General features: G+C 72.6%; 52 protein-coding genes and 4 pseudogenes (1 of these 56 running past the window's edge). 28 read left to right on the top strand and 28 right to left on the bottom strand.

What is annotated here, in order from left to right:
* The 4 genes in view from ACZ5C2_RS10690 to ACZ5C2_RS10675 are tightly spaced (each overlapping or abutting the next) and all read left to right on the top strand, a layout consistent with a single transcriptional unit that may run on beyond the window.
* On the top strand, positions 1 to 338 hold the 3' portion of the coding sequence (locus ACZ5C2_RS10690; RefSeq protein ID WP_468788812.1) for a (2Fe-2S)-binding protein. Its footprint begins 220 nt before the window's first position; 338 of the gene's 558 nt are visible here — the last part of the coding sequence; its start codon lies off the left edge, out of view; the stop codon is at positions 336 to 338.
* The gene (locus ACZ5C2_RS10685; protein WP_468788810.1) at positions 335 to 1,327 is read left to right on the top strand and encodes an FAD binding domain-containing protein; all 993 of its coding nucleotides are present in this window, start codon (positions 335 to 337) and stop codon (positions 1,325 to 1,327) included. The genes ACZ5C2_RS10690 and ACZ5C2_RS10685 overlap by 4 nt, the downstream gene beginning before the upstream one ends.
* Positions 1,324 to 3,453 (top strand): xanthine dehydrogenase family protein molybdopterin-binding subunit, encoded by a 2,130-nt coding sequence (locus ACZ5C2_RS10680; protein WP_468788808.1) that lies wholly within the window; start codon positions 1,324 to 1,326, stop codon positions 3,451 to 3,453. Before ACZ5C2_RS10685 ends, ACZ5C2_RS10680 begins: the two co-directional genes overlap by 4 nt.
* Positions 3,446 to 4,582 (top strand): XdhC family protein, encoded by a 1,137-nt coding sequence (locus ACZ5C2_RS10675; RefSeq protein ID WP_468788806.1) that lies wholly within the window; start codon positions 3,446 to 3,448, stop codon positions 4,580 to 4,582. The genes ACZ5C2_RS10680 and ACZ5C2_RS10675 overlap by 8 nt, the downstream gene beginning before the upstream one ends.
* Positions 4,583 to 5,331: 749 nt before the next feature.
* On the opposite strand, the gene ACZ5C2_RS10670 is transcribed toward ACZ5C2_RS10675, so the two are convergent.
* Positions 5,332 to 5,895, bottom strand: coding sequence for an NADPH-dependent FMN reductase (locus ACZ5C2_RS10670; RefSeq protein WP_468788804.1), 564 nt, complete (start codon positions 5,893 to 5,895; stop codon positions 5,332 to 5,334).
* Between the two features lie 121 nt (positions 5,896 to 6,016).
* On the opposite strand from ACZ5C2_RS10670, the gene ACZ5C2_RS10665 reads away from it, so the two are divergent.
* From ACZ5C2_RS10665 to ACZ5C2_RS10655, 3 genes are all read left to right on the top strand, one after another.
* Positions 6,017 to 6,673 (top strand): TetR/AcrR family transcriptional regulator, encoded by a 657-nt coding sequence (locus ACZ5C2_RS10665; protein WP_468788802.1) that lies wholly within the window; start codon positions 6,017 to 6,019, stop codon positions 6,671 to 6,673.
* Positions 6,674 to 6,757: 84 nt separating this feature from the next.
* Positions 6,758 to 7,795, top strand: coding sequence for a LacI family DNA-binding transcriptional regulator (locus ACZ5C2_RS10660; protein ID WP_468788800.1), 1,038 nt, complete (start codon positions 6,758 to 6,760; stop codon positions 7,793 to 7,795).
* A gap of 132 nt (positions 7,796 to 7,927) precedes the next feature.
* Positions 7,928 to 9,361 carry an aldehyde dehydrogenase family protein gene (locus ACZ5C2_RS10655; protein WP_468788798.1) on the top strand — a complete coding sequence of 478 codons (1,434 nt, stop codon included), beginning with the start codon at positions 7,928 to 7,930 and terminating at the stop codon, positions 9,359 to 9,361.
* A gap of 26 nt (positions 9,362 to 9,387) precedes the next feature.
* Here the strand turns inward: ACZ5C2_RS10655 and trxA are convergent, their stop codons facing one another.
* Positions 9,388 to 9,783, bottom strand: coding sequence for a thioredoxin (gene trxA / locus ACZ5C2_RS10650; RefSeq protein ID WP_468788796.1), 396 nt, complete (start codon positions 9,781 to 9,783; stop codon positions 9,388 to 9,390).
* Positions 9,784 to 9,903: 120 nt separating this feature from the next.
* Between trxA and ACZ5C2_RS10645 the strand changes: the two genes are divergently transcribed.
* On the top strand, positions 9,904 to 11,349 hold the full coding sequence (locus ACZ5C2_RS10645) for a dihydrolipoyl dehydrogenase family protein (protein ID WP_468788794.1): 1,446 nt from the start codon (positions 9,904 to 9,906) through the stop codon (positions 11,347 to 11,349).
* Positions 11,350 to 11,685: 336 nt separating this feature from the next.
* Here the strand turns inward: ACZ5C2_RS10645 and ACZ5C2_RS10640 are convergent, their stop codons facing one another.
* A complete protein-coding gene (locus tag ACZ5C2_RS10640) occupies positions 11,686 to 12,330 on the bottom strand; it encodes a peptide deformylase (RefSeq protein WP_468788792.1) in 645 nt (214 codons plus the stop codon).
* A gap of 244 nt (positions 12,331 to 12,574) precedes the next feature.
* On the opposite strand from ACZ5C2_RS10640, the gene ACZ5C2_RS10635 reads away from it, so the two are divergent.
* Together ACZ5C2_RS10635 and ACZ5C2_RS10630 are read left to right on the top strand one after the other, a co-directional pair.
* A complete protein-coding gene (locus tag ACZ5C2_RS10635; RefSeq protein ID WP_468788790.1) occupies positions 12,575 to 12,703 on the top strand; it encodes a hypothetical protein in 129 nt (42 codons plus the stop codon).
* Positions 12,649 to 12,837: pseudogene (locus ACZ5C2_RS10630) on the top strand (PepSY domain-containing protein); the annotation flags it as partial. The gene ACZ5C2_RS10635 and the pseudogene ACZ5C2_RS10630, both read left to right, overlap by 55 nt.
* A 62-nt stretch (positions 12,838 to 12,899) precedes the next feature.
* Here ACZ5C2_RS10630 and ACZ5C2_RS10625 read toward each other — a convergent pair.
* From ACZ5C2_RS10625 to ACZ5C2_RS10610, 4 genes and pseudogenes are all read right to left on the bottom strand, one after another.
* Positions 12,900 to 13,247, bottom strand: a complete 348-nt coding sequence (locus ACZ5C2_RS10625; RefSeq protein WP_468788788.1) for a tetratricopeptide repeat protein — start codon at positions 13,245 to 13,247, stop codon at positions 12,900 to 12,902.
* Positions 13,248 to 13,376: 129 nt separating this feature from the next.
* A pseudogene (locus tag ACZ5C2_RS10620) lies at positions 13,377 to 13,454 on the bottom strand (DNA-binding response regulator); the annotation flags it as partial.
* Between the two features lie 40 nt (positions 13,455 to 13,494).
* Positions 13,495 to 14,652, bottom strand: coding sequence for a sensor histidine kinase (locus ACZ5C2_RS10615; protein WP_468788786.1), 1,158 nt, complete (start codon positions 14,650 to 14,652; stop codon positions 13,495 to 13,497).
* Positions 14,649 to 15,485 (bottom strand): lysostaphin resistance A-like protein, encoded by an 837-nt coding sequence (locus tag ACZ5C2_RS10610; RefSeq protein ID WP_468788784.1) that lies wholly within the window; start codon positions 15,483 to 15,485, stop codon positions 14,649 to 14,651. The genes ACZ5C2_RS10615 and ACZ5C2_RS10610 overlap by 4 nt, the downstream gene beginning before the upstream one ends.
* Before the next feature lie 288 nt (positions 15,486 to 15,773).
* On the opposite strand from ACZ5C2_RS10610, the gene ACZ5C2_RS10605 reads away from it, so the two are divergent.
* Together ACZ5C2_RS10605 and ACZ5C2_RS10600 are read left to right on the top strand one after the other, a co-directional pair.
* A complete protein-coding gene (locus ACZ5C2_RS10605; RefSeq protein WP_468788782.1) occupies positions 15,774 to 16,751 on the top strand; it encodes a pyridoxal-phosphate dependent enzyme in 978 nt (325 codons plus the stop codon).
* 146 nt (positions 16,752 to 16,897) lie between these two features.
* On the top strand, positions 16,898 to 17,257 hold the full coding sequence (locus ACZ5C2_RS10600) for a cupin domain-containing protein (protein WP_468788780.1): 360 nt from the start codon (positions 16,898 to 16,900) through the stop codon (positions 17,255 to 17,257).
* Positions 17,258 to 17,610: 353 nt separating this feature from the next.
* On the opposite strand, the gene ACZ5C2_RS10595 is transcribed toward ACZ5C2_RS10600, so the two are convergent.
* The 10 genes from ACZ5C2_RS10595 to rhaI all read right to left on the bottom strand — a co-directional run bounded on the left by ACZ5C2_RS10595 (position 17,611) and on the right by rhaI (position 29,873).
* Complete coding sequence (locus ACZ5C2_RS10595) at positions 17,611 to 18,975, bottom strand: vWA domain-containing protein (protein ID WP_468788778.1); 1,365 nt, start codon at positions 18,973 to 18,975, stop codon at positions 17,611 to 17,613.
* Complete coding sequence (locus ACZ5C2_RS10590; protein ID WP_468788776.1) at positions 18,972 to 19,829, bottom strand: AAA family ATPase; 858 nt, start codon at positions 19,827 to 19,829, stop codon at positions 18,972 to 18,974. The genes ACZ5C2_RS10595 and ACZ5C2_RS10590 overlap by 4 nt, the downstream gene beginning before the upstream one ends.
* Positions 19,830 to 19,917: 88 nt before the next feature.
* A complete protein-coding gene (locus ACZ5C2_RS10585) occupies positions 19,918 to 21,228 on the bottom strand; it encodes an FtsX-like permease family protein (RefSeq protein WP_468788774.1) in 1,311 nt (436 codons plus the stop codon).
* A 3-nt stretch (positions 21,229 to 21,231) separates the two neighbouring features.
* Positions 21,232 to 22,017, bottom strand: coding sequence for an ABC transporter ATP-binding protein (locus tag ACZ5C2_RS10580; RefSeq protein ID WP_468788772.1), 786 nt, complete (start codon positions 22,015 to 22,017; stop codon positions 21,232 to 21,234).
* Between the two features lie 123 nt (positions 22,018 to 22,140).
* Entirely contained in the window at positions 22,141 to 22,782 is a 642-nt protein-coding gene (locus ACZ5C2_RS10575) for a LutC/YkgG family protein (protein WP_468788770.1), read from the bottom strand.
* Positions 22,779 to 24,257 carry a LutB/LldF family L-lactate oxidation iron-sulfur protein gene (locus ACZ5C2_RS10570; RefSeq protein ID WP_468788768.1) on the bottom strand — a complete coding sequence of 493 codons (1,479 nt, stop codon included), beginning with the start codon at positions 24,255 to 24,257 and terminating at the stop codon, positions 22,779 to 22,781. The genes ACZ5C2_RS10575 and ACZ5C2_RS10570 overlap by 4 nt, the downstream gene beginning before the upstream one ends.
* The gene (locus tag ACZ5C2_RS10565; protein ID WP_468788766.1) at positions 24,254 to 25,009 is read right to left on the bottom strand and encodes a (Fe-S)-binding protein; all 756 of its coding nucleotides are present in this window, start codon (positions 25,007 to 25,009) and stop codon (positions 24,254 to 24,256) included. Before ACZ5C2_RS10565 ends, ACZ5C2_RS10570 begins: the two co-directional genes overlap by 4 nt.
* Positions 25,010 to 25,083: 74 nt before the next feature.
* Positions 25,084 to 26,532 carry a rhamnulokinase gene (locus ACZ5C2_RS10560; RefSeq protein WP_468788764.1) on the bottom strand — a complete coding sequence of 483 codons (1,449 nt, stop codon included), beginning with the start codon at positions 26,530 to 26,532 and terminating at the stop codon, positions 25,084 to 25,086.
* Complete coding sequence (locus ACZ5C2_RS10555) at positions 26,529 to 28,568, bottom strand: bifunctional aldolase/short-chain dehydrogenase (protein ID WP_468788762.1); 2,040 nt, start codon at positions 28,566 to 28,568, stop codon at positions 26,529 to 26,531. The genes ACZ5C2_RS10560 and ACZ5C2_RS10555 overlap by 4 nt, the downstream gene beginning before the upstream one ends.
* A gap of 144 nt (positions 28,569 to 28,712) precedes the next feature.
* Positions 28,713 to 29,873 (bottom strand): L-rhamnose isomerase, encoded by a 1,161-nt coding sequence (gene rhaI / locus ACZ5C2_RS10550; protein WP_468788760.1) that lies wholly within the window; start codon positions 29,871 to 29,873, stop codon positions 28,713 to 28,715.
* 262 nt (positions 29,874 to 30,135) lie between these two features.
* Here rhaI and ACZ5C2_RS10545 point away from each other — a divergent pair, with 262 nt between their 5' ends.
* From ACZ5C2_RS10545 to sigJ, 10 genes and pseudogenes are all read left to right on the top strand, one after another.
* Positions 30,136 to 31,653 (top strand): sugar ABC transporter ATP-binding protein, encoded by a 1,518-nt coding sequence (locus ACZ5C2_RS10545; protein ID WP_468788758.1) that lies wholly within the window; start codon positions 30,136 to 30,138, stop codon positions 31,651 to 31,653.
* Positions 31,650 to 32,690, top strand: coding sequence for an ABC transporter permease (locus ACZ5C2_RS10540; RefSeq protein ID WP_468788756.1), 1,041 nt, complete (start codon positions 31,650 to 31,652; stop codon positions 32,688 to 32,690). The genes ACZ5C2_RS10545 and ACZ5C2_RS10540 overlap by 4 nt, the downstream gene beginning before the upstream one ends.
* Positions 32,683 to 33,714 (top strand): ABC transporter permease, encoded by a 1,032-nt coding sequence (locus ACZ5C2_RS10535; RefSeq protein ID WP_468788754.1) that lies wholly within the window; start codon positions 32,683 to 32,685, stop codon positions 33,712 to 33,714. The genes ACZ5C2_RS10540 and ACZ5C2_RS10535 overlap by 8 nt, the downstream gene beginning before the upstream one ends.
* 27 nt (positions 33,715 to 33,741) lie before the next feature.
* Complete coding sequence (rhaS, locus tag ACZ5C2_RS10530) at positions 33,742 to 34,824, top strand: rhamnose ABC transporter substrate-binding protein (protein ID WP_468788752.1); 1,083 nt, start codon at positions 33,742 to 33,744, stop codon at positions 34,822 to 34,824.
* A gap of 32 nt (positions 34,825 to 34,856) precedes the next feature.
* Positions 34,857 to 35,177: an L-rhamnose mutarotase gene (locus ACZ5C2_RS10525; protein WP_468788750.1), complete on the top strand. Its 321-nt coding sequence runs from the start codon at positions 34,857 to 34,859 to the stop codon at positions 35,175 to 35,177.
* A 205-nt stretch (positions 35,178 to 35,382) separates the two neighbouring features.
* Positions 35,383 to 35,646 (top strand): annotated as a pseudogene (locus ACZ5C2_RS10520) (Tat pathway signal sequence domain protein); the annotation flags it as partial.
* 81 nt (positions 35,647 to 35,727) lie between these two features.
* On the top strand, positions 35,728 to 36,753 hold the full coding sequence (locus ACZ5C2_RS10515; RefSeq protein ID WP_468788748.1) for a LacI family DNA-binding transcriptional regulator: 1,026 nt from the start codon (positions 35,728 to 35,730) through the stop codon (positions 36,751 to 36,753).
* A gap of 100 nt (positions 36,754 to 36,853) precedes the next feature.
* Positions 36,854 to 38,155: an alpha/beta fold hydrolase gene (locus ACZ5C2_RS10510; protein WP_468788746.1), complete on the top strand. Its 1,302-nt coding sequence runs from the start codon at positions 36,854 to 36,856 to the stop codon at positions 38,153 to 38,155.
* Between the two features lie 44 nt (positions 38,156 to 38,199).
* Positions 38,200 to 38,943, top strand: a complete 744-nt coding sequence (locus ACZ5C2_RS10505; RefSeq protein WP_468788744.1) for a PIG-L deacetylase family protein — start codon at positions 38,200 to 38,202, stop codon at positions 38,941 to 38,943.
* The gene (sigJ, locus tag ACZ5C2_RS10500; protein WP_468788742.1) at positions 38,940 to 39,845 is read left to right on the top strand and encodes an RNA polymerase sigma factor SigJ; all 906 of its coding nucleotides are present in this window, start codon (positions 38,940 to 38,942) and stop codon (positions 39,843 to 39,845) included. The genes ACZ5C2_RS10505 and sigJ overlap by 4 nt, the downstream gene beginning before the upstream one ends.
* Before the next feature lie 63 nt (positions 39,846 to 39,908).
* Here the strand turns inward: sigJ and ACZ5C2_RS10495 are convergent, their stop codons facing one another.
* A complete protein-coding gene (locus ACZ5C2_RS10495; protein ID WP_468788740.1) occupies positions 39,909 to 40,040 on the bottom strand; it encodes a hypothetical protein in 132 nt (43 codons plus the stop codon).
* Positions 40,041 to 40,043: 3 nt separating this feature from the next.
* Positions 40,044 to 41,537 (bottom strand): cytochrome P450, encoded by a 1,494-nt coding sequence (locus ACZ5C2_RS10490; RefSeq protein ID WP_468788738.1) that lies wholly within the window; start codon positions 41,535 to 41,537, stop codon positions 40,044 to 40,046.
* A 116-nt stretch (positions 41,538 to 41,653) separates the two neighbouring features.
* Here ACZ5C2_RS10490 and ACZ5C2_RS10485 point away from each other — a divergent pair, with 116 nt between their 5' ends.
* Both ACZ5C2_RS10485 and ACZ5C2_RS10480 read left to right on the top strand, forming a co-directional pair.
* Positions 41,654 to 42,262 (top strand): TetR/AcrR family transcriptional regulator, encoded by a 609-nt coding sequence (locus ACZ5C2_RS10485; RefSeq protein ID WP_468788736.1) that lies wholly within the window; start codon positions 41,654 to 41,656, stop codon positions 42,260 to 42,262.
* A gap of 87 nt (positions 42,263 to 42,349) precedes the next feature.
* On the top strand, positions 42,350 to 43,081 hold the full coding sequence (locus ACZ5C2_RS10480; protein ID WP_468788734.1) for a DUF2470 domain-containing protein: 732 nt from the start codon (positions 42,350 to 42,352) through the stop codon (positions 43,079 to 43,081).
* 413 nt (positions 43,082 to 43,494) lie between these two features.
* On the opposite strand, the gene ACZ5C2_RS10475 is transcribed toward ACZ5C2_RS10480, so the two are convergent.
* Complete coding sequence (locus ACZ5C2_RS10475) at positions 43,495 to 44,727, bottom strand: FUSC family protein (protein ID WP_468788732.1); 1,233 nt, start codon at positions 44,725 to 44,727, stop codon at positions 43,495 to 43,497.
* 79 nt (positions 44,728 to 44,806) lie between these two features.
* A complete protein-coding gene (locus tag ACZ5C2_RS10470) occupies positions 44,807 to 45,295 on the bottom strand; it encodes an FBP domain-containing protein (protein ID WP_468788730.1) in 489 nt (162 codons plus the stop codon).
* A gap of 179 nt (positions 45,296 to 45,474) precedes the next feature.
* On the opposite strand from ACZ5C2_RS10470, the gene ACZ5C2_RS10465 reads away from it, so the two are divergent.
* Both ACZ5C2_RS10465 and ACZ5C2_RS10460 read left to right on the top strand, forming a co-directional pair.
* A complete protein-coding gene (locus ACZ5C2_RS10465) occupies positions 45,475 to 46,455 on the top strand; it encodes a phosphotransferase family protein (RefSeq protein ID WP_468788728.1) in 981 nt (326 codons plus the stop codon).
* A 91-nt stretch (positions 46,456 to 46,546) separates the two neighbouring features.
* Complete coding sequence (locus tag ACZ5C2_RS10460; protein ID WP_468788726.1) at positions 46,547 to 47,836, top strand: ROK family protein; 1,290 nt, start codon at positions 46,547 to 46,549, stop codon at positions 47,834 to 47,836.
* Positions 47,837 to 48,281: 445 nt separating this feature from the next.
* Here the strand turns inward: ACZ5C2_RS10460 and ACZ5C2_RS10455 are convergent, their stop codons facing one another.
* The 5 genes from ACZ5C2_RS10455 to ACZ5C2_RS10435 form a co-directional block, all read right to left on the bottom strand.
* Positions 48,282 to 48,563 (bottom strand): hypothetical protein, encoded by a 282-nt coding sequence (locus ACZ5C2_RS10455; RefSeq protein ID WP_468788724.1) that lies wholly within the window; start codon positions 48,561 to 48,563, stop codon positions 48,282 to 48,284.
* Positions 48,564 to 48,631: 68 nt separating this feature from the next.
* The gene (locus tag ACZ5C2_RS10450; RefSeq protein ID WP_468788722.1) at positions 48,632 to 49,663 is read right to left on the bottom strand and encodes an SDR family oxidoreductase; all 1,032 of its coding nucleotides are present in this window, start codon (positions 49,661 to 49,663) and stop codon (positions 48,632 to 48,634) included.
* A 375-nt stretch (positions 49,664 to 50,038) separates the two neighbouring features.
* A complete protein-coding gene (locus ACZ5C2_RS10445) occupies positions 50,039 to 51,253 on the bottom strand; it encodes an aromatic acid exporter family protein (RefSeq protein ID WP_468788720.1) in 1,215 nt (404 codons plus the stop codon).
* Positions 51,254 to 51,283: 30 nt separating this feature from the next.
* Complete coding sequence (locus tag ACZ5C2_RS10440) at positions 51,284 to 51,940, bottom strand: HAD family hydrolase (RefSeq protein WP_468788718.1); 657 nt, start codon at positions 51,938 to 51,940, stop codon at positions 51,284 to 51,286.
* Positions 51,941 to 51,978: 38 nt separating this feature from the next.
* Entirely contained in the window at positions 51,979 to 53,019 is a 1,041-nt protein-coding gene (locus tag ACZ5C2_RS10435; protein WP_468788716.1) for a PHP domain-containing protein, read from the bottom strand.
* Positions 53,020 to 53,142: 123 nt separating this feature from the next.
* On the opposite strand from ACZ5C2_RS10435, the pseudogene ACZ5C2_RS10430 reads away from it, so the two are divergent.
* Together ACZ5C2_RS10430 and ACZ5C2_RS10425 are read left to right on the top strand one after the other, a co-directional pair.
* Positions 53,143 to 53,487, top strand: a pseudogene (locus ACZ5C2_RS10430) (SDR family oxidoreductase).
* Between the two features lie 54 nt (positions 53,488 to 53,541).
* On the top strand, positions 53,542 to 53,817 hold the full coding sequence (locus ACZ5C2_RS10425; protein WP_468788714.1) for a hypothetical protein: 276 nt from the start codon (positions 53,542 to 53,544) through the stop codon (positions 53,815 to 53,817).
* A 338-nt stretch (positions 53,818 to 54,155) separates the two neighbouring features.
* On the opposite strand, the gene ACZ5C2_RS10420 is transcribed toward ACZ5C2_RS10425, so the two are convergent.
* On the bottom strand, positions 54,156 to 54,632 hold the full coding sequence (locus ACZ5C2_RS10420; RefSeq protein WP_468788712.1) for a VanZ family protein: 477 nt from the start codon (positions 54,630 to 54,632) through the stop codon (positions 54,156 to 54,158).
* A gap of 59 nt (positions 54,633 to 54,691) precedes the next feature.
* A complete protein-coding gene (locus ACZ5C2_RS10415) occupies positions 54,692 to 55,354 on the bottom strand; it encodes a DUF4230 domain-containing protein (protein WP_468788710.1) in 663 nt (220 codons plus the stop codon).
* Positions 55,355 to 55,587: the final 233 nt, after the last annotated feature.

Genomic DNA, 55,587 nt, shown 5'->3' with positions numbered 1-55,587 from the left:
CCCGGGAGATCACCACCGTCGAGGGCCTGGCCGAGGGGGACCTGCTGCACCCGGTGCAGCAGGCCTTCCTCGACCTGGACGGCTTCCAGTGCGGTTACTGCACCCCCGGCCAGATCTGTTCGGCCGTCGCCGTCATCGAGGAGCACGCCGCGGGCTGGCCCAGCGCCGTCACCGAGGACCTACGGCCCGAAGCGGAACGGCCACCCCTGACCCCCGGGGAGATCAGGGAGCGCATGAGCGGCAACCTGTGCCGCTGCGGGGCCTACGTGCAGATCGTCCAGGCCGTCGCCCGCGCTGCCGCCACCAGCCCCACCGAGACCGAGGAGACCGCCGCATGAGGGAGTTCGACTACCGGCGCGCCGACGACGTCTCCGCGGCGGTGGCGCTGCTCGGCGCCGACCCCGACGCCCGCTACCTCGGCGGCGGCACCAACCTGGTCGACCTGATGAAGACCGGCGTGGAACGCCCCGCCCGGCTCGTCGACGTCCGTACTCTCCCGCTGGACCGGATCGAGTCGGCGGACGGCGGCGGACTGCGCGTCGGGGCCACCGTCACCAACAGCGACCTCGCCGCACACCCCGGGATCCGCGCCCGCTACCCGGCCCTCGCCCAGGCCGTACTCGCCGGTGCGTCCGGACAACTGCGCAACATGGCCACCGTCGGAGGCAATCTGCTCCAGCGCACCCGCTGCGGCTACTTCACCGACGTGACCGGGCCCTGCAACAAGCGTGACCCCGGCAGTGGTTGCCCCGCCGTCGAGGGCGAGCACCACAACCACGCCGTGCTCGGCGCCTCCGACCACTGCGTGGCCGTCCACCCCTCCGACATGGGTGTGGCACTCAGCGCCTTCGACGCGGTCGTCTCCTACGAAACCGCCGACGGGCCGGGGGAGTTGCCGCTGGCCGACTTCTACCTGCCGGTGGGGGAGACCCCGCACCGGGAGACCGCGCTGCCGCCCGGCGCGCTCCTCACCCACGTCACCCTGCCGCCCGCGCGGATCGCCGCCCGCTCCCGCTATCGCAAGGTCCGCGAACGGGCCTCGTACGCCTTCGCGATCGGCTCCGTCGCCGCCGCCCTCGACGTCTCGGGCGGAGTCGTGTGCGACGCCCGCCTCGCCTTCGGCGCGGTCGCCTCCCGGCCCTGGCGGGCCCGTGCCGCCGAACGCGTCCTGACCGGCGCCCCGGCGACCGCGGAGTACTTCGCCGCGGCCGCGGACGCCGAACTCGCGGCCGCCAGGCCGCTGCCCGACAACGGATACAAGGTGACACTGATGCGCAACCTCGTGGTGGCCGTGCTGTCCGAACTCGCCGAGGAGGCCGCACGATGACCACCGCCACCACCGGCACCGCGACGACGGGAGCGGTCGGCACCGCGCACATCCGCGTCGAGGGCCGCGACAAGGTCACCGGCGCCGCCCGCTACGCCGGCGAGATCCCCTTCGCCGGTCTCGCCCACGGCTGGCTGGTGCTGTCCACCGTCGCCCGCGGCCGGATCGTGTCCGTCGAGACCGGACCCGTACTCGGCATGCCGGGCGTGCTCACCGTCCTGCACCACGGGAACGCCCCGAGGTTGGAGACCGACTACGTCGGCATGCTGGGCGTGCCGCCGGACCCGACGGCCGCGGTGTTCCAGAACGACCGCGTCCCGCACGCCGGCTGGCCCGTCGCCCTCGTCGTCGCCGAGACCTCCGAGCAGGCCCGGGAGGCCGCCGAGGCCCTCGTCGTCACCTACGAACAGGAACCGCACGACATCGCGTTCTCCGCCGGCCGCCCGGACGCCTACCCGGCCGACGGACACATGCCCGCCCTGGCGGAGAAGGGTGACCTGGAGGCCGAACTCGCCGCCTCCGCCCACGTGGTGGACGCGGAGTACACCACGCCCGAGGAGCACCACGCCATGATGGAGCCGCACGCGGCGACCGCCCTGTGGGACGGCGGCCGGCTCGAGGTCGTCGACTCCAACCAGGGCACCACCTGGGTCGCCGACGAGCTCGTACGGATGTTCTCGCTGGACGTGTCCGCCGTGCGGGTGCGCTCCGAGCACATCGGCGGCGGATTCGGCAGCAAGGGCACACGGGCCCACCAGGTGGCCGCCGTGATGGCCGCCACGGCCCTGCAGCGGCCGGTCCGTGTCGTACTGACGCGCCGTCAGATGTTCTCGCTCACCGGCTACCGCAGCCCCACCACCCAGCGGATCCGTCTTGGCGCCGACCCCGACGGCCGGTTGCGCGCCCTGGACCACCGCTCGCTCAACCAGACGTCGACGGTCTGGCAGTTCGTCGAACCGAGTGCGGGCGTGGCGCGGACCCTGTACGACGCCGACGCCCACCGCACGGAGAACCGGGTGGTGCGGCTGGACGTGCCGTCCCCGACCTGGATGCGCGCACCCGGCGAGGCGCCGGGCTCGTTCGCGGTGGAGTCCGCGCTCGACGAGCTGGCCGAGCGGTGCGGCGTCGACCCGATCGACCTGCGACTGCGCAACGAGCCGGAGCTGGGCCCGGTCTCCGGGCTGCCGTTCGCCGGCCGCAACCTCGCCGCCTGCTTTCGCGAGGGCGCCCGCCGCTTCGGCTGGTCCGGCCGCGACCCGCGGCCCGGCGTGCGCCGTGAGGGCCGCTGGCTGCTCGGCACGGGCACGGCCGCGGCCTCCTTTCCGGCGCAGGTCATGCCCTCCACCGCGGCGGTGACGGCGGAACCGGACGGCACCTTCACCGTGCGCCTCTCGGCGGCCGACATCGGTACCGGGGCCCGTACGGCGCTCACCCTGGTCGCCGCCGACGCGCTGCGGGTGCCCACCGACCGGGTCCGGGTGCACATCGGCGACAGCGACTTCGGCCCGGCGATGATCGCCGGCGGCTCCGCGGGCACCCGCTCCTGGGCCTGGGCGGTCACGGCCGCCGCCGGGGAGCTGCGGGAGCGGCTCGTGCCGGGCGGCACCGTGCCGCCGGAGGGCATCACCGTGCGCTCCGACACCACCGCCGCCGTCGGGGCCCTGTCCCAGAAGGAACGGCACTCCTACGGGGCGCAGTTCGCGGAGGTCGCCGTGGACGTCACCACGGGCGAGGTGCGGGTGCGCCGGATGCTCGGCATCTTCGCCGCCGGCCGGATCGTCAACCCGCTCACCGCCCGCAGCCAGCTCGTCGGGGGCATGATCTGGGGCATCTCCATGGCCCTGCACGAGGAAGCGGTGCGCGACAGCGCCTCGGGCGGCCTCTACGGCCCCGACCTCGCCGGCTATCACGTCGCGAGCCATGCCGACGTACCGGCGGTCGAGGCGGACTGGGTGGACGACCCGGACCCCGACGACCCGGTCGGGATCAAGGGCATCGGCGAGGTCGGCATCGTGGGCGCGGCGGCGGCCGTCGCGGGCGCGGTCTGGCACGCGACCGGCGTACGTCACCGGAGTCTGCCCATCCGTCCGGGCCGGGTGCTGGAGGCGGGAGGACCGCGTGTTTGACATCGCCGGTGAGCTGCACCGCTGGCTGTCCGAGGGCCGGGAGTTCGCCGTGGCCACGGTGGTGTCCGTGAGCGGCAGCGCACCGCGCGGCCCCGGCGCCGCGCTCGCGGTCGACAGCGGGGGCACGGCGGTCGGTTCGGTTTCCGGCGGCTGCGTGGAGGGCGCGGTGTACGACCTGTGCGCCCGGGCGCTCGAGGACGGCGCGACCCGTGTCGAACGGTTCGGCTACAGCGATGAGGACGCCTTCGCGGTGGGCCTGACCTGCGGTGGGGTCATCGACATCGTGGTCACCCCGGTGCTCGCGAAGGCCCCCGCCCGGCGGGTGCTGCGGGCGGCGCTGTCGGCCGCCGTCCGGAGGGAGCCGGGCGCACTGGTCCGGGTCGCCGAGGGACCGGCGGAACTCCGCGGCGGGGTCCTCTTCGTACGCCCGGACGGCTCGTACGAAGGCAGCCTCGGCGGCACCGAGGACCTGGACCGGACGGCGGCCGGCGAGGCCGGTGCCCTGCTGGACGCCGGGCGCACCGGCACGGCCGGTGTCGCGGAGGACGGCTCGCACTGCCCGGGCGGCGTGACCCTCTTCGTGGAATCCTCGCTGCCGCCACCCCGCATGATCGTGTTCGGGGCGATCGACTTCGCGGCGGCGCTGGTGCGGGCGGGCAGGTTCCTCGGCTACCACGTCACGGTCTGCGACGCCCGGCAGGTCTTCGCCACCCGGGCCCGCTTTCCGGAGGCCGACGAGATCGCGGTCGACTGGCCGCACCGCTATCTGCGGAGCACGCAGACCGACGCGCGCACGGTGCTGTGCGTCCTCACCCACGACGTCAAATTCGACATCCCTCTGCTGAAGGTGGCCCTGGGCCTGCCGGTGGCGTACGTCGGGGCGATGGGCTCCCGCCGCACCCACGCCGACCGCGGACGCCGTCTGCGCGAGGCGGGCGTGGGGGAGCGGGAGCTGTCCCGCCTCCGCTCGCCGATCGGTCTCGACCTCGGCGCCCGCACCCCGGAGGAAACGGCCCTGTCGATCGCGGCGGAGATCGTCGCCGCCCGTCGCGGCGGCACGGGGGTGCCCCTGACGGACTCGGGGACGCCCATTCACCGCGACGGGCCGGAAACGGCGGCAGCGGCGTGAGCGTCGCCGGGGGCGTACTGCGGGCCCTCCGGCACCTGTGTGCGGAAGGACCCGGCTTGCCGGCGCCCGGCGCCCGCCCCCGTCCGGGGGCACCGTGCCGCTGACGGGTCCCCGGGGGATCGGCCCACCGTGACGGGCGGGCGGCGTGAGTGGGGGAGCGTGCTTGCTGAAGGCGACGGGCCGTTGGCTCGGGCTTCGCGGCGCCCCGCGCCTGGCTTCGTCCGGGAGCCGGGTGGCTTCGGCCTGGGCGCCGGTGCGGTGGGGTGGCTGGGGTCCGGCGTGGGCGGCCGCGCCGGGCTGGGGCGGCCGTAGCTTTGACCGGGCCCGGGGGGAGATCGGCGCACCGGAACGGGTGGGTGCGGCGGCGGTCCGAGTGTCCGGGGGCGCTTGCGGCGGGGGCCGTTGGCCTGAGGCTGCGACGCCCGGCGCTTCGCTTCTCCCGGGATGCGGGCGGCCCTGGTCCCGCCCGCTGTGCGGCCAGGCGTCGGAGGGCGGCGGGGATCCTGGCGTCAGGTCGACGTGGCACCGGTGTTTCGCGGACGGACCCGGGGCCGGTCCACTGCGACGGAGCGTGGTCCGGCGCAGGCGCCGGACCAGGAGGCCCGCAACAGCGTGGAGGGGCCGCAAGCCACGAGGGCTGCGGCCCCTCCACGACGCGTGGTTCTCCGAGCCGGTGAGCCGGGAGCGTCCGGCCCGGCGGCGGGTTCGGTGGGAGGGCCGGAGCCGGTGCTCCGGTCCTTCGGGGAGGGTCAGGCGGCCGGCGGCCGGCCGGCGAGGGTGTGCAGGCGGGTGATGACCTCGGTCAGCTGCTCGGCGACCTCGGTGTCGTCGGCAGGGTGGGTCTCGGCGAAGCGGGTCACCGAGCCGGGGATGGACAGCTTGATGTCCTCGATCACCTTGCCGCCGGCGATGCCCACGGCCTTGCGGGCCTCGTCCTGTGCCCAGACGCCGCCGTACTGGCCATAGGCGGTGCCGACGACGACGACCGGCTTGCCGCCGATGGCGCCGGCGCCGAAGGGGCGGGACAGCCAGTCGATGGCGTTCTTCAGGACGGCCGGGATCGTTCCGTTGTACTCGGGCGTGAAGAGCAGCAGCGCGTCGGAGCCGGCAGCGGCCTCGCGCAGCTTGGCGGCGGCGGCCGGGACACCGCCCTCGACGTCGATGTCCTCGTTGTAGAAGGGAATCTCCGCCAGCCCTTCGTAGAGCGCCACGTCGGCGCCCGCGGGAGCGAGCTTGACCGCGGTCTCGGCGAGCTGGCGGTTGTGCGAACCGGCGCGAAGGCTGCCGACGAGAGCGAGGATGCGAACAGACATGGAAGAACTCCAGGGGCGCTGAAAGGTGGCCTTGGCACATACGGACCGGGGTCCGGTTCGTATGTGTAGCACCCTAACCGGACCGCGGTCCAATTTCTTCCCCATGCTTTACGCTGGCTTCATGTCCGCCGCGACGCCGTCCGCCCCGGCACCCCAGGAGCCCGTAGTGCCGCAGGAGCTGCTCCAGCTCGGCGCCGACGAGCCCTGCCTGCGCGCCGACGCCGCACGCAACCGTGCCCGGCTGCTGGAGGCGGCCGCGCTGCTCGTGGCCGAACGCGGGGCCGACGCCGTCACCATGGAGGAGGTGGCGACGGCCGCCCGGGTGGGCAAGGGTACGGTCTTCCGCCGCTTCGGCGACCGCACGGGACTGCTCACGGCACTCCTCGACCACTCCGAGAAGAAGTTCCAGGCCGCCTTCCTCAGCGGACCCCCGCCGCTCGGCCCGGGCGCGCCCCCGGTCGAGCGGCTGCGGGCCTTCGGTCTCGCCATGCTGCGCCGCACCGCCGACGAACTGGAGCTGCAACTGGCCGCCGAAGCGGATGCCGGCCGCCGCTTCACCGTCGCCCCCCGCCGGGTGCTGCGCCATCACGTCACCCTGCTGCTGCGCGAGGTGGTGCCGGACGCGGACTGCGAGCTGCTGGCCCACACGCTGATGGCGCAGCTGGACCCCGCCCTGGTCCACCATCTGGTCCGTCAGTGCGGCATGCCGCCGGAGCGGCTGGAAGCCGCGTGGACGGACCTGGTCGACCGCGTCACGGACTCCGCGGCCGCCGGCTGACGGGCTCGGCGCGGACTCCGGCCGGCGGTCTCAACTCACCCGGCCGTAAGCCCCGTTACCGCTTCTGCAAGGATGCGGTACGTCATGGTGCAGATACCGAACCCGCCCGCGCCCGCGTCCCCCGCACCGACGCGCTCCGTACCCACGAGCGCCGATGTGGCCCGCCTGGCCGGCGTCTCGCGCGCGACCGTCTCCTACGTCCTGAACAACGCCGGCGCCGTCCGGATCAGCGAACCCACCCGGCGCCGGGTGCGCGAGGCCGCGAGGGAGCTCGGTTACGTGCCGCACGCCGCGGCCCGCAGCCTGCGCGCCGGGCACAGCCGTCTGGTCCTGATGCCCGCGCCCGCCTTCCCCGTCGGCCCGCTCTACAGCCAGTTCATCAACGACCTCCAGGGCGCCCTCGGCCACCTCGACTACACGGTCGTGCAGTACGGCACCGTCGGCCTGCACGACGACGAGGCCGCCCGCGCCTGGGCGGAACTGCGGCCGGTGGCGGTACTGGTCCCCGGCTCCGGACTCGGCCCGCGCGGCGTCGAGGTGCTCAAACGCTCCGGGGCGCGGGCCGTCGTCACCCTCGGCCCCGAGACCGTCGAGGGCGCGCACGCCCTGCTCATCGACCACGACGTGGTCGGTCACAGCGCGGGCGCCCACCTCTTCGACCGCGGTCGCCGCCGGATCGGTGTGGTCGTCCCGCGTGAGCCCGGCCTGGAGACCTTCTCCGCCCCCCGCCTGGCCGGGGTGCGCGCCGCCCTGCGCGGCACCGACGCCACGGTCACCGAGCTGTCCCTGGCGTACGACGAGGGAGCCGCGGCCCGGCTCGCCGCCCGCTGGCGTGCTCTCGGCCTCGACGCCGTGTTCACGTACAACGACGAGTACGCGATGCTGCTGATGCGCGCGCTCCAGGACGAGGGCATCCGCATCCCCGAGGAAGCCGCAGTGGTCGGCGCCGACAACCTGATGCTCGGCCGGCTGCTGCGGCCCCGGCTGAGCACCGTGCACCTCGAACTGCCGACCGGCCGTGAACTGGCCGGACTGGTCGACCGCGCGGTGCGCGACCCGGCCGCGGCGCCCGAGGCGCACAAGGTGCTCGGGGCATCGGTGGTGCGACGCGCGTCCAGCTGACACCGTGGGAGGCGGCGGGCCGGCGAAGAGGGTGAGATCCCTCCGCTTCTCGGGGCCCGGCGGCCAAAATGTTGCGTGCTCAACCACATGGGTACGCGGACGGACGTCCGCGCCCGCGATCGGAGAGCCCTCATGACGTTGCTCGACCGCACGGCCCGGCCGTCCCGCCCGCTCACGGGAGCCGAGCACACCGTCACCGAGCCCGCCACCGGCGACGCCCTCGGCACCGTCACCCTCGCCACCGCCGAGGACGTCGGGGCCGCCGCCGAGGCCGCCCGTGCCGCACAGACCGCGTGGGCGAAGGCCCCGCACTTCGTCCGGGCCGGAGTCCTCCGCAAGGCCGGTGACCTGTTCGCCGCTCACGCCGAGCTGCGGGAGTGGCTGATCCGTGAGGCCGGCAGCATCCCCGGCAAGGCGGACTTCGAGCTCCATGTCGCCGCCCAGGAGTGTTACGAGGCCGCCGCCCTCGCCTCCCGCCCGGCCGGACAGGTGCTGCCCACCGAGGAGCCCCGGCTGTCCTACACCCGCCGGGTGCCGGTGGGCGTGGTCGGAGTCATCGCCCCGTTCAACGCGCCGCTGATCCTGTCCATCCGCTCCGTCGCCCCCGCTCTGGCGCTCGGCAACGCGGTCGTGCTCAAGCCCGACCCGCGCACCGCGGTCTGCGGCGGACTGGCGCTCGCCGCGGTGTTCGACGAGGCGGGGCTGCCCGAGGGACTGCTGCACGTCCTGCCCGGGGGACCGGAGACCGGTCAGGCCCTGGTCGCCGACCCGCGCATCCCCGTCATCTCCTTCACCGGCTCCACCGGTGCCGGCCGCGCCGTCGGAGAGGCCGCAGGCCGCCATCTGAAACGCGCCCACCTGGAGCTGGGCGGGAACTCCCCGCTCGTCGTGCTCGAGGACGCCGATCTCGACGCGGTGATCTCCGCGGCCGCCTGGGGATCGTTCTTCCACCAGGGCCAGATCTGCATGACGGCCGGACGGCATCTGGTCCACGCCTCGCTGTACGACGAGTACGTCGACCGGCTGGCCGCCAAGGCCGACTCCCTCGACGTCGGCGACCCGCACCGCGAGCAGGTGCATCTGGGCCCGCTCATCGACCGTACCCAGCTCGGCAAGGTCCACGGCCTGGTCGAGGCCAGCACGGCCGGAGGAGCGAAGCTCGCCGCCGGCGGCACCCACGACCGGCTCTTCTACCGGCCCACCGTCCTCGCCGACGCGGACGACGTCACCCCCGCCTACATGGAGGAGGTCTTCGGTCCCGTGGCTCCGGTACGGTCCTTCGCCACCCTGGACGAGGCCGTCGCCCTCGCCACCGCGAGCCCCTACGGACTCTGCCTGGGCATCGTCACCGGGGACCCGGCCCGCGGGCTCGATCTCGCGGACCGCATTCCCACGGGCATCGCCCACATCAACGACCAGACCGTGAACGACGAGGCCGTCGCCCCGTTCGGCGGGGTCGCCGCGTCCGGCACCGGCTCCCGCTTGGGAGGCGACGCCAGCCTGGAGGCCTTCACCGACCTGCGGTGGACCACCGTACGCGCGGACGTGGCCCGGTACCCGTTCTAGCGGGCCGGGCACCGCGGCCTACGGGGTCACGCGCCCTCGTCCGGCGCCTGTCCCTGCTGCGCCTGCTGCTCGGCGATCTGCTTGCGGACGTCGTCCATGTCGAGCTTGCGGGCCTGTCCGATGACGTCCGTCAGCGCGGCCTCGGGCAAGGCACCCGGCTGGGCGAACACGGCGACCTGGTCGCGCACGATCATGAGCGTGGGGATCGACTGGATACCGAAGGCCGCGGCCAGCTCCGGCTGCGCCTCGGTGTCCACCTTCCCGAACACCAGGTCCGCGTTCTCCTCCGCCGCCTTCTCGTACACGGGTGCGAACTGACGGCAGGGGCCGCACCAGGCCGCCCAGAAGTCGATCAGCACGAACTCGTTGTCCGTGACCATCTGGTCGAAGTTCTCCTTGGTGAGCTCCACGGTGCTGCTCATGGCGTGTTTCCCTCTTCCTGGTGTGGGGGTCGGGCCGTCGGCACAACACAGCCCGCAGGTCACGTATTCCGCGCCCTTACCCATGTGGCCGGGCAGCACACCACCCACCAGACTGACGCCATGACGGAAACACAGTCGACGCCACCGGAATCAACCGCCTACGACGTCGTGGTGCTCGGAGCCGGGCCCGTGGGCGAGAACGTCGCGGACCGCACCCGCGCCGCCGGGCTCACCACCGCGGTCGTGGAGAGCGAGCTGGTCGGCGGTGAGTGCTCCTACTGGGCGTGTTCACCCAGTAAGGCCCTGCTGCGGCCGGTCATCACCCAGGCCGACGCACGCCGCACCCCGGGCCTGAAACAGGCGGTCCAGGGGCACCTCGACGCCGCCGCCGTACTGGCCCACCGGGACGAGTACGCCTCCCACTGGAAGGACGACGGCCAGGTCCAGTGGCTGGCGGGCACCGGAGCCGATCTGTACCGCGGGCACGGACGGCTCACCGGCCCGCGTACCGTCACCGTCGCCGGCCCCGACGGTGAGGAACACGTCCTCACAGCCCGGCACGCCGTCGCCATCTGCACCGGCAGCCGCGCCAGGCTGCCCGACCTGCCCGGACTCGCCGAGGTCAGGCCGTGGACCAGCCGGGAGGCCACCAGCGCCCAGTCGGTGCCCGGCCGGCTGGTCGTGGTCGGCGGCGGGGTCGTCGCGACCGAGATGGCCTGCGCCTGGCAGGCGCTCGGCTCGCGAGTCACTCTGCTCGTACGCGGTGAGGGCCTGCTCAGGGGCATGGAGCCGTTCGCCGGGGACATGGTCGCCGAGGCGCTCACCGAGGCCGGCGCGCAGATCCGTACGGGAACCTCCGTGAAGTCGGTGACCAGGGAGAACGGGACCGTCCACGTGGTCACCGACGACGGTGACCGGATCGAGGCCGACGAGATCCTCTTCGCCACCGGCCGCGCCCCGCGCACCGACGACATCGGCCTGGAGACGATCGGCCTGGAGCCCGGCTCCTGGCTCACCGTCGACGACAGTCTCCGGGTCACCGGCCACGACTGGCTGTACGCCGTCGGCGACGCCAACCACCGAGCTCTCCTCACCCACCAGGGCAAGTACCAGGCCCGGATCGCGGGCGCCGTCATCGCCACCAGGGCCGCGGGGCAGACCGTACAAGCGGAGGAGTGGGGAGCGCATGCCGCCACCGCCGACCACGCCACCGTGCCCCAGGTCGTCTTCACCGACCCGGAGGCGGCCGCCGTCGGTCTCTCCCTCGCCGAGGCGGAACGGGCGGGCCACCGCGTCCGCGCCGTCGACGTCGACCTGTCCTCCGTCGCCGGCGCCGGCCTCTATGTCGACGGCTACCGGGGCCGGGCCCGCATGGTCGTGGACCTCGAGGACGAGATCCTGCGCGGCCTCACCCTGGTCGGCCCCGGCGTCGGCGAACTCATCCACTCGGCGACCATCGCGGTGGCCGCCCAGGTCCCCGTCCACCGTCTCTGGCACGCGGTCCCGTCGTACCCGACGATCAGCGAGGTGTGGCTGCGCCTGCTGGAGGCGTACCGGGACGCGTGAACCCGCTGCCGCCAGGGCCTGTCCGGCGGGTCCAGCCGGAGGGCGCCCGCGCGACGGGACTCCCTCCCGCTAGGGCGTCGTCGAGCGCGGGGGACCCGGCGACCGGGGCAGCGCGGAAGCGGGGGAGGGAGCGCCGGGTCCCGTGGCTCCGGCACAACCCGCCGGACAGGTGGTGGTGGACGGTTCCGCGGCGGTTCCGCCGCGCGCCGAGCGCGGTCCGCCCCGGCGGGACCGACGATGCGCCGCCCGGCGGACGACGGCGGTACGGGACAGGGAGCGTCCGGGGACGTCGTGCCCCCGGTCCGGGCCGCCGCCAGGGCCCCGGTGCGGATCCACCTAGGGCAGGTCGAAGCCCAGTGCCCGCGCCGCCGGCTCCGGCGTCGGCTGCGACCAGTACTCCGCCGCGGCCTGATGGGTGGACAGCGAGCGCGGCTCGGCCCTGTCGAGGTACAGCGTGCCGTCGAGGTGATCCGTCTCGTGCTGGACGATCCGGGCGGGCCAGCCGGTGAACACCTCGTCCAGCGTCCGCCCGTGCTCGTCCTGCCCGGTCAGCCGCACCTGCGCGGCCCGCGCCACCACCGCCTGGTACCCCGGCACGCTCAGGCACCCCTCGAAGAACGCGGCCCGCCCGGTGCCGATCGGCTCGTACGCCGGATTCACCAGCACCCGGAACGGCTGCGGAACCCGCCCGCGCACGAGACGCACCTCCTCCGGAACCGGCGCCGGGTCCTCGATCACCGCGATCCGCAGCCCCACTCCGACCTGCGGCGCGGCCAGTCCGACACCCGGCGCCGCGCGCATGGTGGCGCGCAGCGCCTCGACGAACCGGGCCAGCAGTGCGGGCCCCAGCCGGCCGTCGTACGGCTCACTGCCGGCCCGCAGCACCGGATCACCGGCCGCGACGATGGGCAGCGGCCCCTCGACGGTGAGCAGTTGCTCGACCTGCTCGGTCAAGGGCGCACGGCGGTCCGGAAGTTCCATGCCGTCAGGATCGCACGCCTCCCGCATGTGGCGCAGGTCACTCGTCTCCCGCGGGAACTGAATGCCCCGCGGCTCCGACTACTGCACCACCATGCCCGCCCAGACGGACCCGGGAGAACCCCACCGATGACCACCGTTCCCCCGACCACCACGGACGAGGCCCCCAACCCCCGCCCTCGCAAACCCGAAGAGCGCGTGGGCCGCCCTGCGCCCCCTCGTTCTGCGCCTGCACTTCTACGCGGGCGTGCTGGTGGCGCCGTTCCTCCTCGTCGCAGCCCTCGCCGGGCTGCTGTACGCCGCGTCCTTCCAGACGGAGAGCGAGGAGCCTGGCAGCAGGTGCCGCCGCACGTCCTTGTCCCGCTGCTGGCCCTGATCGCGGTACTGGGCTCCTTCGTGCCGCTGCTCGGCATCCCCCTGGCGGCGTTCCTCGCCGTCGACATCATCCTCGGGGAGATCGCCCACCGACGGGGGCGGCGGACCTGCGGACGCGGCACGGCGACGCGATGACGGGGAACCCCGGCGTGCGGTACCCGGCCCCCGTTGGACCGTTGGAGGGCCGGGCACCGGTGTCATGCGTCGTCGAACTCCCCGCCCAGCGCGGCCGCGATGCGCAGATGCGGCCGGGCCTCGTCGTCGCGTCCCTGCCGCTGGAGGGTGCGCCCGAGCATCAGCCGGGCGTAGTGCTCCACCGGGTCGCGCTCCACGATGACCTTCAACTCAGCTTCGGCGCGGCGGAGTTGGGCCGAGTGGTAGTAGGCGCGTGCCAGCAGCAACCGCGGTCCGGTCTGCTCCGGGACCTCCCCGACCAGCGTGCCCAGGACGCGCGCGGCGGCGGTGTAGTCCTTGGCGTCGAAGAACATCCCCGCGCGCTCCCAGCGCTCGGCCGGCGTTCCGTGGTCGTAGTACGTGGCGTTCACAGGTGACCTCCTCGAAGGCCGACAACCGAGCCGGGCGTCGCGCTATTCCACGTCACCGATGAGCCGCGCACGGCCGGCCGGACGCCGTGGACCAGCCGTCGGGGTCCCGGGAGGCTTAGGCCACGATCACGTCCGCCCGGCGCCGTACTCGCCGGCCACCTCCAGGCCGGGCTGGGCGCCGATGACGGTCACCAGACCGGTGCGGATCCGCGCCTGGTCATCGCAGACCGGGACCGGAGCAGTGCGGTCATGCCGTGTTCCCCGACGGTATGCGGGCCCGCACGACGAAGCCGCCGCCCGCCTCCGGGCCCGCGCTGAAGTCGCCGCCCAGGACGTCGATCCGTTCCCGGAGGCCTGCCAGGCCCCGGCCGCTCCCGCCGGGGGAGGAGGCGACCGGTGTGCCGGAACCGTCCGTGCCGACCTCCACGGTGATCTGCCGTTCGCCGTGCCGCACCTGGACATGGGTGGCGCCGCCGTGGGCGTACTTGAGGGCGTTCGTCAGTGCCTCCTGCACGACCCGGTAGGCGACGAGGTCGGCGCTGCCGGTCGACGGTGCCGGCGTGCCCTCCTCGGTGAACTTCACCGGCTGCCCGGCCCGGCGGGTCTGCTCCACGAGCGTGAGGAGCCGGCCGACGGGCGGTGTCCTGGTCTCGGCGCCGTGGTCGGGGTTGAGCAGGTCGAGCAGGTGCCGCAGGTCGGTGATGGCCCGTCGGCCGGTGTCGGTGACGGCGGTCAGTGTCTCGTCCAGCCGGTCGGGCGCGGCGGTCAGATAGCGGGCGGCCTCGGCCTGCACGACCATCGCCGTCACATGATGGGTCACGACATCGTGCAGCTCACGGGCGATCCGGGTGCGTTCGGCGGTCCGGGAGTCCTCGGCGACGCGGTGCCGGCGTTCGGCCTCCGCGATCCGGGTGGAGCGCAGCCACGCCCCGATGCCCCACGCGAGGGCCACCGCCAGGTAGAACGTCACGAACTCGCTCGTCGGCTCGCCCGGACCGAACTGGTGGAACGTGACCGCCAGCGCCACGTAGCCGACGGTGCACGCCGCCGCGGTGGTGCGCCGGTACCCTTCCAGATACGCCCCGACGCTCAGCAGCGCGATGGGCAGCGCGGTGCCCGCGGGGGAGTGGTAGCCGCGGAGCTGGTCGAGGGCGAACCCGGCCACCACCAGGGTGAGGCAGACGAGCGGCCACCGCCGGCGCACGGCGAGCGGAAGCGACTGGAGGACCACCGCCACGAAGGCGAGCGTGTCGAAGGGACGGTCCGGCACGCCGCCGAGGAGCGTTCCGTGGTTCTGGAAGGCCGGCAGCAGCGACAGGGAGAGGACGAGCAGCCCGAGCAGAAGGTCCCTGACCGTGACGTCCAACCGGCGCCATGGTTCCCGGACCCGGTGAGGAGCGATCACCGGGGCAGTCTAACGGTGGCGTCGGCCCCCTCCGCGCGCCGACGGCGGGGCACCAGACGACCGCGCCGGTGGGCCAGCCACAGGAACGCGATCGTCAGCAGCACGCCGAACAGCACCGAGTACACGCTTCCCTCGGGGCCGAAGTCGCCGCCGGTGATCCACTTGTTGCCCGACGTCGTGGAGTCCAGCAGTCCCTGCTCGGTGTCGTTGCCCGAGACCACGGTGCTGAAGATGCCGCCCGCGGCGAAGTTCCAGCCGAAGTGCAGGCCGATCGGCACCCACAGGTTGCGGGTGGCGACGTACGCGGCGGCGAGCATGCCGCCGGCCTCGATCGCGATGGCGAAGGCGCCCCACACCGTGGCGTCCGGGTTGGGCAGATGGGCCAGGCCGAACAGCAGCGAGGTCAGCACCAGCGCGATCCAGGTGCCCGCGTACTCCTCGACGATCCGGAACAGGACACCGCGGAACAGCAGCTCCTCCGTGACGGCGGCGGCGGCCATGAAGCCGAAGAGCCCGGCCGTGCCGCTCAGCGAACCCAGTCCGTGCACCTCGTAGTTGCCGGAGGTGAAGAGGTTCGTGATGACCATCCCGAACATCACGACGCCGATCAGCGTCCCCCGGCCGAGCGCCGGTGCGGCAACCTTCGGGTCCAGCTCCGTGACCGGCCGGTGCTCGGTCCGTCCCACCACCCACCGGTAGACCAGCACCGCGAGCACGGTGGTCAGCATCCCGAGGGCGAGCGTGAGCCACGGGTTGTCCCGCACCGTGTTCACGGTCTGTCCCCCTACGGCGGTGATCGCCGCAACGGCCAGGATCTGCCAGACCACTCTCATCGATGACTCCTTCGTCCGATCCGCGGCCCATCGCCGCGTGTCGCCATGGACGCTACGGATCCGGTGGCCGGGAATCGTCACCGCACAGTGGACACCTGCCCGTAGCTCGCACGGGGGACAGGACGTGCCCCGCGCGCCGGGAATGATGTGTGGGCGTGGGAGGAACCGTGTCCACGGGCGACCGCCGGCCCGTGATGCGACGACGGCTCGGCCTCTCCCGCGCCTCCGCGTACAGCACCTCTCCCAGTCCAGGACGACGACCGACCCGACCCCCGCCGGAGGCACCGCGTGACGACCACCACCCCGCCGATCACCCTCGATGACGTCCGCTCGGCCGCCGAACGCCTCAGGGGCGTCGCGCACCGCACCCCCGTCCTGCGCTCCCGCACCCTGGACGCGCTCGTCGGCGCCGAGGTCCACCTCAAGTGCGAGAACTTCCAGCGCGTCGGTGCCTTCAAGTTCCGCGGCGCCTACAACGCGGCCTCCCGGCTCGGCCCCGACCAGCTGTCCCGGGGCATCGCCGCCTACTCCTCGGGCAACCATGCCCAGGCCGTGGCCCTGGCCGCCCGGGAGCTCGGCACCACCGCCGTCATCGTCATGCCCGAGGACGCCCCGCCGTCGAAGCGGGCGGCCACCGAGGGGTACGGTGCCGAGATCGTCACCTATGACCGGTACACCGGCGACCGGGTCGCCATCGCCGAGGCCCTGGCGGCCGGGCGGGGCCTGGCCCTCGTCCCGCCCTACGACCATCCCCACGTCATGGCCGGGCAGGGCACCGCGGCCCTCGAACTCGTCGAAGAGGCGGGAGAACTGGACGTTCTGCTCGCTCCGGTCGGAGGCGGTGGACTGATCGCCGGAAGCGCCACCGCCGTCAGGAGCCTGCGCCCCGCCACGCGGGTGGTCGGCGTCGAACCCGAGGCCGGGGACGACACCAAGAGGTCGCTGGAGCAGGGCCGGCGCGTCAGCATCCCGGTACCGCACACCATCGCCGACGGCCAGGCGCTGCACACCCCGGGCGAACTGACCTTCGCCGTCAACCGGCGGCTCCTCGACGGCATCGTGCTGGTCGGCGACGACGAGATCAGGGACGCGATGCGGTTCGCCTTCGAGCGGCTGAAGATCGTTCTCGAGCCGAGCGGGGCCACTCCGCTCGCCGCGCTGCTCACCGGCCGTGCGGGTCCGCTCCCTCGCAGGGTCGGCCTGATCCTGTCCGGGGGCAATGTCGACGCCGGGCGGTTCGCGCGGCTCTGCGGCCCCGGCGACTGACGTCGTCGTCCGTTTCCTCACCCGAATGGCGGCCCCGGGGGGACAGGCGGACGATGAAGTGGTGGGGCCCGGCCCCGCCGGTGCCGTTCCGGGCAGACGGAGACCGGACCCGGTCGTGCAGGGCGACGACCGGAAGGGAGAACGGCATGTTCGAGGTCAAGATGCTGGAGAAGCCCGACGAGCGACGCGATTTCCCGAGGGGCCATCTCGAGGCCGTCCACCTGACGGGGCTGGATTTCGCCGTGGCCACCTTCGAACCGGGGTGGCGCTGGTCGGAGTCCGTGGGCCCCATCGCGGGGACGAAGAGCTGCCGGATCCACCACAACGGCTACGTGGTGCAGGGCCGCCTGCGCCTCCGCATGGACGACGGCGCCGAGGGCGAGGTAGGTCCCGGCGACGTCTTCGTCTGCCCGCCGGGGCACGACGCGTGGGTCGTCGGGGACGACCAGGTCGTGGTGTACGACTTCGCGGGCGCGATGGCCCAGGAGTACGCGAAGGCGGACTGACCGACCAGCCGGGCCGGGGGTTCCGGTCACCACCCTGCCCGACCCCCCCGCGTGGCGGTCATGGTCGATGGCCGATCCGTCGCGGACGCGCCGTCGGGGGAGTAAACGGGGAGTGGTCCCTGTTGCCGTGGCAGCGTCGCGCCCGGTGAAGCGGGGACAGGTCCCCGTTCGAGTGGGGCGGTGTGTTCACGGCACTGGTGCTGGGCGGGGGCGAGCTGACCGCTTGCGCTTGGGAGACCGGCGTACCGGCAGGGCCGGCGGAGGCGGGGGTGCACCTCGGTGACGCCGAGAGCGGCTGAGATGACCGAGTGCACGGCACACGGGGCGGCCGGACCGGACCGTGTTCCTGGGGGTCACACCGGCAACAGCCGCCCCACCAGGGCGTTCAACTGCCGTACGTTCCGGCACTCGTGCATGTCCACCAGCTCCGCGTACTCGGGTGCCGCGGAGTCGCCGGTGCCCCAGCGGGAGCGTTGCTCGGGGTTGAGCCAATGGACCCGCCGGGCACTCCGGACCAGCTCGCGAACGGCCGGGAGATTCGGGTCGCCCATGTTGTTGCGGGCGTCGCCGAGGACGAACACCGTCGTGCGCGGGCCCACGGCATCGGCGTACCGCTCCGTGAACTCACCCAGCGCCATGCCGTAGTCGCTGCTGCCGTGCCAGCCGGTGAGGGCCGCCTCGCCCTGGATCCGGGCGCCCAGGCCCTCCGGGTCGGCGGCGCCGTGCACCAGCAGCCCGGTCACCTCGTCGATCCGGTTGACGAAGGCGAACACCCGCACCTTGCTGAACTGGTCGTGCAGCGCCTGCACCAGCAGCATCGTGAAGTCGGAGAATCCGGACACCGAACCCGACACGTCGCACAGCAGCACCAGTTCGGGCCGGGCGGGCCGACGCCGGCGCAGTACGGGCCGCATCGGCACCCCGCCGGTCGACAGCGAGCCGCGCAGCGTCCGGCGCAGATCGATGCTGCCGCGCGCGGCCCGGCGACGGCGGGCCGCCAGCCGGGTCGCCAGCTTCCGGGCCAGCGGCCGCACCGTACGCCGCAGCTCGGCCAGCCGGTCCTTCCCGGCGAACAGGAAGTCGACACGGTCGGCGGTCGGGGCCACCGCACGCCGGGCGATCTCGTCCCGGCCCCGCCGCTCCGCCACCCGCCGCCGCGCCTCCACTGCCACCATGCGCCGGAACTCCTCGACGCGCCGCCGGATCTCGTCCTCAAGGAGCCGGTCGCCGAAACCCGCGCTGCCGTCCCGCCCGCGCACCTCGTCCCGCACCCGCGCCAGCAGCGTCTGCGGACGCAGCCGGTCCAGCGTCTGGTACGACGACCAGCCGTCCGACCCGGCTGAACTCCCGTACCCGCCGAAGCCGTCGACCGCCTCCACCGCCAGCCGGCCCATCAGAGCGGTGTCGTTGTCGGCGAGCGCGGCCGCCAGCCGCTCGCGCAGGCCCTCCCGGTCCGCGGGCCCGCCCTCCGGGCCGCCGACCCCGCGCGGAAAGTAGAGGTCGAAGACCGCGTCGAACACCGGGCGTTGGACGGTCCCGTGCAACAGTGTCGCCGCCAGGCCCTCGCGGAGCAGCTCCCGGTCAGCGAGTCCGAGCGCCTCCACCGCGCGCGCCGCGTCCACGGTCTCGCCGGTGCCGACGCGCAGGCCGTGGGAACGGAGTGCGTCGACGAGGCCGCCCAGCCGGGTCGCGAGGTCGGATTCCGCGACGGCGCTCACAGAGCGTCCAGGTCGAGCTTGGCCGCCGCCTTCTGGATGTCGTCGTGATGCTTGAGGATCACGCCCAGGCTGTCGCGTACCACTGTCTCGTCCAGGGTGCCGGCGCCCAGCGCCAGCAGGGTGCGGGCCCAGTCGATGGTCTCGGCCACCGACGGCACCTTCCGCAGGTCCATCCCGCGCAACGCCCCCACCACCCGGACGACGGACTCGGTCAGCGCCGCGTCGATGCCCGGTACCTTCAGCCGTACGATCCGCCGCTCCAGCTCCGCGTCGGGGAAGCCGATGTGCAGGAACAAGCAGCGGCGGCGCAGCGCCTCGGACAGCTCCCGGGACGCGTTCGACGTGAGGACCACGAACGGGCGGCGGGCCGCGGTGACGGTGCCGAGCTCCGGAACGGTCACCTGGAAGTCGCTGAGCACCTCCAGCAGCAGCCCTTCGACCTCCACGTCCGCCTTGTCGGTCTCGTCGATCAGCAGCACCTTGGGGTCGTCGCCGCGGATCGCGGTGAGCAGCGGACGGGGCAGCAGGAACTCCTCGCTGAAGATGTCCGTCCGCGTCTCGTCCCAGCTCTCGTCCCGGCCGGCACTGATCCGCAGCAGCTGCTTGGCGTGGTTCCACTCGTACAGCGCCCGCGACTCGTCCACTCCCTCGTAGCACTGGAGCCGGATCAGCCGGGCCCCGGCTACCTCGGCGACCGCCTTGGCGAGCTCGGTCTTGCCGACCCCGGCGGGGCCCTCCACCAGCAGCGGCTTGCCGAGCCGGTCGGCGAGGAAGACGGTCGTGGCGACGGCGGGCGACGCAAGATAGCCGGTCCGGGCGAGGCGCGCGGAGACGTCGTCGACGGATGTGAACAACAGAGGCCTCCGGATGAGCGCGGGAACGACAGTGCCCGGACGCCCAAGGACGCCCAGGACACTATCCAAGCGCTTGCTCACCGCTCTGTCACGTGGTTGCCCCCACCGCCTGTACCGCCGGCGTACGCAGCACCCGCCGGGCCGTGACCAGGCTCGTCCCGAGCGTCACCGCCGCGCCGATCGACGCGACCAGGCCCCACGCACCGAACATCTGCTCCGGCAGCACCACGTCACCGCGGACCACGGAGAACGGCACGATCCCGGCCAGCGCCGCCAGCGTCCCGGTCAGCACCCCGGTGACCGTGAGGACCAGACCCTCGGCGCCCACCATGCCCAGCACCTGTCCGGGCGTCGCCCCGGCGAGACGCTGCCGGCCGAACTCCCCGCCGCGGTAGGCCGTCGCCGCGTACAGCGAGTTGACCAGCATCACGCACACGAACACCACGATGATGCCGACCACCGTGAAGTTCAGCGTCTCCAGGTTCTTGGCGTCGACCGACTTCACCAGCCCCGAGGCCGCCACCGCGTCGCTCTCCACCGCCTGCATGGTCAGCGTCGCCGTCGACACCGCCGTGAACAGGACCAGCGACATCAGGATGCCGGCGAGATCCCCGGCCCGCTGACGCAGGTTCCGCACGGCCAGCCACCCGCTCGCCCCGCCCGGCGCCAGCCGGCCCAGTAGGCCGGTCAGCAGCCGCGGCGCCATCAGCGCCAGCCCCACCGACAGCAGGATCGCCCCGTACGCGGGCGGCGCCATCAGCATCTCGTCCGATGCCGAGAGGACCAGGGTCGAGCACACCGCCACCGCACCGGCCGCCAGCGCCCCGAAGGCGAGGAACGTCCGCGCCCTGCCGTACCGTCGCCGCCCCCGCGTCACCCGCCGCACGGCGAGGAACGCCGCGCCCGCCGACGCGAGCAGCGTGACGCCGATGCCGGACAGCAGGGCGATGATCCCGAAGGAGTGGTCCACTGAGCGGGCGACCTGCCCGCTGTCCCGGAACACCTCGAGCAACAGCCGTCCGCCCGCCATCGCCGCGAGGACCGCGAGTGCCGCGCCCACCAGGGCCACGACCACCGCCTCACCGACGACCATCCGCTTCAGCTGCGCCGGGGTCGCCCCCGAGCAGCGCAGCAGCTCCAGCTCGCCCGCCCGCTGCCGCACGTTCACCGTCAGCGTCGAGGCGACGGCGAAGAACACCAGCAGTGTGCCGTACCCGCCGACCACGTCGGCGGACATCCGGAGGGTCTCGGAGCTGACCGCGTCCACGCCCGGCTGCCCCGCCGTGTCGTGCATCGACTGGAACGTCATGACGATCGCCGCGCCAAGGAAGGCGGACAGCAGCGTCGCGAGGAACCGTCCGGGCCGCCGCCGGACCGACCGCATGGCAAGGACGAACACGGCTCACACCCCCGCCGTCACGGTGTCGCCCAGATGGGCGAGCCGCTCCGCCACCGCGTCCACCGTCGGCGCGTCCAGCCGGCCGGCCAGCCGGCCGTCCGCGAGGAACAGCACACGGTCGGCGCAGGAGGCGGCGACCGGATCGTGCGTCACCATCACCACGGTCCGCCCGTACACCCGCACCGCCTGCTGGAGCAGCGCCAGCACCTCGCGCGCGCTGCGGGTGTCCAGGGCGCCGGTCGGCTCGTCCGCGAAGATCACCCGGGGCTCGGTGACCAGCGCCCGGGCGATCGCCACCCGCTGGCGCTGACCGCCGGACAACTGGTCGGGCCGGTGTCCGAGCCGGTCGCCCAGACCGACGGCGGTCAGGATCTCCCGGGCCCGCTTCCGGTCCACGCGCCGGCCGGCGAGCTTCAGCGGCAGCACGGTGTTCTGCGCGACGGTCAGTGTCTCGAGCAGGTTGTACTGCTGGAACACGAACCCGATCCGCCCGCGCCGGAACTTCGCCAGCTCCGCCTCGCTGCCACCCGTCAGCTCGGTCCCGTCCACCCGCACGATCCCGCTGTCCGGCCGGTCCAGGCCCGCCGCGCACTGCAACAGCGTGGACTTGCCCGAGCCGGACGGCCCCATCACCGCGGTGAACGTGCCCCGCGCCAGCCCGAGCGTCACCCCGTCGAGGGCGGTCACCGTGCTGTCCGCGGTGCCGTACGACTTGGTGACCTTGACCAGCCGCAGGGCCTCGGGGGCGGGCTCCGTGTCCTGGTCGGGTCGTGCCCCGTTGCGAAACATCGTCATCTCCTCCGTCCGGCACGTCCTGTGCCACGCCCAAGACGCTACGGAGGAGACGGGCGCACCACAGGGGGCGCAGGACCCGTATCGCCGGGTGTACTCAACGACACCTCACGCGCGGGCTCACCCGACCAGCACGACCTCCAGGGTGCGCGGCCCGTGCACGCCCTCCACCCGGTCGAGTTCGATGTCACTGGTGGCCGACGGACCGGAGATCCAGGTAAGGGGGCGTGCCGGGTCGAGACGCGCGAGGGCCTGGGGGACGGAGGCGACCACCTGGTCAGGGACGCGGACCACGCAGATGTGGTGGTCGGGGACCAGGGTGATACGACGCCGGCCCTGGTCGGGGGAGCCGTCCAGCACGATCGTGCCCGTCTCGGCGACGGCCACCGCGCAGGCGGTGACCACACTCCCCACCCGGTCGAGTTCGTGGGGCGTGCTCGCGGCTCGGTCGTGGATACGAGGGGGATCGGCGGCCGACATCCACGCCGGCGGAAGGCCTGGCGGTACGAGCACGGACTGTGCGCCGCGCTCGGCGAGCAGCCGCATGATGAGGTACGGCAGCGCGTCGGCGTCCGTACGGTGCACGATGGCCCGGTAGTCGGCCAGGTTTTCCGCGAGAAGGTCCACCGTCTCCTCGACGGTGCGCTCACCGTGCTCGCGCAGATAGTCCCGGGCGACCGCCCGCTCGTAGGGTGTGTCGTCGCGCGGCACGTCGGCGAGGGCGCGCCGCACCCGGCCCAGGATCCGTTCCCTGCTGCTCACTTGGCCGCTCCCTTTCCGCCCCGCGTACGCTGCCACCAGTCCCGGAACGGCTCCGCCGGTACCGGCGGCAGGTCGCGGGTCCCGCTCCACGCCCGGCCGGGGCCCGGCAGGGTGCGCGGATGGAGTCGACGCGTGCGCGAGGCGAGGCGCTGGCCGGTGCGCAGCGCGCCGGGATGCGTGAACGCCCAGCGTGCCGCGCGCATCGCCGCCCGCTCGGCGGCGTGCCCCTTCGCCGGCTGCACCACCACCTTGTTGCCCGCCCTCGTCACCCGGCCGCCCTGCACCACGCGTTCCCGCAGGTGCACCAGTACCTCGGGGATGTCGATGGCGACCGGGCAGACGTCGTAGCAGGCCCCGCACAGCGACGAGGCGTAGGGCAGGGACGCGTCGATCTCACTTCCGGTGCCCCGCAGTTGAGGGCTGAGGATCGCGCCGATCGGCCCCGGATAGACCGAGCCGTACGCGTGGCCGCCGGCCCGCTCGTACACCGGGCACACGTTGAGGCAGGCCGAGCAGCGGATGCAGCGCAGTGCTTGCCGGCCCACCTCGTCGGCGAGGGTGTCGGTGCGGCCGTTGTCCAGCAGGACCAGGTGGAACGTCCGCGGGCCGTCCTCATCCGTGGTTCCGGTCCAGGTGCTGGTGTACGGGTTCATCCGCTCGGCGGTCGAGGAGCGGGGGAGGGTCTGCAGGAACACCTCCAGGTCCTGCCAGGTCGGAACGATCTTCTCGATACCGACGACCGAGATCAGTGTCTCGGGCAGGGTCAGGCACATCCGCCCGTTGCCCTCGGACTCCACCACTACCAGGGTGCCGGTCTCGGCGACCATGAAGTTGGCGCCGGAGATGCCCACTTGGGCGCGCAGGAACTTCTCCCGGAGATGCAGCCGCGCCGCGTCGGCGAGTTCGGCGGGGGTGTCCGTCAGTCCTTCGGGGGCGGGGCGGCCCCACTCGCTCATCTCCCGGGCGAAGATCTCCCGGATCTCCCCGCGGTTGCGGTGGATCGCCGGCACCAGGATGTGCGACGGCCGGTCCTTGCCCAACTGCACGATCAGCTCCGCCAGATCGGTCTCGTAGGCGCGGATACCCTCCGCCTGAAGAGCTTCGTTGAGACCGATCTCCTGTGTGGCCATCGACTTGACCTTGACGACCTCCGACTCACCGGTCTCCTTGACCAGCCCGGCCACGATCCGGTTGGCCTCGTCGGCGTCGGCGGCCCAGTGCACGGTGCCGCCCGCCGCCGTCACCGACTCCTCCAACTGCACGAGGTAGCGGTCGAGATGGCGGAGCGTGTGGTCCTTGATCTGCTTGCCCGCCTCCCGCAGTTCCGCCCAGTCGGGCAGCTCCGCGACGGCCTTGGCGCGCTTGGCACGGATGGTGTGCGTGGCGTGCCGCAGGTTTCCGCGCAGGGTGGTGTTGTGCACGGCGTCCCGGGCGGCCTCCGGAAAGGCCGGCATCCCGACGAATGTACCGCTCATACGGCCGGCGCCTCCTCCGTGCTCGCCAGGATCTCCGCGATGTGCACCGGCCGCATCCCGGTCCGCAGCCTGGTCATCGTTCCGCCGATGTGCATCAGACAGGAGTTGTCCGCGGCGCACAGCACCTCGGCGCCCGTCGACTCCGCGTTGCGCACCTTGTCGGTTCCCATCGCGGCCGAGACATCGGCGTTCTTCAGCGCGAAGGTGCCGCCGAAGCCGCAGCACTCCTCCGCCCCCGGCAACGCGGCCAGCTCCAGCCCTCTCACCGCCCGCAGCAGCTGCAGCGGCCGCTCGCCGAGGCCCAGTGCGCGCAGCCCGTGGCAGGTCGGGTGGTAGGTCACCTTGTGCGGGTAGTACGCCCCGACGTCCGTCACCCCCAGCACATCCACCAGGAACTCGGTGAGTTCGTACGTCTTCGGTACGACCGGCGCCAGCGTCGCCGCCAGGGTGTCCCCGCGCCCCTCCGCCCGGGCCCGCTCACCCATCCGCGGATACAGCTCCCGCACCATCGCCCCGCACGACCCGGACGGCGTCACGATCGCCTCGTAGTCCCGGAAGACATCCGAGAAATGACGGGCCATCGGCTCAGCCTCATGCCGGTAACCGGTGTTGTAGTGCGCCTGACCGCAGCAGGTCTGCGCCATCGGGAAGTCGACATCGACACCCAGCCTGGTCAGGAGTTTCACCACGGCGCGCCCGGTGTCCGGATAGAGCGTGTCGTTGACGCAGGTCAGGAACAGGGCGACACGCATCGCGGCTCCTCGGGTCATTCGGTCATCGGGTGAATGCAGGGTAATGCGGGAGCGGGGGCCGGCGGGAGACCCGGTCAGCCCCGGGCGAGGCGGGCCTGGGCGGCCTGCCACCGCTGTGTGCCGCCGCGCGGCGTGTACCGCGTCAGCGGCTGGGTGCGGGTGAGCAGCCGCCGCATCCCGGTGAGGTCGCCGACCAGCCCGTGCGCACGGGCCTGCACGAGCACATTGCCCAGCGCCGCCGCCTCCGTCGGCCCGGACACCACCGGCAGCCCGCAGGCGTCGGCGGTCAGCTGGCACAGCAGCGCGTTGCGGGTGCCGCCGCCCACGATGTGCACGACGTCCACCGGCTGCCCGGCGAGCCGGGAGGCGTCCTCGACCGCCTTGCGGTGTGCCAGGGCGAGCGAGTCGAGGATGCAGCGCGTGACCTCGGCGGCGGACACCGGCACCGGCTGCCCCGAGTCCCGGCAGGCCTCGGCGATCCGCTCCGGCATCCGCCCCGGCGCGAGGAACGCGGCGTCCCCCGCGTCGACCACCGAGCGCAGTGCCGGCACCCCGGCCGCCTCGTGCAGCAGCCCGCCCAGATCGGGCTCGCCCCAGGTCTGCAGACACTCCTGGAGCAGCCACAGACCCATGATGTTGCGCAGGTAGCGGACCGTGCCGTCCAGCCCCAGCTCATTGGTGAAGTTGGCGGCCCGGCTCTCCTCCGTCAGCACCGGCGCGTCCAGCTCGAGGCCGGCCAGCGACCAGGTGCCGGTGCAGATGTACGCGAACCGCTCACCGTCCGCCGGTACCGCGGCCACCGCGGACGCCGTGTCGTGCGAACCGACCGCCGTCACCGGGACCGGTCCGCTCAGCCCGGTCTCCTCCAGCACCTCCGGCCGCAGCACCCCGGCCGGGTCCCCGGGCCCGCGCAGCGGCGCGAACAGGGCGAGGTCGACACCCAGCCGCTCCGCGACGCCGTGCGCCCAGTCACGGGTGCGCGGGTCGATCAGCTGGGTGGTGGAGGCGTTCGTCAGCTCTGTGCCCTGCTCCCCGGTCAGCCAGTACGCCATCAGATCCGGTATCAGCAACAGCCGCTCGGCCCGCGCGAGTTGTACCGAACCGCGAGCCGCCGTCAACTGGTACAGGGTGTTGAACGGGGCGTACTGCAGTCCGGTCGCCGCGTACAGCTCTCCGGCGGGCACGGTCGACCACACCTTCTCGGCGACCCCCTCGGTACGGCTGTCGCGGTAGTGCACCGGATTGCCGAGCAGCGCCCCGTCCGCGTCCAGCAGCCCGTAGTCCACGGCCCAGCTGTCGATGCCGACGGAGTCGACCTGCCCTGCCCTTCTCAGTCCGTCGAGCACCCCCGCGTACAGCCCCAGAACGTCCCAGCGCAGCCCTTCGGGCACCCGTACCGGCCGGTTCGGGAAACGGCGGGCCTCGGTCAGCTCCAGGCTGTCGGGGCCGACGCGGCCGACCATGACGCGCCCGCTGGACGCGCCGAGGTCGACCGCGGCGTACGACTTCACGGCGGTGCTCATCGCAGGAACGCGGCGGCCACGCCGGCGTCGACCGGGACATGCAGTCCGGTGGTGTGCGTGAGATCGCCTCCGGTCAGCGCGAACACGGCGTTCGCCACATGCTCGGGCAGCACCTCCCGCTTCAGCAGCGTCCGCTGGGCGTAGAACTCGCCCAGCTTCTCCTCCGGGACCCCGTACACGGCGGCACGCTGGGCGCCCCAGCCGCCCGCGAAGATGCCGGAACCGCGCACCACACCGTCCGGGTTGACGCCGTTGACCCGGATCCCCTGCTCGCCCAGTTCGGCGGCGAGCAGCCGCACCTGGTGGGCCTGGTCGGCCTTGGTGGCGGAGTAGGCGATGTTGTGGGGACCGGCGAACACCGCGTTCTTCGACGCGATGTAGACGATGTCTCCGCCCAGTTCCTGCGCGGTCATCACCCGGGCCGCCTCGCGCGACACGAGGAAGGAACCGCGGGCCATGATGTCGTGCTGGAGGTCCCAGTCCTCGGCGGACGTCTCCAGGAGCGGCTTGGAGATCGAGATCCCCGCGTTGTTCACCACCAGGTCGACACCACCGAAGGCGAGAACGGCGGCCCTGAAGGCACCGGCGATCTGCTCCTCGGACGTGACGTCGACGGTCACGGCGACGGCCTTGTCGGACCCGCCCAGCTCCTCGGCGACCCGCGCGGCGTTCTCCCCGTTCAGATCGGCCACGACCACACACGCGCCCTCGGCCGCCAGCCGCTGTGCGATCGCCCTGCCGATCCCGCCGCCCGCACCGGTCACCAGCGCCACCCGGGTGGCGAGCGGCTTGGGCTTCGGCATCCGCTGAAGCTTGGCCTCCTCCAGCGCCCAGTACTCGATACGGAACTTCTCCGACTCCTCGATCGGCGCGTACGTGGACACCGCCTCGGCCCCGCGCATCACGTTGATCGCGTTGAGGTAGAACTCACCGGCCACCCGCGCGGTCTGCTTGTCCTTGCCGAAGCTGAACATGCCCACGCCCGGCACCAGCACGATCGCGGGGTCGGCGCCGCGCATCGCGGGGGAGTCGGGCTCCGCGTGCCGCGCGTAGTAGGCGGCGTACTCCTCGCGGTAGGCCGCGTGCAGCTCCTTCAGCCGGGCGACCGCCTCGGCCGGCGGGGCGGCCGGCGGCAGGTCGAGGACGAGCGGACGGACCTTGGTGCGCAGGAAGTGGTCCGGGCAGGAGGTGCCGAGGGCGGCCAGCCGCCGGTGCTCGGCGCGGGCCAGGAAGTCCAGTACGGCGCCCGAGTCGTCGAAGTGCCCGACCTGCGCCCGGTCCTGTGAGGCGATGGCCCGTACGTACGGCGCCAGGGCGGCCGCCCGCTCCCGCCGCTCTGCCTCGGGCAGCGGCTCGTACCCCTCGATCACCGGACCGAACGGCTCCGGCCGGCCACGCTCGGCGAGGAACGTCTCGGCGGTGCGGATGATGTGCAGCGAGTTCCGCTCGCACTCCTCGGAGGTGTCACCCCAGGCGGTGATGCCGTGCCCGCCGAGCACGCACCCGACGGCCTCAGGGTTGGCCGCCTTCACGGCGGCGATGTCGAGCCCGAGCTGGAAGCCGGGCCGCCGCCACGGCACCCACACCACGGTGTCGCCGAAGCACTCGGCGGTCAGCTTCTCCCCGTCGGCCGCGCAGGCGAGGGCGATCCCGGAGTCGGGGTGGAGATGGTCGACGTGCGCGGCGTCGACGAGTCCGTGCATCGCGGTGTCGATCGAGGGCGCGGCACCGCCCTTGCCGTGCAGGCAGTAGTCGAACGCCCCGACCATCTCGTCCTCGTGCTCGACCCCCGGGTAGACCCCGGCGAGCGCCCGCAGCCGGTCCAGTCGCAGCGCGGCCAGCCCCGCCTCGGCGAGCGTCCCGAGATCACCCCCGGACCCCTTGACCCACATCAGCTCGACGTCACCGCCGGTGACCGGATCGGTTTCGGTGCCTTTGGCCGAGGTGTTGCCGCCGGCGTAGTTGGTGTTACGGGGGTCGGCGCCGAGCCGGTGAGAACGAGCGAGCAGAGCGGCAGCTTCGGGGTGGGATGACATAAGTGATCAGTCCTTGTCGACAGAAGGGGAGCGGAGCGCCCCTCCAGGGGCGTGGGGCCGTGTCGCATGTGCGGCTACCGCCGCGGGGGCGCGATCAACCACGACGGGCCGGCAGCCCGCGATGAACAGAGTCCCGGCAGACGCTCACGCCCCCCACCCCGCCTGCTCCCCGCCAACCCGCTCGGCGACGATCTTCTCGGCCCATCCGGACCGCCGGTAGGCGGAAAGGGGCTCGGGGTCCAGCCCCATTTCCTCCCGCACCTCACGAAGCAGCGGACGCACGTCCGTGTTGTACGCGTCCATCAACACGGCGTTGGCCTCGAGAACATCCCCCGCCCGCTGAGCATCTGCCAACGCCGACCGGTCCACCAGCAGCGCCTTCGCCGTCGCTTCCTGAACGTTCATGACGGAACGAACGAGCGCCGGGATCTTCGCCTCGATGTTGTGGCACTGATCCAGCATGAACGCCACCCCGGGCGTGAACCCGCCCCCACGCACCACCTCGTACATGATCCGGAACAACTGGAACGGATCCGCCGCCCCCACCATCAGGTCGTCGTCCGCATAGAACCGTGAGTTGAAGTCGAACCCGCCGAGCTTCCCCTCCCGCAGCAGCGTCGCGACGATGAACTCGATGTTGGTCCCCGGCGCGTGATGTCCGGTGTCGACCACCACCTGCGCCTTCTCACCGAGCTTCAGGCAGTGCGCGTACGCCGTCCCCCAGTCCGGCACGTCCGTCGTGTAGAACGCCGGCTCGAAGAGCTTGTACTCCAGCAGCATCCGCTGCCCGTCGCCGAGCCGCCCGTAGACCTCCGCCAGCCCTTCGGAGAGCCGGTCCTGCCGTGCGCGGATGTCGTCCTGCCCGGGATAGTTCGTCCCGTCGGCGAACCACAGCTTCAGGTCCTTGGAACCGGTCGCGTCCATGATGTCGACGCACTCCAGCAGATGGCCGACGGCCTTCCTGCGCACCGCTGCGTCCGGATGGCAGAGGGAGCCCAGCCGGTAGTCGTCGTCCTGGAAGGTGTTGGAGTTGATCGTGCCGAGCTTCACCCCCCGGTCCTCGGCGTGCCTGGCCAGTGCCGCGTAGTCCTCGACCTTGTCCCACGGGATGTGCAGCGCCACGGTCGGCGCGATTCCGGTGAACTCGTGCACCTTGGCCGCGTCGTCCAGCTTCTCCTGCGGAGTACGGGGGACGCCCTGTTGCGCGAACACCTTGAACCGGGTCCCCGAGTTCCCGTACGCCCATGACGGCGTCTCGACTGCCTGGGTCTTGAGAGCGGCCTTCGCCGCGGCGAGCTCGGTCACGTCAGGGCTCCTGTGACATCGGGTCGTAACGACCACTGAGTGAAACGATTCAGTACGGGAAGCTAGGGCGCCCCCGAAGGGGTGTCAACCCCTTCGGTGAAGGCCGGCGTCCGTGACCACGGTGTGATCCGAAGCTGTCGAAAGTTTTTCGACCGGGCCCCATTGACGTGACATGCGTCGCGCGCCTAACGTCCCGGCAATCCAGTTGAAACCTTTCACGACGTGGCGAGGGCCGACCCGCCGACGTCGTCGAGGAGCCCTCATGACCCACCCGTCCGACACGGGTCCGGCCCCGGTTCTCGCGCTCAAGGGCATGTCCAAGTCCTTCGGCGCGGTGCGTGCGCTGCGGGACGTCTCCCTGGAGCTGTTCCCCGGGGAGGTGCACGCCCTCGCCGGGGAGAACGGAGCCGGCAAGTCGACCCTCATCAAGACGCTCGCCGGAGTGCACCGGCCGGATGCCGGCCAGGTGCTGCTCGACGGCGCGCCGGTCGTCTTCCACGGCCCCGGCGACGCACGCGACGCCGGTATCGCCGTGATCTACCAGGAGCCCACACTCTTCCCCGACCTGTCGATCGCCGAGAACATCTTCATGGGCCGGCAGCCCCGGCGGGCCTTCGGCCGAATCGACCACAAGGCCACGTACGACGCGACCGCGGCCCTGATGAAGCGGCTGGGGGTCGCACTCGACCCGGACCGCCCGGCCCGCGGTCTGTCCATCGCCGACCAGCAGATCGTCGAGATCGCCAAGGCGCTCTCCTTCGACGCCCGCGTCCTGATCATGGACGAGCCCACCGCCGCCCTCACCGGCAGCGAGGCCGCCCGCCTCTTCGGCGTCGTACGCACCCTGAGTGAACAGGGCGCGTCGGTTCTCTTCATCTCCCACCGCCTGGAGGAGATCTTCGAGATCTGCCGGCGGGTCACCACCCTGCGCGACGGCGCCTGGATCGCGAGCGAGCCGCTGGACGGCATGACCGAGGACGACCTGGTCCGCCGCATGGTCGGCCGCGATCTCGATGAGCTCTACCCCAAGCAGGACGTGACCCCGGGCGGGACCGCCCTGAGCGTGCGCAGACTGACCCGTGAGGGCGTCTTCACCGACGTCTCCTTCGACGTGCGGCGCGGTGAGATCGTCGGCCTGGCGGGGCTCGTCGGCGCCGGCCGCACCGAGGTGGCCCGCGCCGTGTTCGGCATCGACCGATGGGACGCCGGCGAGGTGGAGGTCGACGGGCGGGGGCTCACCAACGGTGCCCCGTCCACCGCCATGGCCGCCGGCCTCGCGCTGGTGCCCGAGGACCGGCGCGCCCAGGGGCTGGTGATGGACATGTCCATCGAACGCAACATCGGCCTCACCGGACTCCGAACGACGGTGAGGGCCGGTCTGATGGACCGCGGCGCCGAACGCAGCCGTTCCCTCGACTGGGCCGTGAAGCTCCAGGTCAAGTACGCCCGGATCGCCGACACGGTGAACACCCTGTCCGGCGGCAACCAGCAGAAGGTCGTCCTCGCCAAGTGGCTCGCCACCGGGCCGAAGGTGCTGATCGTCGACGAGCCCACGCGTGGCATCGACGTCGGCACCAAGGCGGAAGTGCACCGGCTGCTGTCCCAGCTCGCCGCCGACGGCGTCGCCGTCCTGATGATCTCCTCCGACCTGCCCGAGATCCTCGGCATGGCCGACCGCGTGCTGGTGATGCACGAGGGCCGGATCACCGCCGAGATCCCCCGCACCGACGCCACCGAGGAAACCGTGATGGCCGCAGCCACGGGGAGGGCCGCAGCATGACGGTCACCGCTCCCGAAGAAGCTCCCGTCGCCGAGGTGCCCAGGGCCGGTGCCACCCGGCTGGCCGACCGGGTCTTCAAGATGCGTGAACTCGCCATCCTCGTCGTCTTCCTGGTGATGATCGGCGTCACCCAGGCCGGCAACAGCGAGTTCCTGTCCGAACAGGGCATCAAGGACCTGCTGCTGAACGCCACCATCCTGGTCCTGGTCGCCACCGGCCAGTCCCTGGTGGTCATCACCCGCAACGTCGACCTGTCGGTCGGCTCCACGCTCGGGATCAGCGCCTTCGCCGCCGGCATCCATCTCCAGGACGGCGGAAACGCGGTCGTCGCCATCGCCCTCGCCGTCCTGCTCGGCACAGGCTTCGGACTGCTCAACGGTCTGCTCGTCAGCCTCGGCCAGGTGCCCGCCCTCGTGGTGACCCTCGGCACGCTCTACATCATCCGCGGCATCGACTCCATCTGGGTCGGCTCCCGCCAGATCACCGCGGCCGATCTCCCCGGCGGCTTCGTCGACTTCGGCTCCGGCGGCATCTCGGCGGTGCCGTACCTGGCGCTGATCGCGCTCGCGGTGCTCGTGGCGACGGCGTACTACCTCAAGCACTTCGGCAGCGGACGCGAGCTGTACGCGCTGGGCTCGAACCCGGAGGCCGCCCGGCTCGCCGGCATCCCCGTACGCAAGCGGATCCTCGCCGCGTACACCTTCTGCGGCGGCCTCGCGGGCCTCGCCGGCGCGTTGTACCTGGCCCGGTTCGGCAACGTCGACTCCGGCACCGGCAACGGCTACGAACTCACCGTCGTCAGCGCGGTCGTGGTCGGCGGCGTGGTCTTCACCGGCGGCTCCGGCAGCGTCTACGGCGCCGCCCTCGGGGCCCTGCTGCTGACCTCCATCAACAGCGTGCTGCCCGCCCTCGGCGTCAGCTCCGTGTGGGTGCTCGCCATCAACGGCATCCTGCTCATCCTCGCCATCGCGGTCGACCGGATCGTCGCGCTGCGCGTGGCCACCGCCCTGAAGAAGAGGAACGCCCGCCATGTCTGAGTCCCTGACGCGCGTGGTCCGCCGGTCCGCCTCGTTGAGGTGGGACACAGCTGTCGGCGCCCTGCTCGTCGTGGTCCTGCTGCTGTCCTTCACCACCGTCGACGGCTTCGGCAACGCGCTCAACCTGTCGTTCCTCATCGGCAACACCCTGCCGATCGCGCTGATCGCCCTGCCCATGACCCTGCTCGTGGTCTCCGGCGAGATCGACCTGTCCGTGGCGTCCACGGCCGGACTGTCCGGCGCGGTGATGGGCGCCCTGTGGAACCAGGGCATGACGATCGAGACGATCATCCCGGTCTGTCTGCTCGTCGGCGTCGTCTGCGGCCTGATCAACGGGCTGCTGGTGACCCGCCTCGGACTTCCCTCCCTCGCCGTCACCATCGGAACCCTCGCCGCCTACCGGGGCATCGCACAGATCGTGCTCGGCTCCGACGCGGTCACCGACTTCCCCGCCCCGTACCTGGACTTCGCCGCCGGACGCATCGGTGACACGTTCGTCCCGTACGCCTTCCCGCCCTTCCTGGTACTGCTCGCCATCGCGGTCGTCACCCTGCACGCCACCCCGTTCGGGCGGTCGCTGTTCGCGATCGGCGCAGGGGAGGAGGCCGCCCGCTTCGCCGGCATCCGCGTCAGGCGGCAGAAGCTGATCCTGTTCACCCTGACCGGCCTGATGTCGGCCCTCACCGGCATCTTCTGGGCGCTGCACTACGCCAGCGCCCGCTACGACAACGCCACCGGTCTCGAACTCTCCGTCGTGGCCGCCGTGCTGCTCGGCGGTATCGACTTCGACGGCGGCAAGGGGACGCTCGGCGGCGCGATCGCCGGTGTGTTCCTGCTGGGCGCGCTGCAGAACGTGATGAGCCTGCAGGACGTGTCCGCGCAGTCGCAGATCGTCGTGACGGGTGTGCTGCTGGTGCTGTCCGTCCTGGGACCCCGCGTCGCCCGGCAGATCGCCGTCGCACGCGCCCGACGCCGGACCGCCACCTCACCACCGGTGTCCAAGGCGCCCACCCCGACTCCCTGAAACCCCCTCGTCCTTAAGGAACCCACCATGCGCAAGGCAACCGTCCGCCGCACCTGCGCGGCCCTCGCCGCCGTCACCTCGCTCGCCCTGGCCGCCACCGCCTGCGGCGGCACCACCAAGGAGGACGTCAAGAACGAGGACGGCGCGGCCGCCTCGGCCGGCAAGGCCGACCCGAACGCCGAGACCAAGAAGGGCCTGACCGTCGGCTTCCTGCCCAAGCAGGTCAACAACCCCTACTTCACCACCGCCGACAAGGGCGGGGAGAAGGCCGTGAAGGAACTGGGCTCCACCTACAAGGAGGTCGGCCCCTCAAGCGCCACCGACACCGCAGGCCAGGTCTCCTACGTCAACACCCTCACCCAGCAGCAGGTCGACGCCATGGCCGTCTCCGCGCAGGACCCCGGCGCCCTGTGCACCGCGCTCAAGCAGGCCATGAAGAACGGCATCAAGGTCGTCACCTACGACTCGGACACCACCGCCGACTGCCGCAACGCCTTCATCTCGCAGGCCTCCGCAGAGGACCTGGGCCGCACCGAGGTGCAGCTGCTCGCCGAACAGATCGGCCACAAGGGCGAGATCGCGATCCTGTCCGCCGCGCAGACCGCGACCAACCAGAACACCTGGATCGACTTCATGAAGGAGGAGCTCAAGGATCCCAAGTACAAGAACATCAAGCTGGTCAAGGTCGCCTACGGCAACGACGACGCCCAGCAGTCCTTCCAGCAGACCCAGGGCCTGCTCCAGGAGTACCCGAACCTGAAGGGGATCATCTCCCCGACCACCGTCGGTATCAAGGCCGCCGCCCAGTACCTGTCCGGCTCCAAGTACAAGGGCAAGGTCAAGCTGACCGGCCTCGGCACGCCGAACGACATGCGCAAGTACGTCAAGAACGGCACCGTCGAGGCGTTCGAGCTCTGGGACCCGGCGAAACTCGGCGAACTGGCCGCCCGCACCGCGATCGCTCTGTCCTCCGGCCAGATCACCGGCAAGGAGGGTGAGACCTTCGAAGCCGGTGCGATGGGCGAGTACACCATCGGCAAGGACGGTGTGATCAACCTCGGCAAGCCCACGGTCTTCAACGCCGGGAACATCGACCGGTTCGACTTCTGATCCCCTGACCGGCTCCAAAGGAGCGGTACCTCATGCAACGCGTCTGCTTCCTGCTCAAGGTCCGACAGGACCGGATCGCCGAGTACCGCGAACGCCATGCCGCCGTGTGGCCCGAGATGCGCGAGGCGCTCTCGGCCACCGGCTGGCACAACTACTCCCTCTTCCTGCGCGGCGACGGCCTCCTCGTCGGCTACCTGGAGACCGAGGACTTCGAGGCGGCCAAGGCCGGCATGGAGGCCACCGAGGTCAACGCCCGCTGGCAGGCCGAGATGGCCCCCTTCTTCGAGTCCCTCGACGGCTCCCGCCCCGACGAGGCGATGAAACCGCTGACCGAGGTCTTCCACCTCGCCTGACGACGGAGCCCGAGATGAGACGACGCACTCTTCCGGCCGGCGCACTCCTCGGCACCGCGGCGGCCCCCGCCCTCGCCGCCGGCACCGCACGGGCCGCCGCCCCCGGCCCGTCGGTCACCCGCACCGGCAGCACCACACTCGACGACCGGGCCCTCTACTTCGTCGTCCTACGACGGCCTGGTCAACAACAGCGCGTTCCAGAAGACAGCGCACCAAGCTGGTCCTGGACCGCCACGACAACGCCTACGCCGTCCTCCCGTACGGCCGTATCGCCGCCGCCTCCGCCGCCACCGGGCACACCGACCGGACGCTGTTGTACGACGGCTCCGGTCTGAACGCCTTCGGCGAGGTGGTGATCGACGAGATCCGCGTCGCCCAGGACGGGATCCTGTCGGTGATGTACCAGGAGAAGTCCGCCGGTACGACACCCTCTCCCCTCCACGTCGTCGACTTCCGTCTGCCCGCCTGACCGCGACCGGTACGGGGCGTCCGTGCGGGTAGTGTGATGGCCCGCCACGCCGCCCCCCGTCTCCCTGGAGGTCCCTGCCCGATGGCCCAGTCGGTGGGTATCAAGGACGTCGCCCGAGTCGCCGGAGTCTCCGTCGGCACGGTCTCGAACGTCATCAACCGCCCGGACACGGTCGCCACCGAGACCCGGGCACGGGTGCTGTCCGCCATAGACCGGCTCGGCTACGTCCGCAGCGAGTCGGCGCGCCAGCTGCGCGCCGGTCGCAGCCGCATCATGGGCCTGCTCGTCCTCGACATGGGCAACCCCTTCTTCGTCGACGTCGCGCGCGGCGCCGAGCGGACCGCACGCGACGCCGGGCTCGGCGTCATGGTCTGCAACAGCGCACAGAGCGCCGGCGAGGAAGCCGACTACCTGTCGCTCTTCGCCGAGCAGCGGGTGCGGGGCGTGCTGCTCACCCCGGCCGACGCCACCGGACGCAACATCGACGCGTTCCGCCGGCACGGCATTCCCTTCGTCCTGGTCGACCGGGTGGCCGAGGGCACCACCGAGTGCTCCGTCTCCGTGGACGACGTGGCGGGCGGTGCACTGGCGGTGCGGCACCTCGTCGACGCCGGACACCGCTCCCTCGCGTACGTCAGCGGTCCGCCCGGACTGAACCAGGTCCGGGACCGCCGCACCGGCGCCCTGAACGCCCTCGCCGAGGCCGGCCTCGGACCCGACTGCCTGCGCGAGCTGCCCACCGAGCGGCTCGACGTCGCCGCCGGACGGGACGCGGGGGCCCGCCTCCTCGGCCTGTCGGACCGCCCCAGCGCCGTGTTCTGCGCCAACGACCTGCTCGCCCTCGGCGTCCTCCAGGCGATGTACGCGGCCGGGGTCGGCGTCCCCGACGACCTGGCGATCGTCGGCTACGACGACATCGAGTTCGCGGCCGCGGCGGCCGTTCCGCTCACCTCGGTGCGGCAGCCCGCCGTCACCATGGGCGCCCTGGCGGCCGAACTGCTGCTGGAGGAGACCGAGAGCGACAGCGCGGACAAGCCCCATGAGCACCGTCGGGTCGTTCTGCGCCCGGAACTGGTGGTCCGGCGCTCCAGTCTCCCGGCCCGCTGACCAGTGATCAGCAAGAAGTGCCGATCCCGGGCTCGTTGACCGGACGAACATATGCTGAACTGGGTCGCGATCCGACATTCCGTTCGTCCCGGGAGCCCTCTTGTCCGTCAGCTACCGCCAGCCCGGAGTGGTCCTCACCGACCGCCGGTTCACCGTGCCCCTCGACCACGGCGACCCCGCGGGGGAGACGATCGAACTGTACGCGCGTGAGGTCGTCGCCGGCGACAGGGCCGGCCAGGACCTGCCCTGGCTGCTCTACCTCCAGGGCGGCCCCGGCTTCGGGGCAAACCGATTCGTCGGAAGGCCCTCCTGGCTCGGCCGCGCCCTGAAGGACTACCGCGTCCTGCTCCTCGACCAGCGCGGCACCGGCCACTCCACCCCCGCCAACCGGCAGACGCTCCCCTTGCGCGGCGGCCCCGCCGAACAGGCCGACTACCTCACCCGCTTCCGCTCCGACTCGATCGTGCGGGACTGCGAGGCCATCCGCCCCCAGGTCACCGGCGGCGCCGCCTGGACCGTCCTCGGCCAGAGCTTCGGCGGCTTCTGCACGGTCGCCTACCTGTCCCTGGCTCCCGAGGGCCTCGACACCGCGCTCATCACCGGCGGACTGCCCTCCCTCGACGCACACGCCGACGACGTCTACCGGGCCGCCTACCCGCGCATCGAACGCAAGGTCACCGCCCACTACGCCCGCTACCCGCAGGACGTCGAACGCGCCCGCCGGATCGCCGACCACCTCCTCACCCACGAGGTGGTCCTCCCCAACGGCTACCGGTTCACCGCCGAGGCATTCCAGTCCCTCGGCCGGATGCTCGGCAGCGGCGACGGCAGTCACCGGCTGCACCACCTCCTGGAGGACGCCTTCGTCCCCACCCCGGGCGGCCCCGCGCTCTCCGACGCCTTCCAGGAACAGGCGCAGGGGCTGCTCTCGTTCGCCGGCCACCCGCTGTACGCGCTGGTCCACGAAGCGATCTACGCACAGGACGACCGGCCCACCGCCTGGTCCGCCGAACGCGTGAGGGCCGAGTTCCCGCGGTTCGACGCAGCCAAGGCACTCGCCGGCGACGAGCCGCTGCTGTTCACCGGAGAAACCATTCATCCCTGGATGTTCGACTGCGACCCCGCGCTGCGCCCCCTGCGCGAGACGGCCGAACTGCTCGCCGCGCGCACCGACTGGACGCCCCTCTACGACCCCGCGCGCCTCGCCGACAACGAGGTACCGGCCGCGGCGGCCGTCTACCACGACGACATGTACGTCCACACGCCCCACTCCCTCGGGACCGCACGGGCGATCCGCGGCCTGCGCACCTGGGTCACCGACGAGTTCGAGCACGACGGCGTCCGGGCCGGCGGCCCCCGCGTGCTGGACCGGCTGCTCGCCCTGGCGCGCGACGAGGCGTGATCCGCGGCCGGTGGGATGTCGGCGCGGCGGGTTAGTCTGCGGACATGACCGAGCCGATGAGTCGTCAACTCCAGCCCATGCCCGACGACTGGCAGCGAGCCCTGGCCGTGGTAGCCCACCCGGACGACCTCGAGTACGGCTGCGCGGCGGCGATCGCGTCCTGGACCGATGCCGGCCGCGAGGTCTCCTATGTCCTGGCGACCCGCGGCGAGGCGGGCATCGACACCCTGGAGCCGGCGAAGTGCGGCGCGCTCAGGGAGCGGGAGCAGCGGGCGAGCGCGGCGGTGGTCGGCGTGTCGGAGGTCGCCTTCCTCGACCACGCGGACGGGGTCGTCGCGTACGGCCCCGCCCTGCGCCGGGACATCGCCGCCGCCGTCCGCCGGTACCGGCCCGAGCTGGTGATCACCCTGAACCACCGGGACACCTGGGGCGGCACCTACTGGAACACCCCGGACCACGTCGCCGTCGGGCGCGCCACGCTGGACGCGGCCGGTGACGCGGGCAACCGGTGGATCTTCCCGGAACTGGCCGAACAGGGCCTCGAACCCTGGAACGGCGTGCGCTGGGTGGCGGTCGCCGGATCCGGCGGTCCCACGCACGCGGTGGACGCGACCGGCGGGCTGGAGCGTGCGGTGCGCTCCCTGCTCGAACACCGCACCTACATCGAGGCCTTGACCGACGAGGACCCGGAGGCGTACGCACGGGGCCTGCTGACCGGGTTCGCCGAGGAGACGGGGAAGCGGTTCGGCAACCGCCCGGCGGTCGCCTTCGAGCTGTTCTCCCGGTGATCGCCGTGGAGGGGGACGGGGAACTGCTGGCGCGGAGCTTCGAGGAGCACCGCGGTCACCTCGAGGCGGTCGCCTACCGCATGCTCGGTTCGCTGGCCGAGGCCGAGGACGCCGTCCAGGAGGCATGGCTGCGCCTGGGCCGTATCGATCCCGGCGAGATAGGCAACCTCGGCGGCTGGCTGACCACCGTGACCGGCCGGATCTGTCTGGACATGCTGCGTTCGCGCACCGCGCGCCGGGAGCAGCCGATGGACGAGACCTTCGTCCCGGACCCGGTGATCAGACCCCTGTCCCAGGTGGACCCCGAACAGGAGGCGCTGCACGCCGACTCGGTGGGTGTGGCGATGCTGGTGGTCCTGGAAACGCTGGAGCCCGACGAACGGCTGGCGTTCGTCCTGCACGACATGTTCGCCGTGCCGTTCGACGACATCGCCCCGGTCGTGGACCGCACCTCTGCCGCGACCCGGCAGCTCGCCAGCCGGGCCCGTCGCCGGGTACGGGACACCACCCCTCCGTCCGATCCCGACCTGGGCCGCCAGAAGCAGGTGCTCGACGCGTTCATGGCCGCCGCGCGCGGCGGTGACTTCGAGGCGCTGGTCGCCGTCCTGCACCCGGACGTGGTGCTCCGGGCCGATGCGGGCGCACTGGTCCGCGGCGTGGCCGGATCCAAGTTCCTCCGGGGCGCGAAGCCGGTGGCCGAGTCGGCGATGATGTTCGCCCGCTACACCGCGGCGGCCCGCGTCGTCCTGGTCAATGGCTCCCTCGGCCTGCTCAGCGTGGTCGACGGCCGCATCCGGTCGGTCATGTCCGTCACCATCACCGACCACCGCATCACCGGCATATACATCCTGGCGGACCCGTCCCGCCTCGGACCCCTGGACCCACCCGGCACCGAGAACTGACAGCGGCAACCGCCACCCGGGCCGCCCACCCAGGACGGCCCGGGTGGCACGCAGGACGTACGGTCAGCCGGAGGCCGTCCACGTGTGCCGCCGTCCGCCCCAGAAGCAGTTCTGCCAGTAGTCGTAGCCGGCGTTGTTCCCCATGCGCTCGATCCCGGCCGTCACCGAAGCCCCGGTCGCGGATACCCCGGGCACCGCCTATCCGGTCGTGCCGGTGCGATCCGACGCCACGTGACGCGCCGGGCCCCGGCGTTCCGGACGCAGTCGCAGCCCTTCCGGCATCAGTGTCAGCCGCTCGGTCACCCGCAACCGGTATCCGGTCTCCGCCCGCAGCTCGTACCGGCGCAGCAGCAGCCCCAGCACCAACGTCGCCTCGTGCAGGGCGAACTGCCGCCCGATGCACGCCCGTGCCCCCGTCCCGAAGGGCTTGAACGCGTGCGGCGGCCGGGACCGTACCGCCCGCGCCTCGAAGCGGTCCGGGTCGAACCTTTCGGCGTCCGCGCCCCACACCTCGGGGTCCCGGTGCAGCATCGGCGTCAGTACCAGCGTCCACGCGCCGTGCCGCATCGGGTGCTCCCCGGCCAGCACCGTGTCCTGCGTGGCCTCCCGCGCGTAGGCCGGCGCCGTCGGCCACAGCCGCAGCGACTCGTCCAGCACCCGGCGCACGTAGCGCAGCTTGGCGACCTGCTCGTAGCCGGGAGCCGCCGTGGCGCCCCAGACGCGGTCCACCTCGTCGCGGGCCCGGGCCGCGACCTCGGGCTCACGGGACAGGTAGTGCAGCGCGAACGACAGCGCGCCCGAGGTGGTCTCGTGACCGGCGACGAGGAAGGTGATGACCTGCCGGCGGACGTTCTCCGCCGACAACCGTTCCCCGGTCTCCGGGTGCCCGGTGTCCAGCATCCGGTCCAGCAGGTCCCCGCCCACGCCCCCGCCGCCTGCACCGGCGCGCCGCGCGCGGACGACCTCGTCGACGATGTGGTTGAGCCGGCCGATGTCGGCCGCGTTGCGGCGGCTCGCCCGCCGCAGCAGCAGCGGAGTCAGCGGCGCGGGAACGCTGTTGAGTCGCTGGGCATGGGTGAGTGTGCCGACCATCGCCGTGACGAACGGGTGTGGGCGTGCTCGCTCGAAGGAACCGAAGTCATGCCCGAACCCGGTTCGCGCGATCGTCTCCAGCGTCAGCTTGGTCATGTCCCCGGGCACGTCGACCGTCCGGCCCGCGGCCGCCGCGCGGTCCCAGTGCCCGGTCAGCCGCTCGGCCACAGCCAGCATCATCGGGTGGTATCCGGCCATGGCCTCACGGCTGAACCCGGGAGCCAGCACGTCGTGCGCCAGCTGCCAGTTGGGTTCGTGGTTGTACGCCGTGAACAGACCGTCGCCGGCCACCGGCCGCAGATTGGCGACGCCCAGCCCCACGTGCTTGGCGAACCGCGACTCGTCGGCCAGATCGGCCACCAGCCCGGCGCCCCAGGTGAACACGAACTCCTTGCCGAACGCGTTCCGCCGGAAGATCGGCCCCAGCGTGCGGGCGTACTTCAGCGAATCCTGCAGCGGTGTGCTCCGGCTCGCGCCGACGAGGTCGCCGAGCAGCGGCAGGCGGTACGGCGGGTGGGGTATGCGGTGCAGCGCGGGCCAGCCCTGCTCCGCGCTGCGGAACCCCTTCGGCAGTCCGGTCCGTGTCGTCGTCTCCGCCATGACGCGATCTCCTTCGCCCCGGCGAGCGGGTGCCCCGGCCAACTGTTGTACGCGAGTTCAATAACGCGGCCCCAGTGTGGGCCGGTTGTTGAACCGACGTCAAGTAAGGTGCGGGGATGGCCGTGAACCAGGGCGGGCGCTCACGCCGTCGGCTCAGCACCGAGGAGCGCAGGGAGCAGCTTCTGTCGGTCGGCGCGCGGCTGTTCTCCGAGAGTGCCTACGACGACGTGTGGATCGAGCAGGTCGCCGAGATCGCCGGGGTGTCGCGCGGGCTGCTGTACCACTACTTCCCGGCCAAGCGGGACTTCTTCGCGGCGGTGGTGGAGCGTGAGAGCGAGCGGATGCTCCGGATGACGGCGGCGGTCCCCGGCGTCCCGGTGCGCGATCAGCTCACCGCGGGTCTCGACGCGTATCTGGAGTACGTCGAGGCGCATGCGCACGGTTACCGTGCCTTCCACCGTGCCGACGCGGCGGGGGACCAGGCGGTGCGCCGGGTCTACCAGCGGGCGCTGGCCGCGCAGGAGCAGCAGATCATGGCGGCGCTCGGGGCGGATCCCGAGTTCGGTCCGGTTCTCGAGGCGCGGCCGGACACCCGTATCGCGGTCCGCGGCTGGCTGGCCTTCACCACCGCGGTCTGTCTCGAGTGGCTGCGCGCCCCGGAGTTGAGCCGAGAACAGCTGCGCGACCTGTGCGCACGCGCCCTGCTCGGTGTCCTCACCCCCTGAAAGGTCTCGTAAAGACCACGCCATCAGGTTGGCGCGCACCCGGATCTTCGATAACTTAGGCAAGGCTTACCTAAGAGGAGGTTCGGGATGGGTGACGACACGCACAGCTGGACGGCCGCGCCGGGCGCGGCGGAGCGGGCCCGGTCGGTGGTCGCCGCCGCATGGTCCTGCGCGGTGACCGCGGAGGGCACCCGGGAGGAGTTCGTCGGCGCGCACACCGTGACCGGCGACGGACGGGTGCTGCTGGAGGTGCCCGAGGGCAGCGCCCTGCGCGCCGCCGCGATCGGCGCGCCCCGCGGTGAGCCGTCCGCCGTGCTGGAGTTCGCCGACGCCGCCCCCGTCCCGGTGCGCGACCGGATCCGCGCCCGGTTGTGGCTCGCCGGCCGGCTCACCGTCCAGGACGGCCGGCTCGCGGCCTTCCGGCCCACACGCGTGGTCCTCCGCCGGCCGTCCGGCACCGTGCTCGTCGACCCCGACGACTTCGCCACCGCCGCACCCGACCCGCTCGCCACCGCCGAGGCCCGGCTGCTGACGCATCTCGCCGGCTGTCACCCCGACGCGGTCGAACGGCTCACCCGCCTCGTCGACGCGGGCAGCCTGCTCGGCGCGGTCCGCGTCCAGCCGCTCGCCGTCGACCGGCATGGACTGACCCTGCGCATCGAACGCGTCCGCGCGGGCGGCGACGTACGACTGCCGTTCCACGCGCCCGCCGACGACGTCGCCGAACTCACCGAACGCATGCACGCACTGCTTTCACAGGCCGGCGTCGCCTCCTGCCCCCGGACCCTGCAACGGCAGCGCACGGATGGCGACGGGTGAGGCGAACCGCTCGCCCGGGAACCGCGGTCCACCACTGTCTCGTGCACCCTGGAATACGCTGACCGTGCCCGGCCCCTGGTACGCCGCGCACAGCGGCCCGCCCTCGGGGGGAGGAGGTGGTCCACCGCGGGAAGTCACCCCCCCGGCACGGTGCCCAACGGCCGCAGCCGCAGCCGGCCGGCTCCACGGCGCGGGCGCCGCGTTCCTGTGGTCCGCGATCCCGCGGACCGGGAAACCCGCCCGGGCCCGGCCGGCAGCGTGTGTGTGCCCGGCTCCGGCAGGCGCAGCGGACGGATGAACCGCGCCGGCACGCCCCCTGGGCACCCGCACGGTGCACCCGTCGACCCGTACCGTGCCCCCGGCCGTCCGCACCCGCCCTTCCGGGCAGGCGCGCGGGGGTCGGCTCCGCCCACTCAGGAATGAGAGGAGACACCACGACGGCTCTCCCCCAGCCGGTCCCGCAGCCGGGTGAGCCGCGGCAGCCTTTCGCGCTGCTCCCGCGAGTGCCGGTCCAGTTCCTCGAACAGCCGGCGCGTGCGGTGCTCGGTGTCCATCTCGTCGAGGATGCGGTTGACCTCGGTGAGCACCGCGCCCAGCAACTGCCACTGGCGCGCGTCGCGCCGGGCCTCCGCGAAGAGCAGCTGGGCCAGCTTGTCGCGCGTGGCCGCCGCCTGCCGCAGCTCGGAGGCGAGCCGTTCCTCGGCCGACTCGGCGTTGGCGCTCACGCTCGTGGTCACCAGCACCGCGAAACTGACCACGGCGTCGGCGATCTCGGACAGCAGCTGTTCGAAGGCGGCACCCGTCTCCGGAGCGAACAGCCGGCCGGGACCGCGCTCCTTGGAAAGGTCGGTCAGCGTGCGGGCCAGCACCCTCAGCACCACCGTGCAGATCTCCAGCGTGTCCAGACCGGTGCGCAGCACGATCCGGTGCAGCAGTCCCTCACGCACCCGGGGATTGAGACGCAGGCTGTCCTCCGCCTGTCTGAGATCCGCGTCCACCTCGTAGATGTCGTGGTCCAGGCGGCGGGCCTCGTGCAGCCGGGCCGCCGCACGTGCCGAGGGCGGGCCCTCCGCGGCCTCCTCGCCGATGCGCAGCATCAGCTGCCGCACCCGCCGCGCCAGCTCCTCGATCGACTCGCCGGCCTCCTCCACCCACACCGGCGGAGGCAGCAACAGGTTGAACCCCATTCCGACGGCCGCCCCGATCAGCGTCTCCACGATCCGGGCCCAGGCGGTGTCCCCGTGGGTGGTCACCCCGAGCACCAGCATCGCGCTGATCGCCACCTCGGGCACGAACTCGTCCACCCGCACCAGATGGCCGACGATCAGTGACGACAGAATGAGCAGACCCAGGCTCCACCAGGTCAGTCCCACCAGCAGGCTGAAGAGGATCGCCAGGACGACCCCGGTCACCACGGAGTTCACCCGGCGCAACCCTGTGGTGAGCGTGGCGTACAGGGTGACCTGGACGACGAGCAGCGCCGTCAGGGGTGCGGTGAGCGGGGCGGCCTCCGGACTCAGCCGCACCGCGATGACGTAGGCGACCGTGGCCGCGGCCGCCGACCGCAGCGTCTGCACGGCCACCGGGTCCCGGCGCCGCTTGACGAGGCGAACGGCCGGTGCGGTCATCTCACGTACGACTGGCATCCTCGGACGGTTCCCTGCCCCCGGACGCGTCGAACGTGTTCCGGCGCGATGACAGCCCCCCGGAGCACGGGCGGCGGGCCTACAGCTTGTCGAGGAAGGCGAACAGGTGGCCGCGCGTGCGGTCGATCTGCTCCTCGAGGGTGAGGCTTTCCTCGAAGCGGGCCCCGGTCTCCGGGACCTTCTTGCCGCGCAGATAGAGGGAACAGGCGAGGTCGGTGCACATGTAGGCGCCGACCGAGTTGCCCTCGCGGCCGGCCGTGCCCGCCTTGCGGGCCGTCATCAGGGCGACACCGCCGCGCGGATGCGTCGTCAGGCACAGGGAGCACATGCTGCGGTGCAGGAAGCCGCGCCGAGCGGGCTGGAACCGCATGGCCACTGCGACCGGACGGTCCTCGCGTTCGGTCACGAGGTAGCTGCGGTCGGGTGCGCCCGGATCACGCCAGCCGAGGAAGTCGAGGTCGTCCCACGGGCGCAGCTCCAGGTCCCGGGGTACGGCCAGCCGCTTGGCCTCGCCCTTGGAGCAGTTGATGAACGACGTGCGGATGTCCTGCTCGGTGAGCGCTCTCACGGGGGCCGTCTCCTGACACGTGCGGTGCTGTCCATGATCTTTCGAAACCTGTGGGGTCCAGGCTCCGGCTCAGGTTAGGGACCGGTCGACCGGGGGAGCCACTGGTTTTCCGGGGCGGCATGCCCCGTCGCGTTCCGTACGCTGTACCGCACAGTCGCCGAGGGGGAGGGGTGGACGCGATGGGGGATGCCTGGGAGCGGGGCCGCAGGGTGCTCGCGGGTGCGGGCCTGCCGCCCGGCGCGCTCGCCCGCGTGCGCCCGCTGAGCGGGGGTACCTACAACACCGTGGAGGAACTCCTCCTCACCGACGGCAGCCGCTACGTACTCAAGATCCCGCCCGCACCCGCCGCCCCCCGTCTGCGCTACGAGCGGCGCCTGCTCGTCGCCGAGGCCGGGTTCTGCGCCGGAGCCACCGCGGCCGGTGTCCCCGCGCCGCGCGCCGTCTCCCTCGACGGCGACGGCCCCGCACCGCATCTGCTGATGACCGCATGCCCGGGTGCGCCCTGGACCGAGGAGCCGCCGGCCGAGGCGGAGCGGACCGCACTGCGCAGGGAACTCGGCCGTCAGACGGCCCGGCTGCACCGGGTGACGGGACCCGGGTTCGGTTACCCCTCCGGTGCGCTCGGCCCGCTCGCCCCCGACTGGCGGACCGCCTTCACCACGATGACCGATGCGGTGCTCGCCGATGCGCGTGAGTATCGGGCCCGGCTGCCCCGCCCGGTCGACGAGGTGGCCGCGGTGATCCGCGGTGCCGCGGAGGTGCTCGACGAGGTCACCGTGCCGGCGCTGGTCCATTTCGATCTCTGGCCGGGCAACATCCTGGTGGAACGCTCGGCGCGGGGGGAGGCCCGCATCGGTGGCCTCATCGACGGGGAGCGCATGTTCTGGGGCGATCCGCTCGCCGACTTCGTCTCCCTGGCGCTGCTCGGAGACATCCGGGAGGACGAGGCGTTCCTCACCGGTTACCGGGAGGCCGGGGGCCGTGCCGCGTTCGGCACGGCGGCCCGCGTCCGCCTCGCCCTGTACCGTGCGTACCTCTATCTGATCATGATTACGGAGGCCGTTCCGCGGGCGGCCGGAGAAGACCACGAGCGGTGGATCCGGGACACCGTCGCCCCCGCGCTGACGGCCGCGCTGGATGACATCGCGGAACGCCGTTAGTTCACATCATTAAATAAGGGTGCGGGAAAGTCGCGCCACGCTGCTTCCCGGCGGTATGTTGCAGGTCGGGCAGGGTTTCGGAAGGAGCCACATGGCGGGGCGAAGCGGGCGCACGGTGCGCGATCTCAGGCGGGCCAACCGCGCGGCCGTGCTGCAACGGCTGTACTTCGACGGCCCGCTGAGCCGCTTCGAGCTCGGCCCCGCGACCGGGCTCAGCTCCGGGTCCGTGAGCAATGTCGTCGCCGACCTGGTCGCCGACGGGCTCGTGGAGGAGGCCGGCAGCGTCGACTCCGACGGGGGCCGTCCGCGCACCCTGCTGCGGGTGGCACCCGTCAGCGGCCACATGATCGGCGTCGACGTGGGGGAGACCCGCGTGCGCGTCGAACTGTTCGACCTGACCCTCGCCGAGCTCGCCCGCGCGGAGCGCCCGCTGGAGCAGCAGCGCTACGAGGTCGAGGTCATCGTCGACCACATCCGCTCCGGCATCGACGAGGTGCTGGCCACCGCGGGACTCGCCTCCGAGCGGCTCCTCGGCGTCGGCATAGGCGTCCCCGGCATCGTCGAGCACACCCCCGACCGGGGTGCCGTCGTGCACGGGCAGACCATCGGCTGGGACGCGATCCCCCTGGAGTCCCTGCTGCGCAGCGGTTCCCCGCTGCCCGGCACCGTGCCGTACTTCATCGACAACGGCGCGAAGACCCTCGGCCAGGCCGAGATGTGGTTCGGGGCCGGACGCGGCGCCCGCAACGCCCTGGTGGTCCTCTTCGGCTCCGGCGTCGGCGCCTGTCTGGTCACGCCCGAGGTGGAACACGGCCGGGCGGTGGAATGGGGGCATCTGACCGTACGGGTCCGGGGCCGCCGGTGCCGCTGCGGTGCGCTCGGCTGCCTGGAGGCGTACGCGGGGGCCGAGTCACTGCTCGCCCGGTGGCGTGAGGAGGGCGGACCGGTGTCCGGGGGCACGGACGAGGAGACGGCACTGACGGCGATGCTCGCCGCCGCCTACCCGGCCGACGGCACCGCCCCCGACCCGATCGCGCTCGCCGTACTGGAGGAGACCGCCGAGTACCTGGGCGCGGGCCTGTCCGACCTGATCAACCTCTTCCAGCCGGAGCGCATCCTCATGGGCGGCTGGGCAGGCCTCCAGCTCGGCTCCCGCTTCCTGCCGGCCGTGCGCAGGCACGCACGGTCCTACGCGCTGCGCCACCCGGCCGGGAAGGTGACCATCGAACTGGGCCGGCTCGGGCCCGACGCGGTCACCGTCGGCGCCGCGATCCTGCCGCTCGCCGACTTCTTCACCCGTGGCGGCCGCCGCCCCGACCCGGACCCGCAGTCCCCGCCGCCCGCGTGGCGCACAGCACTTCAGGACCGCGCCCCGCACTGAGACCTGACCACCGGTTCCCACCCCCGGATGCGGTGCGCGGCGGACGTGGTCCGGATGCGTCGGTCCTTGCCCGGCTTGAGGCGCGGGTCGTGTTGCCGATGGGGCGCACGGTGCTGGGCCGACCGGTCGTCCTCCGGGAGGTGGGGGGCGGCGGTGCGGGGTGGGTGTCGGCTGGATGTGTGCTGCCGCGCGCCGGCTTCCTGGTCGGCGGCGGCAGTCTCCCTGACCGGGATGCGGACTCGCCGCCGCCCGCACGGCCTACCGCGATCCGCGCCGAGACCGTCCGGCTGATCATCCGCAGACGGGACGGGACGGGACGGGACGGGACGGGACGGGACGGGACGGACGTCGCTGAGCGGAGCCAGGCGTGCCGGGGCCTGCCCTGTCCGGCCGGCACCGCTCCGTTGGACTTCTCCGGTACGGCCGGCCGATCGTAGTCCCGAAGCTACGCCGAGGGCTCGTCCGGTACGGGCTGTTCCGGGTTGCCGGACGCCGAGTGCGGGGCGCCCTGCCGGCCCGTGCCGGCCTCGTCCGTGTCGGGGACGTCGGACGACGCCTCGCCGGGCTCCGGCTCGTCCGACTCGCCGGCCTTCTTCTCGCTCTCCCGTTCCGCAGCGGCCGGTGCGACCTCCCAGGGGTCCTCACCGGGGCCGGCCTGCTGGTCGGGCAGGTCGCGGGGGACACCCGCGCCGTTCTCACCGGGCCCTTCGAGGCGGTGGTCGGTCACGTCTCTCTCCCTTCATCCGTGCGCCGGCCCTCGCGGGTACCTCCACGCGGACCCGCCAAACCCGGCACTCAGCCCACCTTGCGCCCCCGCAGCGGCTCCGTCTCGTCCCCGGCGCCCTGCTGCATGCCGAGCAGGAACTCCTCCACCACCTGCGTCGCCGTGTGCTCCGGACGCCAGCCGAGCTCCACCCGCGCACGCGTGCAGTCCATCAGCGGAAGCCTCAGCACGGCGTCGAACAGATGCGGGGAGGCGGGCAGCAGCCGCAGCCCCCAGGCGGCGGCGACCGCCGAGCGGGCCGCGGTGCGGGGCAGCCGCACCCGGCGGGTCCCGAGCATCTCCCCGAGCAGATCCGCGTCCACCGCCGGCTCGGCGGCGAGATTGAAGGCACCCCGCGCCTCGCCGGACAGCACCGCCAGCCGATAGGCATGGGCCGCGTCGTCGGTGTGCAGCGCCTGCACCCGCAGCCCCGGGATGTCGGGAAGGAAGGGCAGCAGACCGGGCCGTGCCAGCGGCCCCGGCAGGAGACGCCCGCCGAAGATGCGGCGCTGCTCACTCGCCGACTCCCGCTTGAAGAGGAAGGCGGGCCGCATCCGTACCACCCGCGTCGCCGGGTGATCCCGCTCGAACGTGTCCAGCGCCCGCTCCAGATACGCCTTCTCCCGGCAGTAGGCGGCGTCCGGCCAGCCGTGCGTCGGCCACGACTCGTCCACCGCGCGGTCCTCCGGGCCCGGCGAGTACGCCCCGACCGACGAGGCGTGCACCAGCGCCGGCACCCCCGCCTCGGCCACCGCGTCGAACACCCGCATGCTGCCCAGCACGTTGGTGCGCCAGGTGGTCGCCGGATCATGCGTCGGCTGGAACGCCCAGGCCAGATGGACCACTGCGTCGGCGCCGGCGAACTCCTCCACGAGATCGAACCGGTCCGAGGCCACGTCCACCGCCGACCACTGGGTCTTGGGCGGCGACCACTCGGGGACCCGCCGGGCCAGACCCCGTACGGAGCCGACCTGAGGTTCCTCCGAGAGGACACGCACCACGCTGGTCCCGGCATTGCCGGTGGCGCCCGTGACGACGACCCTCATGCCCGTTGCGCTGCTCACCTTCCGCTCCTCTCGGCCATGTGCTCCGCGGAGACGGCCGAGTACCCCTCAGCCGGAGGCGTTCACGCGTGCGACGGAATCGAAGCCCGAGCCGAATTAGAGCCGCGCCGCGCCGCTGCCGACGTCGGGCGACCCCGGGCCCCGGACAAGGAGAGCCCCGACCGCGACGGGGGAATCACGGCCGGGGCGGACAGAGGGTGGGCACGGACGGCGGTCGCCTCTCGGCGGAAGGCTCCACAGGGCTTCAGCCGAACGATCGTCCCTGTGGGCGGATGGTGAGGCCCGGGGACACTGTTCCATCCGCACCCACGTCCTGTTCAACGGCCGGCCGCTCCCGGCTGTTCCGCGTCCGGCCGCCTCCTCACGTGAGGTGCGTCACCGGCCCTGACGCACGCCGTCGAGCTCGGCCCAGAGATTCTCCGCCTGGAGCAGCAGCGCGCCCAGAACGGCCGTCCGCGCGGCGCCCTGCCCGGCGTGCTCCAGCAGTCCGTCCTGGAGCCTCTCGTGCAGCTCCCGCATCACCGCCTCCGTCCGCTCGTCCAGCAGAGGGTCCGCCTGCGCGATGTCGCCCACCAACCGGTCGGCCTCCGCCCGGCAGCTGTCGCCGATCAGTTCCAGCAGCTCCGCGTAGCAGCGCAGCACCGCCGCGTCCGGCGCCGCGGGCGTACGCTCCTCGTCCGCCGACACCGCGAGCGCGCGGGTCAGCGCGCTGACGTGCCCGGTGACCCGGCTGAACCGCTCGTCCTCCTCCTCCGGCGGCAGGGCCATGGTCGGCGCCCGGTGCAGGGCGCGCAGGGCACCCGACGTCAGCCGCAGACTCTCGGTGCTCCAGCCGCGTGCCGAGCGCAACGCCTCCACACGGTCCTGAAGCCGCGCCGAGGCTCCCAGCCACCCGAGAGCGGACCGCGCGTCCCACTCGCCCTCGCGCAGATCCCCGGCCACGGTGTGCAGCACATCGCCCGTCTCCCGGGCCAGCGCCGCCAGGTTCTCCCGTACGTGCCGCAGATGAATCGGCGGCAGGACGAGCGCGTTCACGGCGATCCCGACGGCCGCGCCCAGCGCCGCCTGCCCCAGCCGGTGTCCGACGGCGACCGCGCTGACCGTCCCCGTGGCGATGGTGAACACCGCCGTGGTGGCGGCGTAGATGCCCTGATCGCCGAAGCGCGGCCAGTTCGACAGCAGCACCAGCACCGGCACGGACAGCGCGAGGGCGCCCGTCGTGTCCCCGGTGACCGCCTGGGCCCCCGAGGCCACCAGGGCGCCCACACAGATCGCGGCGAACTGCCGGGTGCCCTGGATGAGCGAGCTGTAGACGGTGGCCTGGACCAGGACCAGCGCCACCCAGGGCGCCATCAGGGCCATCGGATCGCCGAGCCAGACCTGCGCCAGCAACCAGGCCAGCAGGGCCGCCGCGGCGGCCTTCAGCGACTGTACGAGCAGGTCCCGCTCCCGCCCGGGCCCCCGCCAGGCGGCCCGCGCGGCCCGTCCGACGGACCGCGCGTCCCAGCGCACGGCCTCGCGCACCCGCGCCACCGCGGCGCCCCCTCCGCCGCGGTCACCCTGCCTCAGCTGTTCCCGTGCACGCACCATGTCCCGTGGGTATCCCGTTCGCACCGCACCTCATGCCAGGGGAGCGCCCGACAGCGACGCCAGAAGATGCGCCGGATCGTCGTAGACGGCCTCCGCCCCGGCCTCCTCCAGATCGGCGCGCGGAATCCCGCCGCACAGGACGCCCACGCAGCGCACCCCCGCGCGGCTGCCCGCCCGCATGTCCCACACTGTGTCACCGACGAAGACGGCCTGCTCCGCGGGCACCCCGGCCAGCTCGAGGGCGTGCTCGACGGGCTCCGGCGCGGGCTTGCCCTCCTCGACGTCGTCGGCGCTCGCCGTCGCGCCGATCGCCTCGTCGGCGTCGATGGCCCGGCGCAGCGCGCTCAGCTCCGCACCGTCGGCCGAAGTGGCCAGGACGACCGTCCAGCCGTCCCGGTGCAGCCGTTTCAGCAGCCGGCCGGCGTCGGGCAGCGCGGGCAGCCGGTCGAAGTACTGCCCGTACAGCGCCTTGTGCGCGGCGCTCAGTTCCGCGTCGCGGCCGGTGTCCCGGCCCTCGCCCAGCAGATGCCGGACCAGATCGGAGGAGGGCAGTCCCACGGCCCGGTGGACGGCGTGCATCGGTACCCGGTGACCCGCCTGCCGGAAGGCCTCCCACCAGGCCGTCACATGCAGATGGTTGGTGTCGACCAGAGTGCCGTCGACATCGAACACGGCCGCCCGTTCCATGCGCGGTCCTTCCTCGAGGGGTGGATACGGGTACCACCTCAGCCGCCCGCCACTCCGGAGGGCACCTTCCGCTCCCGCGTCCACGCCAGCAACTCGTCCCGGGACCACGTGGTGACCACCCGCTCCGGCGGCACCCCGCACTCCTGCGCGCGGGCGCACCCGAGGATCTGCCAGTCCAGCTGTCCCGGTGCGTGCGCGTCGGTGTCGACGGAGAACAGCACACCGGCCTCCACCGCCCGGCGCAGCAGCCGTCGCGGCGGGTCGAGCCGCTCGGGCCGGCTGTTGATCTCCAGGGCGGTGCCGGTCTCCGCGCACGCCGCGAACACCTCGTCGGCGTCGAACTCCGATTCGGGCCGACCGCGCCCGGTCAGCAGCCGGCCGGTGCAGTGCCCGAGGATGTCGGAGTGCGGGTCGTGCACGGCGGCCACCATGCGGCGGGTCATCGACCGGGCGTCCATCCGCAGCTTGGAGTGCACCGACACCACCACGACGTCCAGTCGGTCCAAGAGCTCCGGTTCCTGGTCGAGAGAGCCGTCCTCGAGGATGTCGCACTCGATCCCGGTCAGCAGCCGGAACGGTGCCCAGGTGTCGTTGAGTTCCTCCACCACGTTCAGCTGCTCGCGCAGCCGGCCGGCCGACAGCCCGCGCGCCACGGTCAGCCGCGGCGAGTGGTCCGTCAGCACGGCCCACTCGTGTCCGAGCCCCGCGGCGGTGCGGGCCATCTCGTCGATCGGGCTGCCGCCGTCCGACCAGTCGGAGTGCAGATGACAGTCCCCGCGCAGCAGCTCCCGCAACCGCCGCCCGTCCCGGTCCTCGGGCTCCCGGCCGGCATCGTCCTCCAGTTTTCGCAGATAACCGGGCACCTCCCCGGCCAGGGCCTCGCGTGCCACCTGAGCGGTCTTCGGCCCGACTCCCCTGAGTTTCTCGAGGGACCCGGCCGACGCCCGCTCGCGCACCCCGTCCGGGCCCAGGTCCGACAGAGTCCGCGCCGCAGTGCGGAAGGCCCGGACGCGGTACGTCGGTGCCAGGGACCGCTCCAGCAGAAAGGCGATCCTGTCCAGCGCCTCGACGGGATCCATCGCCACCTCCTCGCTCCAGGGTTCCCCAGGGCGGGCACGGCCGCACGGCGGCGCTGGGGGATTGGATCCGTGCGTCCGGGGGTACCGCGACGCGGCGTCCCCGTTCCGGCCAGGAGGCCCTCCATGTCACTCCCCACCGTCCCGGGCAGCAGGGCCGCCGTGGTCACCGGCGCCGACTCCGGCATCGGCCGGGCCACCGCCGTACGCCTGTCCGCCGCGGGCATGGACGCGGGCATGGACGCGGGCATCACCTGGCACAGCGACCGGGAGGGCGCGGAGGAGACCGCCGAGGAGGTCAGGGCGCACGGGCAACGGCGACGCCCCGGAAGTCGCCGCGGTCGTCGCCTTCCTCGCCGGACCCGACGCCTCGTACGTCACCGGTGCCTCCTGGAGCGTGGACGGCGGAATGCTCCGTATGGCCCGCGGGCCGGGTCCCATCCGACGAACGACGACTGGCGTCGGCCCTGAACGAAGACGCCTCCGGACGCCGCGTTCGCACCGTTTGCGCTCTACGCTCGATGCATGACCGAAAGCGCGAGCCCGTACATGTCGCACCCGCGGATCATGGTGCTCGGGGTACAGCCAGGGATCCCGCCGTTCCGGATCGTGGAGATCGACGGACAGGTGGTCGGTGAGGCCAGATCCATCATCGACGTGCTGCAAGCCGCCGCCGCGTTCGGGATCACGGTCCACGACCTGGACGACCCGGACGTGGTCCGGTGGGTGGGCGGGGACAAGCTCACCTGGACCCTGCGCCGGGCATCCCGAGCCCGCCAGGAACAGGACGAGCGGCCCTAGGCAAGAGCCTCCCCGTCGCCCCCCGAGTGGCCAGGTCGTCGGGTTTCCCGGCTGCCCCTCCGACGGGCCACGGGAAGGCCACCGGGGGGAGCAAGGGGCACGAACTGCCGCGGCGCCGCCGCGTTCGCGACCGCGGCGGCCGCGGTGATGGCGCTGAGCGGCTCCGCCGAGGCCGGTCGGACGGCGGACGCCGGATCACGGCGACCTTGCTCCCGTCGACTCGCTCACCCTCAACCGCCCGTAGCGGTCATCGACGGGCGACAGCGCAGGTGCGGGCTTCCGGCGCCGCCGCAAGCCCGCACCTGTCGTCGTACCCCCGCGGTAGCCTTCGGCGGCGGTCAGGCCCCCGGCTTCCGCGCGTGGACGGCCCGGCTGAGGCGCCGGCCCACGAGCAGGTAGCCGAGGAGCGCCCCACCGGTGTTGAGGATGACGTCGTCGATGTCGAAGGCGCGTCCGGTCACCAGGAAACCCTGGGAGACCTCGACCAGCAGCATCACCACGGCCGTCAGCACCAGCACCCGCAGGAATCCGCGGGTGCGCGGTGCGACGACCGGCGCGAGGATGCCGAAGGGCACGCCGAGCAGGATGTTGCCGCCGATCTGGCGCACGGCGTCGCGCAGCGCGGGCTGGTCGAGATAGGCCCGCAGGGAGCGGCCCGGACGCAGATTGGTGTGGGTCAGTGCCTCCGAGGCGGGGGAGGGCTGCAGGGTGAGCCGGGCCAGGACCACCGCGAAGACGACCATGACGACGAGGGCGCACAGCAGCACCAGCAGCCGCAGGGGCAGCGGGAGCGGACGTGGGGCGGCGCGGGCCATTCGGTCCTCCTGTTGTCAACTGCCGTTTGTGCTATGGCGGTTACCCTTGGGCGGTATCGTCAGTCGCCGTAGGTGACCCGCACCTTCTTGAACCCCAGGGAGCGCAGCAGGCCTTCGAGCATCTCGGTGGTGTTGCTCTCGGCCCGGGCGGTGAGTCCGCTCTCCTTCGCCGCGTCGCCGATGTGACGCACCGCGAGCTTCTGCACCGCCTGTTCGCTGCCCGGGTTGTCGGAGAAGAGGTCGCCGAGACGGTCGAACAGCCCTCGCTGCTTGGAGACCGCGTAGGACCGCTCGGGATCCAGCGCCGGTGTGCCCAGAAGGGCGTGGGGCAGCCGCAGCGTGGCGGACGTACGGTCGTCGTCGACCTGTACGTCGCCCTTGTCCAGCTTGCCGAGGTCGACGTAGGCGTCCACGGTGCCCGCGCCCACGTAGAGCGTGCGGCTGCCGCGGATCGCGTCGGGGAGGAACTTGGCGTCCTTCTCCAGGTCCACCACGACCTGGAAGTTCCCCGAGGCGGCGTCGTAGCGGCTGATGTCCTGGATGGACTCCAGGAGCGCGGGGCCCGACCGGTCCCGGGTCTCCGTGCCGAACAGGTCCTTCAGCCCGGGCAGCCCGCTCATCCGGAGCCCGGCGAACAGCACGGCCAGCAGCAGCACGACCGAGCCGACCACTTTCACCCATCCGGGAACGCGGCCGGCCAGTCCCTTCGCGGGAGTCGTCATGGTGACGGCCCTCCTTCCTGCAGTCCGAATGCCCCTCAGTTCCGGTGGCAGACAGAAAAGTTGAGGGACTGACGACCGCACCGGGAGCATGCAGGGGCGCACGGCGGGCGCCCCGCCGCGCGGGGGGGGGGGGGGGGGGGGGGGGGGGGGGGGAGGGGGGGGGGGGGGGGGGGGGTTCTTTGCGGGGGGGGGTCGGAGGGGGGTAGAGGGGGGAAAAAGGGAGAGAACGAGGG

It is taken from the genome of Streptomyces sp. NPDC031365 (assembly GCF_055569765.1).
Note: the sequence above shows the minus strand (reverse complement) of the source record. Positions and strands in the feature narration are given on the sequence as shown.

Coding starts and splice junctions, on each gene's coding strand:
- ACZ5C2_RS10445 (WP_468788720.1), bottom strand. CDS start 51,253: ATGGTGCGTGCACGGGAACAGCTGAGGCAGGGTGACCGCGGCGGAGGG.
- ACZ5C2_RS10425 (WP_468788714.1), top strand. CDS start 53,542: ATGACCGAAAGCGCGAGCCCGTACATGTCGCACCCGCGGATCATGGTG.
- ACZ5C2_RS10460 (WP_468788726.1), top strand. CDS start 46,547: ATGGCGGGGCGAAGCGGGCGCACGGTGCGCGATCTCAGGCGGGCCAAC.
- ACZ5C2_RS10680 (WP_468788808.1), top strand. CDS start 1,324: ATGACCACCGCCACCACCGGCACCGCGACGACGGGAGCGGTCGGCACC.
- ACZ5C2_RS10580 (WP_468788772.1), bottom strand. CDS start 22,017: ATGTTTCGCAACGGGGCACGACCCGACCAGGACACGGAGCCCGCCCCC.
- ACZ5C2_RS10475 (WP_468788732.1), bottom strand. CDS start 44,727: ATGCCAGTCGTACGTGAGATGACCGCACCGGCCGTTCGCCTCGTCAAG.
- ACZ5C2_RS10480 (WP_468788734.1), top strand. CDS start 42,350: ATGGGTGACGACACGCACAGCTGGACGGCCGCGCCGGGCGCGGCGGAG.
- ACZ5C2_RS10465 (WP_468788728.1), top strand. CDS start 45,475: ATGGGGGATGCCTGGGAGCGGGGCCGCAGGGTGCTCGCGGGTGCGGGC.
- ACZ5C2_RS10435 (WP_468788716.1), bottom strand. CDS start 53,019: ATGGATCCCGTCGAGGCGCTGGACAGGATCGCCTTTCTGCTGGAGCGG.
- rhaS (WP_468788752.1), top strand. CDS start 33,742: ATGCGCAAGGCAACCGTCCGCCGCACCTGCGCGGCCCTCGCCGCCGTC.
- ACZ5C2_RS10515 (WP_468788748.1), top strand. CDS start 35,728: ATGGCCCAGTCGGTGGGTATCAAGGACGTCGCCCGAGTCGCCGGAGTC.
- trxA (WP_468788796.1), bottom strand. CDS start 9,783: ATGAGCAGCACCGTGGAGCTCACCAAGGAGAACTTCGACCAGATGGTC.
- ACZ5C2_RS10660 (WP_468788800.1), top strand. CDS start 6,758: ATGGTGCAGATACCGAACCCGCCCGCGCCCGCGTCCCCCGCACCGACG.
- ACZ5C2_RS10560 (WP_468788764.1), bottom strand. CDS start 26,532: ATGAGCACCGCCGTGAAGTCGTACGCCGCGGTCGACCTCGGCGCGTCC.
- ACZ5C2_RS10655 (WP_468788798.1), top strand. CDS start 7,928: ATGACGTTGCTCGACCGCACGGCCCGGCCGTCCCGCCCGCTCACGGGA.
- ACZ5C2_RS10415 (WP_468788710.1), bottom strand. CDS start 55,354: ATGACGACTCCCGCGAAGGGACTGGCCGGCCGCGTTCCCGGATGGGTG.
- ACZ5C2_RS10490 (WP_468788738.1), bottom strand. CDS start 41,537: ATGGCGGAGACGACGACACGGACCGGACTGCCGAAGGGGTTCCGCAGC.
- ACZ5C2_RS10640 (WP_468788792.1), bottom strand. CDS start 12,330: ATGGAACTTCCGGACCGCCGTGCGCCCTTGACCGAGCAGGTCGAGCAA.
- ACZ5C2_RS10540 (WP_468788756.1), top strand. CDS start 31,650: ATGACGGTCACCGCTCCCGAAGAAGCTCCCGTCGCCGAGGTGCCCAGG.
- ACZ5C2_RS10420 (WP_468788712.1), bottom strand. CDS start 54,632: ATGGCCCGCGCCGCCCCACGTCCGCTCCCGCTGCCCCTGCGGCTGCTG.
- ACZ5C2_RS10535 (WP_468788754.1), top strand. CDS start 32,683: ATGTCTGAGTCCCTGACGCGCGTGGTCCGCCGGTCCGCCTCGTTGAGG.
- ACZ5C2_RS10570 (WP_468788768.1), bottom strand. CDS start 24,257: ATGAGCGGTACATTCGTCGGGATGCCGGCCTTTCCGGAGGCCGCCCGG.
- ACZ5C2_RS10505 (WP_468788744.1), top strand. CDS start 38,200: ATGACCGAGCCGATGAGTCGTCAACTCCAGCCCATGCCCGACGACTGG.
- ACZ5C2_RS10485 (WP_468788736.1), top strand. CDS start 41,654: ATGGCCGTGAACCAGGGCGGGCGCTCACGCCGTCGGCTCAGCACCGAG.
- ACZ5C2_RS10555 (WP_468788762.1), bottom strand. CDS start 28,568: ATGTCATCCCACCCCGAAGCTGCCGCTCTGCTCGCTCGTTCTCACCGG.
- ACZ5C2_RS10670 (WP_468788804.1), bottom strand. CDS start 5,895: ATGTCTGTTCGCATCCTCGCTCTCGTCGGCAGCCTTCGCGCCGGTTCG.
- ACZ5C2_RS10645 (WP_468788794.1), top strand. CDS start 9,904: ATGACGGAAACACAGTCGACGCCACCGGAATCAACCGCCTACGACGTC.
- ACZ5C2_RS10665 (WP_468788802.1), top strand. CDS start 6,017: ATGTCCGCCGCGACGCCGTCCGCCCCGGCACCCCAGGAGCCCGTAGTG.
- ACZ5C2_RS10440 (WP_468788718.1), bottom strand. CDS start 51,940: ATGGAACGGGCGGCCGTGTTCGATGTCGACGGCACTCTGGTCGACACC.
- ACZ5C2_RS10525 (WP_468788750.1), top strand. CDS start 34,857: ATGCAACGCGTCTGCTTCCTGCTCAAGGTCCGACAGGACCGGATCGCC.
- ACZ5C2_RS10685 (WP_468788810.1), top strand. CDS start 335: ATGAGGGAGTTCGACTACCGGCGCGCCGACGACGTCTCCGCGGCGGTG.
- ACZ5C2_RS10600 (WP_468788780.1), top strand. CDS start 16,898: ATGTTCGAGGTCAAGATGCTGGAGAAGCCCGACGAGCGACGCGATTTC.
- ACZ5C2_RS10565 (WP_468788766.1), bottom strand. CDS start 25,009: ATGCGTGTCGCCCTGTTCCTGACCTGCGTCAACGACACGCTCTATCCG.
- ACZ5C2_RS10610 (WP_468788784.1), bottom strand. CDS start 15,485: ATGAGAGTGGTCTGGCAGATCCTGGCCGTTGCGGCGATCACCGCCGTA.
- ACZ5C2_RS10545 (WP_468788758.1), top strand. CDS start 30,136: ATGACCCACCCGTCCGACACGGGTCCGGCCCCGGTTCTCGCGCTCAAG.